We start from the raw sequence: 55,031 nt of genomic DNA on the forward strand, positions 1-55,031 counted from the left end.
CCCCGGCCAGCACGATCACCTTCACCGCGTCGTCGTCGACCGCCTGGGTGAACGCCGAGTCCAGAGCGTAGGTGACCTTCGAGTTCTGCGCGTTCGTGTACTTCGGACGGTTCACGGTCACCAGCGCGACCGGCCCACGCACCTCGTACGTGACGACCGGTTCGCCGTTCTCCTGAGCCGGCTCGAACGTCGTCATGGGAACGTCACTCCCTCGTCTGCTGGGTGCCGCACACGCTACCAACCAAGTGCTTGGTGGGATAGGGTCCGGACATGGACGCCTTCCCCGAGGAGGCCCCGTTCCGGAAGGAAGTCCGGACGTGGCTCGCCGACAACCTCGTCGGAGAGTTCGCCGCGTTGCGCGGTCTCGGCGGATCCGGCTCCGAACACGAGGCCTATCCGGAGCGCATCGCCTGGAACCGCCACCTCGCCGCCGCGGGCTGGACCTGCCTCGGCTGGCCCGAGGAGCACGGCGGCCGCGGTTTCGGGCTCACCCGCCAGGTCGTCTTCCACGAGGAGTACGCCCGGGCCGACGCACCCGCACGGGTCAACCACCTCGGCGAAGAACTGCTCGGCCCGACGCTCATCGCGCTGGGCACCGAGGCGCAGAAGAAGCGCTTCCTACCTCCGATCGTCGAGGTGCACGAGCTCTGGTGCCAGGGCTACTCCGAACCGGACGCCGGCTCGGACCTGGCGAACGTGCGCACCCGGGCCCGCCGCGAGGGCGACGACTGGGTGATCCACGGGCAGAAGATCTGGACCTCACTGGCCCAGCACGCCGACTGGTGCTTCGCCGTCGTGCGCACGGAACCTGGCTCACGTCGTCATGCCGGCCTTTCGTATTTGCTGGTGCCGTTGCGGCAGCCGGGCGTCAGCATCCGACCGATACGCCAGCTCACCGGGACGTCGGAATTCAACGAAGTGTTCTTCACCGACGCGCGCACGCGCGCCGACCTGGTGGTGGGAGAGCCCGGCGACGGGTGGCGGGTCGCGATGGCCACCCTCGGGTTCGAGCGCGGGGTGTCGACGGTCGGGCAGCAGGTGGGGTTCGCGCGCGAGCTCGCCGAGATCGTGGCGGAGGCGCGCGCCAACGGCACGTTCGACGATCCGCTGATCGCCGACCGGATCGCGACCGCGAAGCTCGGCCTGGAGGTGCTGCGCACGCACGCGCTGCGGACGCTGGCCGGCGAGCCGCCGCCGGGCGCGGACAACGTGCAGAAGCTGCTGTGGGCGCGCTGGCACCGGGAGCTGGGCGAGCTGGCGATGGAGGTGCGTGGGGCCTCGGGGCTGACGGTGGGGGCACCGTACGTGCCGGATCGGCTGCAGTCGATGTTCCTGTTCTCACGGGCCGACACTCTGTACGGGGGGTCCGACGAAATTCAGCGGAACATCATCGCCGAGCGCGTGCTCGGCTTGCCGAAGGAGCCCCGTGCCTGACTACGTCTCTGGTCATTCGCTGCTGGCCGGGCGCACCGTCGTGGTGACCGCGGCGGCGGGCGCGGGGATAGGTGCGGCGGTGGTGCGGCGGTGCCTCGAGGAGGACGCGCGGGCCGTCGTGCTCGGAGATATCCACAAGCGTCGGTTGGACGCGGCGGCGGAGGAATTACGCGCTACCTTCGGTGACGATCGGGTCGCGGCGGTGCTGTGCGACGTCACCAGCGAAGACGACGTGGAGGGGCTGTTCGCGGCGGCGGACGCGTTCGGCGGGGTCGACGTGCTGGTCAACAACGCCGGGCTCGGTGGTACCGCGTCGATCCTGGAGATGACCGACGAGCAGTGGTCGAAGGTTCTGGACATCACGCTGACCGGCACCATGCGGTGTACGCGAGCGGCCGGTCGGCGCATGGTCGGTCGCGGGGGTGTGATCGTGAACAACGCGTCGGTCGTCGGCTGGCGCGCGCAGGAAGGGCAGGCGCACTACGCGGCGGCGAAAGCCGGCGTGATGGCGCTGACCCGGTGCACGGCGCTCGACCTCGCGCCGCACGGCATCCGGGTCAACGCGGTGGCACCGAGCCTGGCGATGCACCCGTTCCTGGCGAAGGTCACCAGTGACGAGGTGCTGGCTTCGCTGACGGCCCGGGAGGCGTTCGGGCGGGCGGCGGAGCCGTGGGAGGTCGCGAACGTGGTGGTGTTCCTCGCGTCGGACTACTCGTCGTACCTGACTGGTGAAGTGGTGTCGGTCAGTAGCCAGCATGCGTGATGGGAGGGGCGGAATGCCCGAGGCGTACATCGTCGATGCTGTCCGCACACCCGTCGGGAAGCGGGGTGGCTCGCTGGCGGGCGTGCACTCCGCGGACCTCGGCGGGCACGTGCTCTCCGCGCTGATGACGCGCGCCGACGTGGACCCCGGTGCCGTGGACGACGTCATCTTCGGCTGTTGCGACACGATCGGCTCGCAGGCCGGCGACGTGGCGCGGACGGCGTGGCTGGTGGCGGGGCTGCCCTCGCACGTGCCCGGCGTGACGATCGACCGGCAGTGCGGGTCCTCGCAGCAGGCCGTGCACTTCGCGGCGCAGGGGGTCATGTCGGGCACTGCGGACCTCGTGGTGGCCGGCGGCGTACAGAACATGTCGGCCATCCCGATCTCGTCCGCGATGACAGTGGGGACGCAGTTCGGGTTCACGACGCCGTTCGCGGAGTCACCGGGGTGGGTGGCGCGCTTCGGTGAACAGGAGGTGTCGCAGTTCCGGTCCGCGGAGATGATCGCGGAGAAGTGGGACATCTCGCGGTCGGACATGGAGGCGTTCGCGCTGGCGTCGCACGAGCGGGCGCTGGCCGCGATCGACGCGGGGCGCTTCGTGGACGAGATCGCGCCGGTGGGGGACTTCGCTGTCGACGAGGGGCCGCGCCGGGGCACGTCGCTGGAGAAGATGGCGGGGTTGGCGCCGCTGCGCGAGGGCGGGCGGTTGACCGCGGCGCTGGCGTCGCAGATCAGCGACGCGGCATCGGCGATGCTGGTGGCGTCCGAACGGGCTGTCGCGGAGCACCAGCTCACGCCGCGAGCCCGGGTGCACCACATTTCCGTGCTGGCCGACGATCCGGTGTGGATGCTGACCGGGCCGATCCCCGCCACGCGCCGGGCGCTGGAACGCACGGGGCTCGGCGTCGACGACATCGACCTGTTCGAGGTGAACGAGGCGTTCGCGTCGGTGGTGCTGGCGTGGGCGTTCGAGCTGGGCGTCGACCTCGCGCGGGTCAACGTGAACGGGGGAGCGATCGCCCTCGGGCACCCGATCGGGGCCACCGGCACACGCCTGATGACGACGATGCTCTCCGAGCTCGAACGCCGGCAGGGCCGCTACGGCCTGCAGGTGATGTGCGAGGGCGGTGGCCAGGCGAACGTGACGATCCTCGAGCGCCTCTGACGGGCCCCTCAGCTCAGAGAGGCGCGGAGCGTGCGGAGAGCCCCGGCCAGGGCGGCGCGTTCACGCTCGGTCAGCACGCTGAATCTCGCCGCCAGCTCGGCGTCGAACGTGGGCAGTGCCTTTTCGATGGCCTCGGTCCCCTCCGGGGTCAGTTCGAGCACCGACGAGCGGCGGTTCTTCGGGTTGGGGTGGCGGGCGCAGAACCCGCGCTTCTCGACCCGGTCGACGGACTGGCTGGCACCGCCGACCGTGATGCCCAGCGCCTCGGCCACCTCCTGCACGCGGCAGTCGGGGGTCCGGTCGATGACGCGCAGCACGTCGAGCATGCCGACGGTCAGGTCGTGATCGGCCCGGATGCGGGCGTCGACCGCGTTCCAGAGCAGCACCTCGGTGCGGATGACGTCGTCGAACAGATCGCGCAGGTTCACGCCGCCACAGTACCTTGCCGCTTAGGTTATTAGCGCTAATGTAGTTGTCATGACTCACGCGGTGCGGTTCAACGAATACGGCGATGTCGACGTCCTGCAGGTGATCGACGTGGAGAGGCCCGTGCCGGGGGCCGGTCAGGTGCTGGTCGAGATGCGGGCGGCGTCGATCAATCCCGGTGAGGCGAAGATCCGGACGGGAGCCCTGCACGCGCTCTACCCGGCGACGTTCCCGTCCGGCGAGGGGAGTGACCTCGCCGGCGTGGTCGTCGAGGTCGGGGCGGGCGTGACGGAGTTCGCGGCCGGCGACGCAGTGCTCGGGTTCACCGACCTGCGAGCCAGCCACGCCCAACTCGTGCTCGCGTCGGTGACCGAGCTCGCCCCGAAGCCGGCGGAGCTGTCGTGGGAGGTGGCCGGGTCGCTGTACGTCGCCGGTTCCACGGCGTGGGCGATGGTGCGGGCGGTCGACCCGAAGCCCGGTGACACCGTGGTCGTCACCGGTGCGGCCGGTGGGGTCGGGTCGCTGGCGGTGCAGCTCGCACGGCGCGCGGGGGCGCAGGTGATCGGGGTCGCGGGAGAACGGAACCACTCCTGGCTGTCGTCCCTGGGGGTGGTGCCGGTGACCTACGGCGGCGACATCGCCGCGGCCATCCTCGCCGTCGGGAAGCCCGACGCACTGGTCGACGTGGTGGGCGAGGGATATGTCGCGCTCGGCGTCGAGCAGCTGGGGATCGCGCCGGAGCGGATCGACACGGCCAACGACTACGCGGCCGCCGCGCAGTACGGCGCGAAGACCGACGCCAACGCCGAGGGTGGCCGGATCGAGGTGATCGCGGAGCTCGCGGCGTTGGCGGCGAGCGGCGAGCTCGAGGTGACGATCGCCGCGACCTACCCGCTGGCGCAGGTACGCGACGCGTTCCGCGAGCTCGAGGGTGGGCACACCCGCGGAAAGATCGTCCTCGTCAACTGATCGCGTGGTTCGCAGCGGTGAGATGGGTGATGGCGTCGGCGACGATGCCGGCGATCAGCTCCTCGCACGACGGCAGGTCGTCGATCATCCCTACGACCTGCCCCGACGCGAGCATCCCGGCGTCCGTGTCGCCCTCCACGAGGCCCGCGCGCAGGAGCATCGGGGTGTTCGCGGCGAGCATCGTCTGCGTCCAGGTGCGGTCGCGTTTCATCGCCCGGCCGTCGGTGAGCAGCGCACGCCACGTCGAGGAGCTCAGGCGTTTGTAGGCCATGGTCCGCCGCGCGGTCCGGAACGCGCGGCCCAGCCGCCCTTCGTGTTCGAGGCCCTCGATGTAGGACGTGCGCAGCAGGCGGTGCGGCATGCCGTCGGCTTTCGTGGTCACGACGGTGCCGTCGAGGCCGTAGCCCAGGTAGACCTGCTTGACCGAGTCGGGCACCGCGCTGTCCCGCGTCAACAAAAAGCGAGTGCCCATGCCGACGCCTGCCGCGCCGTAGCCGAGCGCCGCGGCCAGGCCGCGGCCGTCGAAGAAGCCGCCCGCCGCGACGACCGGGATGTCGACGGCGTCGAGCACGGACGGGAGCAGGAGCGTCGTGGGTACCGGGCCGGTATGGCCGCCGCCCTCGCCGCCCTGCACCATGACCAGGTCGGCGCCCCAGGAGGCGACCTTCCGTGCGTGCTTGGCCGCGCCCACGGACGGCATCACGACGACGCCGTTCTCCTTGAGCTTGTCGATCAGCGCGGGTTTCGGGGCGAGTGCGAAGGATGCGACCCGGACGCGGTGGCGGATCAGCAGGTCGATGCGGGCCGGGGCGTCCGACGCGTCGGCGCGGAGGTTCACGCCGAACGGGCGGTCGGTGCGTTCCTGCACTTCGAGGATGGCCTTCTCGAGGTGGTCGAGGGTCATCGTCGCCGAGGCGAGGATGCCGAGCCCGCCGGCTTTCGCGGTGGCCGCCACCAACCGAGGCCCCGCCACCCACCCCATCCCGGTCTGCACGACCGGATGCTCGACCCCGGTGATCTCGGTCAACGGCGTCCGGATCCGCGTCATCGCGGTGTCTTGCCGTCGCGGACGAAGGCGTCTCGGTGTTCGTCGGCTACGCCGGCGAGGTTGAGTTCGAACGTGAAGCCCTGCTCGAAGCGGTAGCTGCGGTGGACGTCGATCGGGTCGATGCCGTTGAGCGCCTCTTTCGCCGCTCGGATCACCCGCGGATCCTTCGCGGCGATCTCCCGCGCCAGCCCGAGCGCGGCCTCGTCGAGCGACGAGCGCGGCACGGTCTCCAGCACCGATCCGTGCTGCACCAGCGCCGTCGCCGGGATCGTGCGACTGGTGAAGTACAGCGTCCGCATGAGGTGTTGGGGCACGAGCCGCGCCAGATGCGTGGCCGCACCCAGCGCCCCACGGTCGATCTCCGGAACCCCGAAGTAGGCGTCGTCACTCGCGACGATCGAGTCGCAGTTCCCGACCAGCCCCACGCCGCCGCCGAGGCAGAACCCGTTCACCGCCGCGACCACCGGCACCGGGCACTCGTACACCGCTTTGAACGCGGCGTAACACCCCTTGTTCGCGCCCAGCAACGCCTCGAACCCCGACGTGCGCTGCATCTCCTTGATGTCGACGCCGGCGTTGAACCCCTTGCCCTCCGCGCGGAGCACGACGACGCGCACGTCCGGACCTACGGACAACGACGAGGCGAGCTCGAACCACGCGGCCACGGGTAACGCGTTGACCGGCGGAAAGTCCATTGTGACGACCGCGATCGCGCCGTCGACGAGGTCTGTCGAGAGAGGCATACGGCGTCCTAACCTAGCGATTGCTTGGTAGGTTAGCAGGATGAGCGGCATCCTCGAGGGGCGCGTGGCGATCGTGACCGGGGCGGGACGAGGACTGGGTCGCGCGCACGCGTTGGAGCTCGCGCGGCAGGGCGCGAAGGTCGTCGTCAACGACCTGGGCACGAGCGGCGCGGGCGAGGGCGCGTCGACCAGTCCCGCCGAGGAGGTGGTGGAGCAGATCCGTAGCTCCGGCGGCGAGGCGGTCGCCAACGCGGCGGACGTCGCCGACTTCGCCGCCGCCGAGGCTCTCGTCGAACAGGCCAGATCGACGTTCGGCGCGCTGGATGTGCTGGTGAACAACGCCGGGTTCGTGCGCGATCGGATGCTCGTCAACACGTCGGAAGAGGAATGGGACGCGGTGATCCGCGTGCACCTGAAAGGACACTTCGCGCCGCTCCGGTTCGCCGGGGCGTACTGGCGGCGGGAAGCGAAGGCCGGGCGGGCGCGGGCGGGGCGGATCATCAACACGTCGTCCGGGGCGGGGCTGCAGGGAAGTGTCGGTCAGGGGACGTACTCTGCGGCGAAGGCGGGGATCGCGGGGTTGACGCTGGTGGCGGCGTCGGAGTTGGCACCGTACGGGGTTACGGTGAACGCGATCGCGCCGTCCGCGCGGACCCGGATGACCGAGGGGCCGTTCGCTGCGACGATGGCCGCGCCGGAGAGCGGGTTCGACCGCATGGATCCGGCGAACGTGTCGCCGGTGGTGGCGTGGTTGGCGTCGGTGGACGCCGGGGACGTGACCGGGCGGGTCGTCGAGATCGAGGGTGGGCGGATCTGCGTCGAGGACGGGTGGCGGCACGGGCCTGCCGCCGAACTCTCGTCGCGGTGGGACGCCGCCGCCGTCGGCCCCGCGTTGCGCACCCTCTTCGCCCAAGCCCCGACTCCGGAACCGCCGTACGGCGCCCGCGCATGACCGAGCCCGGGTCCCCCCGCATGAGTCCGCCGGCCTGACGCCACCGGCATGCGCCGCCCGCGGCCCACTGCGCGCGGCCCGATCAACCCATCGGAACCGGAGACCACTGCGGGTGCTTCGCGAGGCGCCCGTCCCCGGACGACGTGCCGTGCAGTCGACGGTTCACCCACGGTACGACGTGCTCCCGGTAGTACTGCGCGGTCGTCCGTGCGTTCCGCAACGCGGGCGGCTCGGAAGGTGCCGGCGCAGGCACCGGCCCGTGTCCCAACGCGTGCAGTACGAGCCCGGCGATCCGCGCGTGCCCCGCACTGTTCAGATGCAGCCGATCAGCCGACCAGTACTGCGGCTTGCGCACTTCGTCGTCACCGAAGCCGTTCACGAACGTGAGCCCGTACCGGGCGGCGATCGTCGCGGTGCCGACGGTCAGCGCCGCACCACGACGCCGCACCAGCCGGCCCAGCGGCAGCTGGGCGGTCGGGTCGGCGCCGCTGAGCAGCACGAGCCGCACGCCGGCGTCGGCGCAGCGCCTGGCGGCCCGGTCGGTCAGCGCGAGCAGGTCACCGATCTTGATACCCGGCCGCAGCATGTCGTTGCCGCCGCCGTTGAGCGTGAGCAGGTCGGGGAGCGGGTCCAGCGACAGCGCCGCGTCGAGCTGCTCGGTGACGATCGGGCGCAGCAACCGCCCGCGGATCGCCAGGTTGGCGTACTCGACGGGCTCGTCGAGGGCCGTGGCCAGCCCTTCCGCGACCCGGTCGGCCCAGCCCCGGACGTTGCCGTCCGGTAGCGGATCTCCGACGCCCTCCGTGAAACTGTCGCCGATGGCCGCGTAACGCATGTTCGTATTGCAGCACGCAACGGATCGGAGTGCGGCAGCCGGGTCATGTCGCGTCGAACACAGTCACGGCCTTGAGCCGGGTGAAGCTCAGCAGCTCCTCCCGGCTCTCCTCGCTGCCGAGCCCGGACGCCTTCCACCCGCCGTACGGCACCCCGGCGAAGTGCTGCGACGTGCCGTTGACCCAGACGAAGCCCGCCTCGAACGCGGCCGCGAGCCGGTGGGCGCGGCGCAGGTCGTCCGTCCACACGCTGGCGGTCAGCCCGTAGTCGACCGCGTTCGCGATGCGGAGCGCCTCCTCCTCGTCGCGGAAGCGGAGCACGGACAGCACGGGGCCGAACACCTCCTCGCGCGCGATCCGCATCGACGGGTCGACGCCGGTCAGCAGCGTGGGCCGGAAGAAGTGGCCGGTGCCGGAGGGCCGGGTGCCGCCGGTGAGCAGCCGCGCGCCGTCCGCGACCCCGCTACCGACCAGGTCGGTGACCCGTTGTCGGTGGGCCGCGGACACGAGTGGCCCCATGCCGGTGTCCGGGTCCAGCGCGGGGCCCACCCGGATGGCCGCCATCAGGTCGGCGACGCGCGCCTCGACGGCGTCGGCGACGGCCTCGTGCAGCAGCAGATGGGAGGTGGCGATCAAGCGGGAGGTCTACGCGCAGCACCCGTGGATCGCGCGCTCGCTCTACCGCGCGTTCGACGCGTCCCTCCACCTGGCGTACCAGGAACTGTTCCATCGCAACGCGCTGAAGGTGATGCTGCCGTGGCTGGAGGACCACGTCGCAGAGACCGTGCGGACGCTGGGGGACAACTGGTGGGGCTACGGTCTCGAGCGCAACCGGACCGCGCTCGACACGATCGCCCGCTACTCGTTCGAGCAGGGACTGGCGCGCCGCCGGTGGCAGCCCGAGGAGATCGTGCTCGGAGGTGCCGCCGACGGGTCACTGGTGTGAGTACCGGTCGGCCATCGCCGCGAACAGCGCGCGGGGCGTCCACTCGGTCTCGTCCACCATCGTGACGACGCCGTACGAGCCGAGTTGGTCCGCGCTGAACCGTGCGAACGTGAACCACAGCGCGGTGTCGACGCCCTCGGCCTCGAAGACGTCGGACAGTTCGGTGAAGTACCGGACCTGCTCGTCCTCGTCGGGCTCCGCGCCGTCGGGCACGGTCCAGGCCATGCCGCCCCGGTCCCCGGCGCCGCGGTAGGGGCACGTGCCGAACTCGACGACCGCCACCGGCTTGCCGTGGCCGCCGTGGCCCCGGACCTCGTCGACGAACGAATCGGCGTTGTACGCGGCCCGGTACGCGTCGACGCCGACGATGTCGAACGGCGACCAGTCGATGAACTCCCACGGGCCGGCGGCGTAGGTGATCCGCCCGCCGAAGTGCTGCCGAACCGCTGCGGCGGTCGACGCCACGAACGGGTTGAGCCGTTCGATCAGGCCCACCCAGTCGGTGTCCGGGGAGCTCAACGTCTGCAACCGGTCGAGATACGTCTCACCGGGCAGGTAACCCGGGCAGAACGCGGAGATCTCGCACCCCGCGACGAACACCACCTCGGCACCGCCGCGCCGCAACTCCTCGGCGTCCGCCGCGCACTCGGTGAGCACCGCCGTGACGTCCGCCGGCGCCAGGTCGACCGGGAACGGGGCGTACCAGACCTCCAACCCGAGGGCCGCGGCTTCGGCCGCCGCCAACCGAAGCCGCGCCGGGTCGCCGCCGGACACCCGCACGACATCACAGTGGAGGTCGCGAGCGATGACCGCCAGGTCGCGCCGGACGGCATCCAGCGAAAACTGAGGCCGGGACAGGTGTTCCAGGAGGAACCCCGTGTCGTAGTTGATCCCCCGTGCGCGCATGTCACAGCCCTTCCGTTGACAATCCGTGTTCCAACAGATCAAAGGCAATGTCGACGTCAGTCGCGAGCGACGAACCGGCCTCCGCGAGCGATGCACCGGCGACCAGCCGACCGAAGAACGACTCCTGCAGAGCGAGCACCGTCGCGCTGATCTGCGCCGCGGCCAGCGTCGCAACGGTCGGCGCGAACTCGGCCGCCAGTGCGGCGGTCAGTGCTTGTCGCTGCTGGTAGAGCAGGCCGTTCGCGGCGGCGCTCAGGGCCGGGCTGTCGAACATCACCCGCATCCGGGTGACCAGCGCCGCCGGGTCGAAATCGGGGTCGACGCTGGTGGCCATCGCCTGGAAGTGCGCGCGCAGCGCCTGCAGCACCGACTCGTCCGCCGGGCGCCCCGTCACCACGCCGGCCAGGTCGTCGTCGGCCACACCGCCCAGTACCAGCGCTTCCTTGCTGGGGAAGTAGCTGAACAGCGTGGCTTTGGCGACCTCGGCCGCCGCGGCGATCTCGTTCACCGTCACCGCGTCGTAGCCGCGCTCGGCGAACAATTCGAGCGCCACCGCCGCGATGCGCGCCCGCGTCTGTTCCTTTTTGCGTTCCCGGAGCCCGGCCATGCTCGCCACGGTACCTGAACCGAGTCTGAAATCGAACCAGGTATGGAAATCGGGGCCTTCACTTTCGGCAGTAGGCGCGCCCGACCCTCGTCGGTAGCGTCGGGCCGGTGAGGAGAGTTGCCGGAGACGTGCTGCTCTGGCTCCTGCTGTCTGCACTGCTGCCGATGAACGGCGAGCGGATCAGCGACGGCAGCTACGTCAACGGGCTGATCGTCGCCAGCGTCGTCGTCGCGGTGGCGGTCGGCGTGCGCCGGGTCGCGCCGCTCGCGGCGCTGGTGCTCACCGGTGGCTTGCTGGCCGCGGACGTGTGGTTGTTCGGCCCGTTCGTCGGGCTGTCGTTCCTCGTCGGACGCTCGGCGGCGCGTCCCCGCCCGACACTCTGGACGTTCGTCGCGCTCGGCGTCGCCACACCGCTGCTCACGCTCGCCCGGACGGTGCTGACCGGCGGCGACCGCTGGTACGCCTACTACCTGATCGCCGAAGTGGTGTTCTGCGGCGTCTTCCCGTGGCTGGTCGGGCGTTATCTGTGGCAGCGGCGGGAGCTCGCAGTCGGCGGGTGGGCGCTCGCCGAGGAGCTGGAGCGGGGTCAGGCGCTGATTGCGGAGAAGGCCCGGCTGCGGGAACGCACCCGCATCGCCGAGGACATGCACGATGCGCTCGGTCACGAGCTGAGCCTGCTCGCGCTGCGTGCCGGTGCGCTGGAGCTCGACCCGACGCTCGGGTCGTCCCAGCGAGCCGCCGCTGCGGAACTGCGCGTGGGTGCGGCCGACGCTACCGAGCGGTTGCGTGCGGTGATCGGCGTGCTGCGCACGGATGCGGCGGCTCCGTTGGAGCCGGTCGAAGAGTCCCTGGGTGCACTGGTCGATCGCGTCCGACGCGCCGGTCTGGTCCTCCACTTCGATATCGACGAAGGGCAAGCGGCGAACAGCGGGTTGCCGCCGCTGGCCGATCGCGCGGTGTACCGGGTCGTCCAGGAGGCCCTGACCAACGCCACCAAACACGCCCCCGGCACCCCGGTGACCGGCCACCTCACCCAGGACACCGATTCGGTGACAGTCATCCTCTCCAACCCCCTCGCCGAGGGCCGCACGCCGGCCGGCGGCGACGGCGGCGGCAGTGTGGGCAGCGGGTTGGTGGGGTTGGCGGAGCGGGTGCGGTTGGTGGGGGGCACGTTCTCCGCGGGGGAACACGACGGGGAGTTCCGGGTTCGGGCTACGGTGCCGCGGGAGGCGGTGGGGCCGGCGCCGGCGGGGGTCACGGAATCGGCCGGGCGGCTGAAGACCGCGCGGCAGCGCACGCGCCGCGGGCTCGTGCTCACCGTCGTGGTGCCCGTTCTGGCGGGGGTGTTGCTGGTCGGCGCCGTACTGGCCGCGTACGTCGTGGAGACCACGGCGTCGGTGATCGACCCGTGGGACCAGCTGCGCATCCACCTCGGCCAGCCCGAGGACGAGGCCCGCGACATCCTGCCCACCCTCCAGGTCACCGAACGCCCGGACGTCGTCGAGCCCCCGAGGCCGCCCGGCGGCGAGTGCGTGTACTACAACGTCAGCGGCAAGCTGTTCCCGCCCGTGCGGGACGTGTACCGGGTGTGCTTCGCCGACGGCGTCGTCGCGGCGATCGACCTGATTCCCGGAACGAACGCGAGGGGGAACGCCCGATGATCCGCGTCCTGGTGGCCGACGACGAGGCGATGATCCGCGCCGGTGTCCGGGCGATCCTCGCCACCGACCCGGACGTCGATGTCGTCGCCGAGGCGTCGAACGGCCGCGAGGCGATCGAGTCGGCCCGGGCCCACCGCCCCGACGTCGTGCTGCTCGACGTCCGCATGCCGACGCTGGACGGCCTGGCCGCCGCGGAGGAACTGCAGCGGGCCGTTCCCACCTCCGCCGTCCTGATGCTGACGACGTTCGGCGAGGACGAGTACATCGAACGCGCGCTCCGGGCGGGTACCGCCGGCTTCCTGCTGAAGTCCGGCGACCCACGCGAGCTCCTGGCCGGTGTGCACGCGGCGGCGGACGGGGCCGCGTTCCTCTCCCCGAAGGTCGCCCAGCGCGTGATCCAGGCGTGGACGTCGGCCCGGACCAGCGGCGCGGCCGCGGCGCGCGAGAAGGTCGCGGCGCTCACCGAGCGGGAGCGCGAGGTGCTCGCGCTGGTCGGCGCCGGGATGAGCAACGCGGCGATCGCGAAGGAGCTGTTCCTGGTGGAAGGCACCGTGAAGGCCTACGTCAGCCAGATCCTCACCCGCCTGGACGTCCGCAACCGAGTCCAGGCGGCTCTGCTCGCGTACGAAGCGGGGCTTGAACGTCGTGGTGGGTCATAGCCCCCCACGACGTTCAAGCCCCGAAAGGCGCCTACGCGTCGCGGGTGCGCAGGACCGCGTAGCCGGCGCCGACCATGGCTGCCGCCCACCCCGCCAGGACCAGCACGCCCGTCATCGGGCCGTAGGGCTGGCCGTCGGCCACGTCCGACACCGCGCCGTAGATCGCCGCCACGCCCGCGGTGCCGGGCAGGTAGTCGTTGATCGACTGGACCGCGTCGATGCTGATCCGCGCCAGCACGGTGGGCAGGACGACTGCGATCACCAGTACCGCCGTCAGCCCACCCACCGCACTGCGGAGCGCGGCGCCGAGCCCCAGCGCGAACACCGCCAGCATCGCCGCGTACACCGCGGCCAGCACGGTGTCGGTCGCCAGGTCACCGATGCCCCAGCGCGCCGCCGACCCGGCGACCACCCCGGCCACCACCGAGCCGACGAGCTGCAGCACCGCGCCGGCCACCGCCACCGCGAGAGCCACCACCAGCGTCTTCGCGGCGAGCATCCGGCCGCGTACCGGCACCGCGCGGAGCGTCAGGCTGATCGTTCCGGTCGAGTACTCGCTGGTCACCGCGAGCAGGGCGGCAGCGATCAGGGCGTACTGCGCGAACTGGATCGACAGCAGCCCGGCGTCGGACACGACCAGCGCCGAGGGGCCGCCGCTGTCCTCGAAGTCCAGCCGCGCGTCCAGGCCGATCAGCACCGCGTACGCCAGCTGCAGGAACGCGGCCACGCCGAAACACCACCAGGTCGAACGGACCGAGCGAAGTTTCGCCCACTCGAACGCCATCGCCGCCCTCATCGCGTACTCCCGAACTCGACGGCGCCCGCGGTGAGCGCCAGGTAAGCGTCCTCAAGGGAATTGTGGGAACCGACGAACTCGGCGAGCGGAGCATCGGCGAGCAACCGTCCGCGACCGAGGACCAGCAGGTGGTCGGCGGTCAGTTGCATCTCGCTCATCAGGTGCGACGAGATGAGCACGGTCCGGCCCTCGCCGGCGAGTGAGCGGGCGAGGTCGCGCACCCAGCGGACGCCCTCGGGGTCGAGCCCGTTGACCGGTTCGTCGAAGACCAGCACGGGCGGATCGCCGAGCAGCGCGGCCGCGACGCCGAGGCGCTGGCCCATACCGAGCGAGAACTTCCCGGCGCGCCGGGTCGCCACGGACTCGAGGCCGACGAGGCCGATGACCTCGTCGACGCGGCCAGAGGAGATGCGGTGGCTGGCGGCCAGCGCCCGCAGATGGGCGCGGGCGGTGCGGCCGGGGTGCGCGCTGCGGGCGTCGAGCACGGCGCCGATCTCGCGCAGCGGCCAGGCCAAATTCCCGTACGGGACCCCGTTGATCAGCGCCTCCCCGGACGTCGGCCGGTCGAGTCCGAGCAGCATGCGCATCGTTGTCGACTTGCCGGCGCCGTTCGGCCCGAGGAAGCCGGTGACCTGGCCGGGGCGGATCTCGGCGGTGACGTCGTCCACCGCGAGGCGGTCGCCGTAGCGCTTGGTGAGGTGTCGGAGGGTGATCATGGGGCTCGAACCTAGGGATTCCGCCGCCCGATCACCGCCGCCGATCGGCAGGCACCGACCTGACGAAAGTCAACCCTTCAGAGCGGCGCGAGCAGTTTGTGTTCGCGGATCGCGGCGAGTGACAGCGTCCGGTATCCCTCCTCGTCGAAGAGAACCGTGAGCCGGTCGTCCTCCTCGCGCATCACGATGCCGTCGCCCCACTCCTTGTGGCGGACCCGCGACTGCACGGGGAACCCCGTTTCCCCCGAGGGCGTCTCCTCGGCCGTGCCGTCGCGGCACGTGTCGCAGTAGCCGCACGGTTCGGAGAGGTCCTCACCGAAGTACCCGAGCAGGAACTGCCGCCGGCATCCCTCGGTGTCGGCGTACCCCCGCATCATCTCGACGCGGGTCTGCTCGATGCGCTTGCGCGTCTCGGCCCACTGCACGGCTGCTTCGACCGCCTTCTCCACGGTCTTGCGGCCGTGCCACCGCGGTCCGTCCGGCGTGGCCGACACCGACCCGGACTGCTCGAAGATGTTCACCGCCCGCGTGACCCGCGCCTTCGTCAGGTCCAACTCGGACGCCAGGTCGGTGATCCGCACCGGACCCCGGTGGTGCTTGAGCCCGGTGCCGACCCGCACCAGCAGGTCCTCGTCGGGCGTCCCGCCGGTGAAGAACCGGGGGATGTGCAGATCCTCGGGGCGGAAGTACAGCGCGGCGATCGCCGTCTCGCCGTCGCGCCCCGCGCGACCGATCTGCTGGTAGTACGAGTCGAGCGACTCGGCCGGCCCCGCGTGGATCACGAACCGCACGTCGGGCTTGTCGATACCCATCCCGAAGGCACTCGTCGCGACGACGACCACGGGCTCGTCACCGCGGAACGCGTCGTGCACGGCCTCGCGCTCGGACGCCTTCATCCCCGCGTGGTACGCGAACGCGGGCACGTCCAGCTCGCGCAGCGCCTCGGTGTAGTCCGTCGCTTCGCGACGCGTCTGCACGTAGAGCAGTCCGGTCGGCGTCTCCGACGCCACCCGGTCGATCACTGCTTTGCGGACGCCGGACGCGGTGACCTGCCGCGACACCTCGAGCCACAGATTGGGGCGGTCGAAGCCGGCGATGACCTCCTCCGGCTCCCGCAGCCCCAGCACCTCGATGATGTCGGTGCGGACCGGGGGAGCGGCGGTGGCGGTCAACGCCAGCACGGTCGGATGGCCGAGGAACTCGATGGCCTCGCCGAGCCGCAGGTAGTCGGGCCGGAAGTCGTGGCCCCACGCGGAGACGCAGTGGGCCTCGTCCACCACGAACAGTGACGGCTCGGCGGCCTTCAGGGCCTCCAGCACGTCGGGCTTCGTGAGCTGCTCGGGAGCCAGGAAGATGAACTCCGCGTCGCCGTGGCGCACCGCCTCGAACGCGGCCGCGTTGTCGCTCGCGGACTGATCGGAGTTCACGACGACGGCGGTCGGCGCGCCGTGCTCGGCCAGCGCCTGCATCTGGTCCCGCTGCAACGCCAGGAGCGGCGAGACGACGATCGTCGGCCCGTCGATCAGCACGGCCGGGACCTGGTAGATCGCGGACTTCCCCGACCCGGTCGGTGCCACGACGAGCGTGTCGACGCCATTGGCCAGGTGCAGCATCGACTCGGCCTGGACGGGCCGCAGTTCGTCCCAGCCGTAGAGGTCGGCCGCGATGTTGCGCAGCTTCTTCACGTCGCTGCGGCGGCGGGCCCAGGTGAGGGGGGAGCGCCTGCGGCGGCGTTGCCGATCGTCGTTCGTGGTCACGGCTGCGCGGTACCCCGCTCTGTCGGTGGCCTACACGTACGTTGAGTCACGTTTGTGGGTGCGAGGGTAGACCACCTGGTCGATTAGGCTGGCCGACCATGTCGCACGCTGTACTGATGACCGGTGCCCCAGCGACCGGCAAGACGACCGTCGGGCGGTTGGTGGCCGGTGCGCTGCGGGCGGCGATCCTCGACCAGGACGTCGTCACCGGGCCTTTTGTCGTCGGCGCGGACCTCGACGGAGCGGCAGGTGCCGCGCTGCGCGCGGCCCGCTACGAGTCGATCCTCGCGACCGCCGCCGACTGTCTGTCAGTGGGCACGTCCGCAGTTCTCGTCGCTCCGTTCACTACCGAACGTAGTGACTCGGGTGCTTTCGGTGTTCTTGTCGAACGCTTCGCCGCAGTGGGGGCCTCCACGACGCTGGTGTGGCTGACCGCGCCGGCGGACATTTTGATCGCCCGAATGAGCTCTCGGGGAGCCGAGCGGGATGCCGGGAAACTCGCCGATCCCAGCGCCTACTTCCGGGCCGGTCTGCTCGACGCTCCGGCGGTCCCGCACGTGCGGATCGACGCCACACAGGACCCAGTAGCGCAACTGGAAAACATTCTGACTTCACTCCCTTGACATCTCCGCGTAGCAAGGCGCAGAGTTGCCGCACTTGGTCGTGACAACGATTACCTACCCGCTGAACTGGTGATCGTCGGTAATCCACGGTCATTCGTGACAACGTTTACCTTCACCGCGGAAGGGAGCTGCCGGACATGCTGATCGGAAACCCGAACCTCGCCATCGACCGGCTGGTCACGCTCGCCGAGATCGTTCCCGGCGCCGTGATGCGTTCCCGCCGCACCGAGCTCTCCCCGGGTGGCAAGGGCGTCAACGTCGCCCGCGTCTTACGGGCACACGGTGTCCAGGCACCGCTGCTCGGCCTGCTCTGCACCGGCGACGGCGCGATGCTGGCCGGTCTGCTGGCCGACGAGGGCGCCAATCTGGTCGCCGTGCCGACGCCCGGCACGGTCCGCCAGGCCCTGGTGTTCCGCGAGTCGGCCGCCGGTCGCGTCACCGTAGTGAACGAGCCCGGTGATCCGGTGCCGGCCATCGCGTGGCACGCCTACTGCGAGGCCGCGGCGGCGCGGCTGAGCGACGGTGACCTGTTCACGGTTTCCGGCAGCCTGCCGACCGGCGTGCCGGTCGAGGGCTACCGGCAGCTGGTCGAGCTCGCCCACGCGGCCGGTGCGGTCATCGTGGTCGACGCCGCTCCGGCGGCCCTCGCGGCCGCGCTGCCCGCCGGACCGGACCTGGTCACGCCGAACCTGGAGGAGGCCGAGGCCACGCTGTCCGGCGCGCCGGTCGACGTGCTGCCCATTCCGGACGGTGCCGACGTGCGCGAGCGCGCCGAAGCGGCGGCGCTGTCGCTGCTGGAGGCGGGCGCCCGCCGTGCGGTGGTCACGGCCGGGGCGGCGGGCAGCGCGTTCGCCACCGGATCGAGCGCGGCCTGGATCCCGACCGTTCCCGTGCGGGTCGTGAGCGCTGTCGGCGCCGGCGACTCGTTCGTCGGTGGCCTCGCGCTCGAGCTGCTGGCCCGCGGTCTGGACGACGACGCCTGGCTGCCCGCGGTGGTCCGCGGTGTCGCCACCGCGAGCGCGTCCTGCGAAACGCCGCTCGCCGGAGGGGTGGACCCTGCTCGGGCCGAGGAGCTGCGCGGCAAGATCGAGGCACTCCTCACAAAGGTCGGTGCCCCGTGAAGCAGACAGCAGTTCGGTTGAAGGACGTCGCGGCATTGGCCGCCACCAGCACGAAGACCGCCTCGCGCGTGATCAACGGCGACCCCCGCGTCGCCGAGGACACCCGCGTGCGGATCCTCGCCGCGGTCCGCGAGCTGGGCTACCGTCCCGACCCGACCGCGCGGTCGCTGCGCAAAGGCACCGACGACACGCTCGGCATCGTCGTCGACTCGATCGCGGACCCGTTCTTCGCCAGCATGACCGGCACGATCGAGCGGCTCGCGATCGCCCGCGGCCTGCGCGTCATGATCGCCAGCACCGGCCGTGACCCGCGGCTGGAGACCACCGTCGTCAACGACCTGCTGGCCCGTCGCGTCGCCGGGCTGATCATCGCGCCCACCGCGACCGACCACTCCTACCTCGAGCAGGCGGCCTGCCCGGTGCTGTTCGTCGACCGTCGTCCGGACGGGTTCGACGACGGCGAGACCGTGCTGGTGGACGACAACGGCGGCGCGCGCCAGGCGCTCGCGCACCTGGCCGCGCAGGGGCACCGCCGGGTCGGGTACGTGGGCGGCCGGATGGACGTCGCCACGACCCGCAACCGACTGCAGGGCTACCGCGACCAGGTCGCCGCGTCCGCGCTCCACGCCGACGAGGCCCTGGTCCGCACCGGCTGCAACACCGCCGACGACGGCCGCTCGGCCACCGTCGAACTGCTGGCGCTGTCCGACCCGCCCACCGCGATCTTCTCGTCGAACACGCGGACCTCCCTGGGCGTCGTCGCGGCGCTGCACGCCTGCAACCGCACCGACGTCGCGCTGGTGTGCTTCGGCGACTTCGCGCTGGCCGACGTTCTCGAGCCGGGCGTCACGGTCATCGACCACGACCCGGAAGCGATCGGACAGCTGGCCGCACGAACCATGTTCGAGCGACTGGCCGGCGAACCGGCCGTCGACAGTGACCGCACCCTCGGCCTGCGCCTGATCATGCGCGGTTCCGGTGAACGGAGGCCACCGCATGACTGAGCTCTTACTCGGTGTCGACCTCGGCACGTCCGACACCAAGGTCCTCGTCCTCCACGCCGACGGCACCCGCGTCGGCACCTGGCGCCGCCCCACGATCTGGCGTCGCTTACCCGGCCGCCGCGTCGAAACCGAAGCCCGCACCCTTCTCGACGGTGTGCTCAGCGTCGTCACCGACGCGCTGACGACGCTGGACGAGCCCCGCGTTCTCGCTCTGGGCCTCACCGGCCTGGCCGAGTCCGGGGTCGTCGTCGACGCCGCTGGGGCGCCGAAGTCGCAGGTCATCGCCTGGCACGACCCGCGCGGCGCCGAGCAGCTGGCGAAGGTACCCGCCGACTTCCGGGACGCGTTCCCGGTCACCACCGGCCTCCCGTTCCACCAGCAGTGGACGATCGCGAAGCTTCTCTGGGCACGCGACCACGGCCTGGAGCTCACGCCCGGCTGCCGCTGGCTCAACGTCCCCGAGTACATCGCGTTCGCGCTCGGCGCGGACCCGGTCGCGGAAGCGTCGCTGGCCTCCCGCACCGGGATGCTCGACCTGGACACCGGCGGCCCGTGGACCGCCGCGCTGGACCTGCTCGGCGTCGGCGCCGGCTTCATTCCCGAGCGACGCTACGCGGGGGAGCCGGCCGGCACCGTGCGGAACCCCGACGCCCCGGGGGCGTTACGCGGCGCGACGATCTCGGTCGCCGGGCACGACCACCCGGTCGCGGCCTTCGGCGCCGGCGCGGTCGGCAGCGACGACCTGTTCAACTCCTGTGGCACCGCCGATACGCTGCTGCGGGCGATCCCACGCGTGGTCACCGCCGACGAGCGTCGGTTGCTGACGAGCGCGCGGGTCGAGGTCGGCAGGCACATCCTTCCCGGGACGACGCTGGTCAACGCGCCGTCGCGGGCCGGGCTGGTGCTGCGCCGGGTGCAGACCGCGCTCGGCGCCACCGACCTGGGTGTTCTCGACGCGGCCTACGCGGGGGCCGACGCGTCGAAAGCCACCGTCACCGGTAGCGACGTGGAAGCCGACGACGTCGGAATCGCCCTGCGCGAGGGGGCGACCCCCGCGGACGTCTGGGCGGCCGCCGTCGACGCCAACGCGGGTTACACCGCTGACCTGCTCGCCCGGATCGCGCCGGTCGCCGGCCCGTACTCCAGGGCGGTCGCCGCCGGCGGCTGGCTGCGGCTGGCGTCGATCCGGCAGAGCAAGAGCGCGGTCCTGCCCGGGCTGACGTTCAGCACGATCGACCAACCGGGTGGGTTCGGCGCCGCCGTCCTCGCCGCGTGGGCGGCCGCCGGAAGCCCTGGCGAGATCGGGGAGTTCTCGGCCCGCCTCCGCCCCGGCTCTTTTTTTGTGCCAAGTAGGTAATCGATTACCTCCACGGCTGACGTACCAAGTCTTTCCGCTGAACCGACGAAGGGAACCCCATGACGACCGACTCGGTCGCTGCCACCACCACCCTGGACTCCATCGCCGACCAGAACGGCGTGTTCTCGATCATCGCGATGGACCAGCGCAACACCCTGCGTCGCATGTTCGCCGCCGTCGGAATCGACCCGAGCGCCGACGACATGGACCAGGCCAAGGTCGACGTCGCCGCCGCGCTCACGCCCCTGGCCAGCGGCATCCTGCTCGACCCGACGATCGGCGTCCCGGCGGTGCAGAAGGCCGGCGCGCTCGCCGACTCCTGCGGCCTGCTGATCGCCGCCGAGCCGGAGAAGCGTCCGACGTGGAACGGCGAGCCGCGCGCCGCCCGCGACCCGGAGCAGGGTGGCGAGTGGGTGCGCTCGCTGGGCGGCCACGCCGTCAAGTTCCTGATCCAGGTGCGCCCGCACCGGGTCTTTTCCGCCGGCGAGCCCGACCTCCAGGACGAGGCTCTGGACGTCGTCCGCCAGGTCGTCGCGGACTGCCGCGAGGCCGGGATCCCGTCGGTCGTCGAGAACCTCATCTACGCCCAGCCCGGCGAGGAGCTCTCCGCGCAGCAGCGCGAGGACCTGATCGTCGAGTCGGCGATCCTGCTCGACGCCCTGGCGCCCGATCTGCTGAAGCTCGAGTACCCGGGGTCGGCGGCGGGCGCCCGGCGTCTGGCCGACGCGCTGACCGGGCCGTGGGCCGTGCTGTCGGCCGGTGTGGCGTTCGACCAGTTCCAGGAGGTCGTGAAGGTCTCCTGCGACGAGGGCGGCGCGTCCGGGTTCATCGCCGGTCGGTCGGTCTGGAAGGAAGCGATCGGGATGAACGCCGCCGAGCGCACCGAGTTCTTCGCCTCGCAGGCTCGCCCGCGCCTGGAGAAGCTGCTCGGCGCCGTCGACGGCCGGGCGCGTTCGTGGCGAGAGGCGGCGCGTAGCTGATGGCTCCTGTGCTGCAGGCCCGCGGGATCACGCGGGAGTACGGACACGTCACCGCGCTCGCCGGCGCGGACTTCGAGGTCGAGGCCGGTGAGGTCGTCGCTCTCATCGGTGACAACGGCGCCGGCAAGAGCACGCTGACCAGGATCCTGTCGGGGACCGACATCCCCACCAGCGGGGAGGTCCTGTTCGAAGGCAAGCCGGTGACCATGGGGTCGCCGGTGGCCGCGCGCGAGCTCGGCATCGAGACCGTGTACCAGGACCTCGCGTTGGCGCCCCACCTGTCCCCGGTGCAGAACATGTACCTGGGCCGGGAACTCATGAAGCGCGGCCTGCTCGGCCGGATGGGCTTCATGGACAAGGCCGCGATGCGGGCCGGCAGCCGGAAGGCCTTCGACGACCTCGGCGCGACGGTCCGTGACCTCGAAGGCCCGGTCGGCGGGATGTCCGGCGGTCAGCGCCAGGGCATCGCCGTCGCCCGTGCCGCCGCCTGGGCCAGCAAGGTCATCTTCCTCGACGAGCCCACCGCCGCTCTCGGCGTCGTCCAGACGAAGAACGTGCTGGACCTGATCCGGCGTACCGCGGCGAACGGGATCGCCGTGGTGTTCATCAGCCACTCGATGCCGCACGTCATCGACGTCTCCGACCGCGTGCAGGTCATGCGGCAGGGGCGCCGGGTTGCGACGTTCCGCACCGCGGACACGTCGATGGAGCAGCTCGTCGGTGCCATGACGGGCGCCCTCGAGGGCAGCGCCGCATGACGGCGCAGCGCCGCATGACGGCCACACGGGAAGGGAGCTCGGCATGAGCAGCGTCGCCACCGAGACGCGCACGACCGGGGCCGGTGCTCCGAAACCGTCGGCCCCGTCGGGCCGCAAGCGAATCGCGAAGCTTTTCGCGACGCAGCAGCTGCAGATCGTGTTCGTGCTGCTGGTGATCTACGCGATCTTCGCGATCATGCGCCCGGAGACGTTCCCGACGCTCTACAACCTGCGCGGCATCGTCGTGAACACCTCGATCCTCGCGGTGCTCGGCGCCGGCATGACGCTGGTGATCATCACCGGCGGCATCGACCTCTCGGTCGGGTCGGTCCTGGTGTTCAGCGGCGTGATCGCGTCCAAGACCATGGTCGCCGCCGGTGGCCAGGGCTGGGGCGTCGCCGCGTTGGGCGTCGTCGTGGCCTGTGCTTGTGGCTTGGGCTGGGGCTTGCTGAACGGCGTGCTGATCGCGAAGCTCAACATCCCACCGCTGATCGTGACGCTCGGAACGCTCGGCATGGCGCTGGGGTTCTCGCAGATCATCACGAAGGGCGTGGACCTGCGTGACGCGCCGGACGTGCTGGTCAACAACATCGGCTTCGGCAACGTCTTCGGCCAGGTGCCGTGGATCTCGGTGATAGCGCTGGTCGTCGTCATCCTGGTGGGCATTCTGCTGCACCGCAGCCGCTGGGGCCTGCACGTCTTCGCGATCGGTTCGAACGCCGAAGCGGGGCGACGCGTCGGGCTCAAGGTCGACCGCCAGCTGATCGGCGTCTACGCGCTCGCCGGGCTGCTCGCCGGCTTCGCCGGCATCCTCAACCTCGTCTTCTACCAGTCGACGACGATCGGCGGGCAGACGCAGACGAACCTCAACGTGATCGCGGGCGTCGTGATCGGCGGCACGAGCCTCTTCGGCGGTGTCGGCACGATCTTCGGCACGATCATCGGCCTGTTCATCCCCGCGGTCCTGCAGAACGGCTTCGTGATCCTCGGCGTGCAGCCGTTCTGGCAGCAGGTCGTCGTGGGTGCGGTGCTCATCGCGGCGGTGTACGCGGACCAGACCCGGCGCGCCCGGGCTTTACGCGGCGGGCATTCCCGAGGTTTTCGCTTTCCCTTCCTTTCTTCGCGTTCTACTCCAACGAAGGAGCAGTCATGAAAAGAACTCGCACTGGTGCGGCGGTGGCCGGCCTGGCTGCGGTCGCGATGCTGGCCGCGGGATGCGGCGGCGGCGACTCGGCGAGCGGCGGCGACGGCTACAAGCTGGCGTTCATCGAAGGCGTGACCGGTGACGCGTTCTACGTGACGATGGGCTGCGGTGTGCAGGACGCGGCGAAGAAGGCCGGCGCGACCGTCGACATCCAGGGCGCGCAGAAGTTCGACGCGACGCTGCAGACGCCCGTGCTGCAGTCGGTGATCGCGTCCCGCCCCGACGCGATCCTGATCGCGCCGACCGACGCGAAGTCGATGGAGCAGCCGATCAAGCAGGCCACCTCGGCCGGCATCAAGGTCGTGCTCGTCGACACGACGCTCGAGAACACCGACGGGATCGTGTCGTCGATCTCGTCGGACAACAAGGGCGGCGGGGAAGCGGCGTTCAAGGCGATCCAGCAGCTGGCGCCGAACGGCGGCAAGGTGCTGGTCATCGACAACCAGCCGGGTATCAGCACGTCGGACGCGCGGACGCAGGGCTTCGACGGCGCGGCGAAGGCCGACCCGAAGTACACGAACCTCGGGGTTCAGTACGTGCAGAACGACCCGGCGAAGGCCGCGCAGATCGTCACCGCAGCGCTGCAGAAGGACCCCGACATCGTCGGCATCTTCGCGACGAACCTGTTCGGGGCGACCGGTGCGTCGACCGGTGTGCGGCAGGCCGGCAAGCAGGGCGCGGTGAAGATCGTCGGGTTCGACGCCGGGTCCGACCAGGTGAAGGCGCTGAAGGACGGCACGATCCAGGCGCTGATCGCGCAGCAGCCCGGAACGATCGGCACCGATGGGGTGGACCAGGCCGTCAAGGCACTGAAGGGCGAGTCGACCGAGAAGACGATTCAGACCGGGTTCACGATCGTGACGAAGGACAACTTGAGCAGCGCGGAGGGTCAGGCCGCGCTGTACAAGTCCAGCTGCTGAGCTCAGCAGCTCGGGGGTGAGCCCCGGCCGGCGTGTGCCGGCCGGGGCTTCGCCGTCTCGCGCGTCCTGCGCGCCGGGTTGCGCTGGTCAGGGGGCTGGGCGGGTGGGGGTACTGCTGCGGCCGGTTCGGCCGGTCATTTCGTGCGCGCGCCGGCGGCGAGGGCGGCGGCGAACGCGGCGTCCGCGTCGGGGACGAACACGCGCAGCAGGCTCGGCATCCTCGGCCAGTCGGCGTGCCGGTCGAAGGCCAGAACCACGGTGTCGCCGACCCGGATCTCGCCGTGTCCGATGTGACCGTCGTCGGTGACGACCCGCGGGGCCACTGTGGTAGCCAGGCGGTGTGCTCATGCGTCGACGCTAGGCGTCGTTCCGGTCAGTTCCTGGCCGCAATGGCCGGAACCGGCGCAGGCGCTGGCTGTTGGCGACGACGAACACCGACGAGAACGCCATCGCGCCCCCGGCGAGCATCGGCCCGAGCAGTCCCGCCGCCGCCAGCGGGATCGCCGCGACGTTGTACGCGAACGCCCAGAACAGGTTGGTGCGGATCGTGCGCAGGGTACTGCGGGAGAGGCGGATCGCGTCCGCGGCGGCGAGGAGGTCGTCCCGGACGAGCGTGAGGTCTGCGGCCTCGATCGCGGCGTCGGTGCCCGTGCCCATGGCGAGGCCCAGGTCGGCCTGGGCGAGGGCGGCGGCGTCGTTCACGCCGTCCCCGACCATCGCGACGACCCGTCCCTCGGCCTGGAGCTGCTTGACGACGTCGACCTTGCCCGCGGGCAGCACCCCGGCGATCACGCGATCGATCCCCACTTCTGTGGCGACTTGCTTCGCGACGATCTCGCTGTCGCCCGTGAGCAGCACCGGCGTAAGCCCGAGCCGCGTGAACGCGTGGACCGCAAGGCCACTGGTCGCCTTGACGGAATCCCCCACCGTCACCACACCCCGGCCAACCCCGTCCCACCCCACAACCACCGCGGTGAGCCCCGCCGCCTCCCCGCGCGCCACCGCCGCCTCGACCTCCGGCGACACCAGGTACCCCCGCTCGGCGAACAGCGCCACCCGACCCACCACGACGTGGTCGTCCCCGACCAGGGCGGTGACGCCGAGGCCCGGGGCGTTGTGGAAGTTGGTGACCTGGGGGAGTGGGGTGGTCGGGGCTGCGGCGATGGCTCGGGCGACGGGGTGTTCGCTGGCGGACTCGACCGCGGCGGCCAGAAGGAGTACCTCGTCGGGGTCCTCGCCCGGCGCCGCGACCACGTCGTGCAGCGTCATGCGCCCCGTCGTCACGGTGCCGGTCTTGTCGAGCACGATCGTGTCGACCCGTCGCGTCGACTCCAGGATCTCGGGACCGCGGATCAGCACCCCGAGCTGCGCCCCGCGCCCGGTCCCCACCAGCAACGCGGTGGGCGTCGCCAGCCCCAACGCACACGGGCACGCGATGATCAGCACCGCGACGGCCGCGGTGAACGCCGTGGTCCACCCCGCGCCGGACCCCACCCAGAACCCGAGCGTCGCCACGGACAACGCCAGCACGATCGGTACGAACACCCCGGAGATCCGGTCGGCGAGCCGTTGTACGGGAGCTTTCCCGGCCTGCGCCTGCTCCACCAGCGCCGCCATCCGCGCGAGCTCCGTGTCGCGTCCGACCCCGGTCGCCCGCACGACGAGCCGCCCACCGACGTTGACCGTCCCGCCGGTCACCGTGTCGCCGACCCCGGCCTCGACCGGAACCGACTCCCCGGTGAGCATCGACGCATCGACCGCCGACGCCCCACCCTCCACGACCCCGTCGGTAGCAATCGTCTCCCCGGGCCGAACCACGAACCGGTCACCCACCACCAACTCACCACTGGCCACCCGCACCTCGGCGTCGTCGCGCAGGACGCTGACGTCTTTGGCGCCCAGGGCTAGCAGGGCCTGGAGGGCACCCGTCGCGCGGCGCTTCGAGCGGGACTCGAAGTAGCGTCCGGCCAGGAGGAACGTGGTCACGCCGGCGGCGACCTCGAGGTAGATCGTTCCGCGCGGATCCTCGGAGCCGAGCCGCCAGGAGAACGGATGCGTCATCCCCGGCATCCCCGCCGTGCCGAAGAACAGCGCCCACAGCGACCACCCGAACGCCGCCACCGTCCCGAGCGACACCAGCGTGTCCATCGTCGCCTCGCCATGGCGCAGATTGCGCAGTGCCGCGCGATGGAACGGCAGCCCGCACGCGACCACCACCGGTGCGGCCAACGTCAGCGACAGCCACTGCCAGTACTCGAACTGCCACGCCGGCACCATCGCGAGCACGACCACCGGCACGCTCAGCACGATCGACACCAACAACCGCGTCCGCGCAGGATCCGCCGCCGGCTCCTCGGGAACGACGGCCGCGGGCAGCACCGCGGTGTACCCCGCCTTCTCGACAGCGGCGATGAACTCGTCCGACGAGTGCCCACCCTCGGCGGAAATCGTCGCCCGCTCGGTGGCGTAGTTGACGGTGGCGCTCACCCCGTCGAGACGGTTGAGCTTCTTCTCGATCCGCGCGGCACACGACGCGCACGTCATCCCGCCGATCTCCAGCTCGATCATCGGTGCGCCTCCTGCGTGAACTCGGCGGTGTGCACCACGTCGCCGTGCCTGAAGTCGAAGTACAGGCGGTACCGGCCCTCGGACGGCACCTCCGCGGCGAACGTCGTCCCCGCCGTCGGGTGCACGTGCAGGTACGCCAGGTCGCCCTCCCGGAGCGCAACGAGGTGCCCCGACGAGCCGAGATAGGGCTGCAGGTCCGCGACCGGCCTTCCGTTCCGGCTCACTGCCAACGACACCGTCGACGCCGTGCCGGGCGTCAACTCGCCGGTGAGCGTGACGGTGTAGCCGTCGACGGTGGCAACGGACCGCGGGCGCGGCAGCGCCACCGGGCGGTACTCGCCGGGGGCCGGCACGTCGACGCCGAGCGTGAGGCCCTCGTCGCGGGTGGCGGGGCGGAAGTCGGCGAACACGCGGTACTGGCCGGGTGCGGCCACGGCGAGCGGGATCGACCACGTGCCGTCGGCGCCCAGGACCGGGTGCACGTGCTGGAAGCCCGACAGGTCGCGACGCACCACGATCAGGTGCAGGTCCTTCTCGTGTTCGGCCACGTACCGCGTAACGGGGACGCCGTGCGTGTCGAGGATCCGGAAGCGGAACGGCTCGGACGCGGTCGTGGACAGCCCGGGGGACAGCGGCTCGAGCCGGTACCCGTCCTGCGCGGTCTGCAACCCGGCCGGCACGGCCACCGCGGCCTCGTCGTGGCCGGCGTCGTGGCCGCCTTCAACGGCGTCGTGGCCGGGCGACTCCTCGCCGTGCTCCGCCGCCGCGGCAGGTGGCGGTTCGGGCTCCGGGCCCCTCCACCGCCCCACCCCGATTGCCGCGGCGAACACGACAACCAGGGCGAGCGCGAAAACCGAGAGACGGATCGACGTATGCACAGGGGCCTCCTCGTCATGACGACGAGTCGAATATACGGGTACCCCCTATAGGTATCAACTCGGCCCCACTGGAGAAGGAGCGCTAGTCAGGTACGTCGGGGACGAAGAAGGCCGGAAGTGGCCGATCATCGAGAGGATCCGGCTCCCGGCGACCACCCGCGCGCCGATGCGGTTCCCGGTGCGCCACGTGTAGACGACGGCGACCAGCGTGATGACGCCGTACGCGGCGCCGGCGATCAGCACGGCGGCGGGCGGGCCCGGCTCGTCGCTGTCCGGGATGCTGAGCAGACTGGCCAGGTCGCTCACGGCGAGCAGCGCGGCCAGGACGAGGCCGACCTTTGCCCGGGTCAACCGGGCATCGGGCGGAGTCCGCCCGGGCGTTCCGCGCGCCATCATCGGACCATGGATCCCGACATCCGTGTCCTGATCGCCGACGATCACCCGGTCGTGCGACGGGGAATCCGCGCGCTGCTCGGCTCGCTGCCGGGCGTCGAGGTGGTGGCGGAAGCCGCGAGCGGCGCCGACGCGCTGCGGGAGGCGCAGCTGACGCGGCCCGACGTCGTGGTGATGGACGTTCAGATGCCGGGGATGGACGGGGTCGAGGCCACCCGGCGTCGACGGTGCCGTTCCCGGAGCTCACACCACGGGAGCGCGAGATCCTGGGGCGCCTGGCCGCGGGGAAGTCCAACGGTGCGATCGCGGCGGCGCTCGGCCTGGCGCCGAAGACGATCGGCAACCACCTGTCCACGATCTTCGCCAAGTTACGCGTGGCCGGTCGCGCCGAGGCCATCGCCCGGGCGCGCGACGAGGGGCGCCGCCGACCTGCCGGAACTCCCGGCGGCGGTCGAGGTCGCCGCGTACCGAGTGGCGGTGGAGGCGCTGACGAACGTGTCGCGGCACGCGGGGTCGGGTCGGCGCGGTTCTCGCTGGCGGTCCGCGACGGAAGGCTCCTGGTCGCGGTGCGGGACGAGGGACGGTCGGCGCAGCCGTGGGCGCCGGGCGTCGATGCGGGAACGGGTCGAACGCATCGGCGGAACCCTCACGGCGGGCGGAGGCCCCGACGGCGGGTCGGTCGTGGCCGATCTCCCGCTCGAGGTGCAGGCCGGCGGTCCGCAGCCTGGGATCGGTGGACCGTGGATGCAGGACGGGCCGGACGGTAGAAACAGAGGGTGATCGATCGGACCGGACTGGCGGAGTTCCTGCGGCGTCGGCGGGAGTCGCTGCAGCCAGAAGACGTGGGGCTGCCGCGCGGGCAGCGCCGTCGCACGAGTGGGCTACGGCGGGAAGAGGCAGCCGCGCTCTGTCACATGTCGGCCGACTACTACTCCCGCCTCGAACGGGAACGCGGCCCGCACCCGTCGGAACAGATGATCGCGTCGATCGCGCAGGGCCTGCACCTCTCGCTCGACGAGCGCGACCACCTGTTCCGCCTCGCCGGCCAGAACCCGCCCGCCCGCGGACCGGCCGGTGACCACATCAGCCCCGGCCTGCTGCGCGTGTTCGACCGCCTCACCGACACCCCCGCCGAGATCGTCACCGAGTTGGGCGAAACGCTGCGCCAGACCCCGCTGGGCGTGGCGCTGACCGGCGTGACGACCGAGTTCACCGGCCCGGCGCGCAGCATCGGGTACCGGTGGTTCGCCGATCCGGCCTCGCGGGCGATCTACGCGCCCGAGGACCACGCGTTCCTTTCCCGGGTGTGGGTGTCCGGCCTGCGGGAGATCGCCACGCTGCGCGGTCCGGGGTCGCGGGCGGAGCACTACGCCGAGCTGCTGCTCGGCGAGAGCGCGGAGTTCCGGGAGATCTGGGAACGCCACGAGGTCGGCGTGTACCCGCAGGAGACGAAGCGGTTCGCGCACCCCCGGCTCGGTGCGCTCGAGCTGACCTGCCAGGCGCTGGTCGATCGGGGGCAGTCGCACGCGCTGCTCGTCTACACGGCGATCCCGGGCAGCGAGAGCCACGACAAGCTCAGCTGTTGTCCGCGCTCGGCGTCTGAGGGCGGCTGAAGCCTCGGAAGGCGTCCATGATGCGGACGCTCGTCCGCTAGACTGCGGCGATGGCGAACCGAGGAACCGGGCCGGACTTCGTGGAGGCCCTGGCGAGAGGGCTCGACGTGCTGGCGTGCTTCGACGCCCGGCGGCCGGTGATGTCGCTGAGCGAGGTGGCCGGCGCGACCGACCTCGCGCGCCCGACCGCCCGGCGGCTCCTGCTGACGCTGGAGGAGATGGGGTACGTGCGCACCGCCGAGGGCGGTGGGTTCGCGCTCACGCCGAAGGTTCTCGCGCTCGGGATGGCCTACGTCAGCTCGCAGGGGCTGTGGGAGATCGCGCGGCCGCACCTGGAGCGGCTGGTCGCGGCCACGGGGGAGTCCTCGTCGATGGCCCAGCTCGACGGGTCGGACATCGTGTACGTGGCGCGGGTGTCGGTGCCGAAGATCATCACGCTGCGCGTGGACATCGGGACGCGGTTCCCGGCCGCGCAGACGTCGCAGGGCAAGGTGCTGCTGGCCGGGCTGTCGCCGGCCGAGGCGGAGCGGGTGCTCGCCGAGCCGAGCCGGTCCGGCCTGCCGCGGTACATCGGGCGCACCGCGGAGGAGCTCGCGGCCGAGCTCACCGAGGTACGCGCCCGTGGCTGGGCGCTCGCCGACGAGGAGCTCGCGCCCGGCGTGCGGTCGGTGGCCGCGCCGGTGCGGGACGGCTCGGGCGCCGTCCGGGCGGCGATGAACGTGACCGTCCACGCGGCCGAAACGACGCTCGAAACCCTGCTCGACGCCCATCTGCCCCGGTTGTTGCGTACCGCCGGCGACGTGAGCGCCGAATGGGCCCGGTGGCAGTCGCGTCCCCACACCGAGATCCAACGCGCCGAAACCGCCTGATCTTGACACCCCGCGGAACGCACGAGAGGCTGGCGGACAAGTGTCCGCATGGTGGTTGGGGGTCGCGTGAGTAGTAATGGTCCGCTCTCGGGGGTGGTGGTCGCGGACTTTTCGCGGGTGCTGGCCGGGCCGTACGCCACGATGCTGCTCGCCGACCTCGGCGCCGACGTCGTCAAGGTGGAGGGCCCCGCCGGTGACGACACCCGCGGCTGGGTACCTCCCACGCGGGACGGGGTCGGCACCTACTACCTCGCGGTCAACCGCAACAAGCGGTCGATCGCGCTGGACCTCACGAACCCCGACGACCTCGCGGTCGCCCACGCGCTGAGCCGTCGGGCGGACGTGTTCATCCAGAACTTCAAGCCCGGCGGCCTGGTGCGCTTCGGCCTCGACTACGAGTCCGTGCGGGCCCGGAACGAGCAGAGCATCTACTGCTCGATCAGCGGCTTCGGCGCCGAGGGCGGCGCCAAGCTCCCCGGCTACGACCTTCTCGTCCAGGGCATGTCCGGTCTGATGAGCCTCACCGGCGACCCCGACGGCAAGCCGTTCCGCGCCGGCATCTCGGTGTTCGACGTCATGACCGGCATGCACTCGGTGATCGGCATCCTGGCCGCGCTGCACCACCGGGACGAGACCGGCGAGGGCCAGCACATCGAGACGAACCTGCTCTCGACCGCACTGTCGTCCCTGGTGAACCAGACTTCGGCCTACGTCGCCGGGGGTGTGGTGCCGAGCCGCATGGGCAACGCGCACCTGAGCCTGTTCCCGTACGAGCCCCTGCAGACCGGCGACGGCGAGCTGATCGTCGTCGCGGGCAACAACGGTCAGTTCCGCAAGCTCGCCGAGGTGCTCGGGCACCCCGAGTGGGCCGACGACCAGCGGTTCGACACGATCGGCAACCGCAACGACAACCGCGAGGAGCTGCGTCCGCTCCTGCTCGGAGCGCTCTCGACGAAGAGCGCGCAGGACTGGTTCGGCATCCTCACCGAGGCCGGCCTCCCGTGTGGCCCGATCAACACGGTGCAAGGTGGTGTGGAACTCGCTGAACGATTGGGCCTGCAGCCCGTCGTAGCGGTGGAAGGCATACCCACGGTGCGCAATCCGATCCGGTTCTCGGCGACCCCGCCGACCTACCGCTCGGCCCCACCGGAGTTGGATGAACACGGCGACGAGATCCGGCGCTGGCTGACCGAGACGGCCGAGGAGGCCCGCCGTGGCTGAGCAGATCGACCGGCCGGTCTATCCCACCGCGCTGGGCGCTTCCAGCAGGCACGAGATCACGCTGCTCGGGCAGAGCCTGGCGAACGACGTCATGGGCAACGTCGGGTTCGGTGAGCTGGCGTTCTGGCTCGCCACCCAGCGCCGCCCCAGCGCGGGCGAGACCCGGGTGTTCGAGGCCGTGCTCGCCGCGCTGGCCGATCACGGGTTCACGCCGACCGCGATCGTCACCCGCCTGACGTACCTGTCCGCCCCCGACTCGGTGCAGGGGGCCCTCGCGGCCGGGCTGCTCGGCGGGGGTTCGCGCTTCCTCGGCGTCACCGAAGACTGCGGACGATTCCTGCACGAGGCGCTCGCCGGCAAGCAGCCGGAAGCGAGCTGGGACGACTTCGCCCGGGAGGTCGTCGCCGCGCAGCGGGCGGCGAAGAGGTTCATTCCCGGCCTCGGCCACCACGTGCACAAGGACGGCGACCCGCGCACGCCGCGCCTGTTCCAGATCGCGGAGGAGGAGGGCCTCGTCGGGGAGCACCTGAGCCTCTTCGCCGCGATCGGGCGGGTGCACCCGGAAATCCTCGGTAAGACGCTGCCGCTCAACGGCGCCGGGGTGTGCGGCGCTGCGCTCGCGGACCTCGGTCTGCCGCTGGAGCTGCTGCGAGGCTTCGCGCTGCTGGCCCGCACCGCAGGTCTCATCGGGCAACTCGCCGAAGAGCTGCGGCACCCCGTTGCCAACGACATCTTCCTGTCGGTGGATTTGAACAACAAGTCGGTAGCACCCCAACCCGAACAGACACAGTCCAACGGAGGGCTTCATGGCTGAACTGGTCGCGGTCATCGCGTCCACGCACCACCCGTTCTATTACAAGACCAGCACGCTGCCGGAAGAGGAACGACCACCGTTCGCGGCGGAGTGGATCGCCAAGATCCAGAACTTCCGGGAGACGCTCACCAAGGCGCGTCCCGACGTGCTGGTCATGGTGGGCTCGGACCACTTCCACCAGCTGTGGCTGGACAACATGCCGCAGTTCCTCGTCGGCAAGGCGCCGGTCTACGACGCCAACTGGTACAACGAGGAGCGCGAGTTCGGCTTGCCGCGGATGCGCCTGGCCGGTGACGAGGCGTTCAGCCAGCACATCCTGCGCGAAGGCCTGGACGCCGGTTTCGACCTCGCGTTCAGCAACGAGCTGCGCATCGACCACAGCGTGACCTGCCCGATCATCACGCTGCGGCCCGAGGCCGACCTGCCGATCGTCCCGATCTACACGAACATCTTCGCGCCGCCGCTGCCGCAGCCGAAGCGGTTCGTCCAGCTGGGACGGACGATCCGGGAGCTCGTGGAGTCGATGCCGGGCAACCAGCGGGTCGCGGTGATCGGCACCGGGCACCTCTCGCTGGAGCTGGGTGGGCCACGCCAGTTCGGGCCGACCGGCCCGGACCCGGAGTTCGACCGCAAGGCCGTCGAGTGGATCGCGTCCGGCGACATCGAGAAGTCCCTCGCGGAGGTGACGCTCGAGAGCCTGCACCTGCCGGGCAACGCCACGCACGGGTTCATGGACTTCATGCTGATGATGGGCGTCGCCGGCGAGGGCGCGAAGGCCGACTACGTGGAGACGGTCGACCTGTTCCACACGATGGAGGCCTACTTCACCTGGTACCCGAAGGGGGAGTCCCAGTGAGCAAGTACCTGGTGAACAAGTTCCTCTACACGGTGGACCGTGACCCGGACCTCGTCGAGCGCTACAAGACCGACCCCAGTGGCACGGTGGCGTGGTGGGAGGCCGAGAAGGCCAACGAGATCCTGAACGTCACCACCCAGGAGAAGTCGACCTGGCTGGAGTTCACCGACTCCGAGCGCGAGGCCCTGGTCGCCCAGGACCACGTCAGGCTGTTCGAAATGGGCGCGCACCCGTTCCTCACGCTGACGCTCTTCATCGCGATGTTCGAGCACGACCACGAGCCGCTGGGCTACGTGAAGGCGTACGCGCAGCGGATGTCACACATCTCGCTGCCGTACCCCGACATCGCCACGTAGGGCCTGTGACCAGCGCATGTTAGGTTAGGCTCTCCTGCCCCACATTTCAGGAGTTGTAACACCATGCGCTTAAACCGGTTCCTCGCCGGAACTGTCGCGGTGGCCATGAGCGTCGCTCTGGCCGCCTGCGGCGGTTCGGACGACGACTCGGCGTCCTCGGACGCCTCGGCCGGCTCCGCAGCGTTCCCGGTCACGATCAAGCACGCGCTCGGCACCACGACGATCGAGAAGAAGCCCGTCCGGGTCGCGACCGTCAACTGGGCGAACGAAGAGGTTCCGCTGGCGCTCGGCATCGTGCCGGTCGGCTTCGCGAAGGCCAACTTCGGCGACGACGACACCGACGGCCTGCTGCCCTGGACCAAGAAGAAGCTCGACGAGCTCGGCGGCGACACCAAGCCGGTGCTGTTCGACGAGACCGACGGCATCGACTTCGAGGCCGTGGCCGACACACAGCCGGACGTCATCCTCGCCGCGTACTCGGGTCTGACCAAGCAGGACTACGACACGCTGAGCAAGATCGCCCCGACCGTCGCCTACCCGTCGGCGCCGTGGGCCACCGCGTGGCGCGACACGATCAAGCTCGAGAGCGAGGCCCTCGGGCTGAAGTCCGCGGGCGACACGCTGATCTCCGACATCGAGTCGCAGGTCAAGTCCGAGGTCGACAAGCACCCGAGCATCGCGGGCAAGTCCGCCATGTTCATCACGCACATCGACCCGGCCGACCTGAGCAAGGTCACCTACTACACCGCGCACGACACCCGCGTGCAGTTCTTCGCCGACCTCGGCCTGAAGGACGCCCCGGCGGTCGAGAAGGCCTCGGCGAGCTCCACGGAGTTCTCCGGCAGCCTGAGCTCCGAGCAGATCCAGGAGCTGAACGACGTGGACATCATGGTGTCCTACGGCGACGCGGACAACAAGCTGCTCAGCCAGCTGCAGGCCGACCCGCTGCTCGGCAAGATCCCCGCGATCAAGCGCGGCTCGGTCGTGTTCTTCCCCGGTAGCGGCCCGCTGGCCACCGCCGCGAACCCGACGCCGCTGTCGATCTCGTACGTGACGAAGGACTACGTCGAGCTGCTGGCGACTGCCGCCGACAAAGTGAAGTGACGACCGTTGCTCCCCAGCCGGACGCCGCCGTCGTGCGGCGTCCGGCGCCGGTCACGACAGCCTGGATCGTCCTCGCGGTCGCCGCGCTCCTGGCGGCCGTGTTCGCCTCCGTCGCGATCGGCTCCCGGCACGTCGGCCTGGCCGACATCTGGCACGCGGTCCTCGGCCAGCAGGACACGTTGAACGAGGCCGCGGTCACCAAGCGGATCCCGCGCACGATCCTCGCGGCGGTCGTCGGGGCGGCGCTGGCCGTCTCCGGTGCCGTCATGCAGGGCGTGACGCGCAACCCGCTCGCCGACCCCGGCATCCTCGGCGTCAACATGGGTGCCGCGCTCGCGATCGTCATCGGCATCACGACGTTCGGCCTGTCGTCGGTGACCAGCTATGTCTGGGTCGCGATCGTCGGCGCCGGGCTCGCCGCGGTGTTCGTCTATTCGGTCGGGTCGCTGGGCCGGGGTGGCGCCACGCCGCTGAAGCTCGCGCTGGCCGGTACCGCGACGACGGTCGCGTTCATCTCGCTGATCCGTGCGGTGGTCCTGCCCCGCGGTGACGTCGCCGGGCTGTTCCTGTCCTGGGAGATCGGCGGGGTCGGCGGGGCCACGTTCTCGAGCCTGCGGCAGGTCGCGCCGTTCCTCGTCGTGGGGTTCGTGGTGTCGCTGGCCGTCGCCCGGCCGTTGAACTCGTTGGCGCTCGGTGACGAGCTGGCGACGGGGCTGGGGGAGCGGGTCGCCGTTACGCGTGCACTCTCGGCGATCGGCGCCGTCCTGCTCTGTGCCGGTGCGGTCGCCGCGGCCGGTCCGATCATGTACGTGGGGTTGATCGCGCCGCACGTCTGCCGGTTGATCGTCGGCACCGACCACCGGTGGCTGCTGCCGTTCTCGGCCGTCCTCGGCGCGGTGCTGCTCACCGTCGCCGACGTGCTCGGCCGAATCGTCAACCGCCCCGACGAGATCGACGTCGGCATTCTGGCCGCGCTGGTCGGCGCCCCGTTCTTCATCTACATCGTCCGGAAGCAGAAGGTGCGGGAGCTGTGAGCACAGTCGGGGTCGTGGTCCGCGGCCGCCACCGCCGCGCGCTCCGGCGTCGCACGATGCTGACGGTGCTCGCGGCGCTGATCGTCGTGGCGTTCGGGGTGTCGCTGAGCTTCGGGCGCACGTACTACCCGCTCTCCGACGTCCTCGACGTGATCCTGGGCCGGACCGTGCCCGGAGCCTCGTTCACGGTCGGGGAGCTGCGCCTGCCCCGCGCGGTCCTGGCGATCCTCACCGGGTTCTGCTTCGGGATCGGCGGCACCACGTTCCAGACGATGCTGCGCAACCCGCTGGCCAGCCCCGACATCATCGGCATCAGTGCCGGCGCCGGCACCGCCGCCGTGTTCGCGATCGTCGTGCTGGGCCTGTCGGAGACCGGCGTGTCCACGTTCGCGATCGTCGCCGCGCTGGTCGTCGCGATCCTCGTGTACACGCTGTCGTTCCGGGACGGTGTCGCCGGCACCCGGCTGATCCTGATCGGGATCGGCATCGCGTCGATGCTGAACAGCGCCACCTCCTACCTGCTCTCGCAGGCCGGTCAGTGGGACCTGCAGCAGGCCACCCGCTGGCTCGCCGGCAGCCTGAACAACGCCACCTGGGCGCAGGTCGTCCCGGTCGTTCTCGCGATGGTCGTGCTCACGCCGGTCCTGCTGATCCAGGCGCGCAACCTCACGCTGCTGGAACTGGGTGACGACGCCGCGGCCGCGCTGGGCGTCCGCCTGGAGCGCACCCGGTTCCTGGTGATCGTCGCCGCCGTCGGTGTGATCGCGTTCGCCACCGCCGCGACCGGCCCGATCGCGTTCGTCGCGTTCCTCGCCGGTCCGATCGCGGCGCGGCTGTTCGGACCGGGCGGCACGCTGCTGCTCCCGGCCGGGCTGGTCGGCGCGTTGCTCGTGCTGATCGCCGACTTCGTGGGCCAGTTCGCGTTCGGGACGCGCTACCCGGTCGGCGTCATCACCGGCGTGCTCGGCGCCCCGTACCTCATCTATCTGATCGTCCGGTCGAACCGGGTCGGAGGCTCGCTGTGACGTCGCAACACACGCTGAACGTGGAGAGCCTCTCGCTGGGGTACCGCGATCGCACCGTGATCGAGTCGCTCGACCTGATCGTGCCTCCCGGCAGGATCACCGCGATCGTCGGGGCGAACGCCTGCGGCAAGTCGACGCTGCTGCGGTCGATGACCCGACTGCTCGCTCCGCGCGCCGGCCACGTCCTGCTCGACGGCAAAGCCGTGCACACGATGCCACCCAAAGAGCTCGCGCGGACGCTCGGCCTGCTGCCGCAGTCGCCGATCGCACCGGAGGGCATCACGGTGTCCGACCTGGTCAGCCGCGGGCGCCACCCGCACCAGCGGGTGCTCGCCCGGTGGAGCAACGAGGACGACCGTGCCGTCGCGGCCGCGCTCGACGCCACGTCCACCGCCGAACTGGCCGACCGCTCGGTCGACGAGCTCTCGGGCGGGCAGCGCCAGCGCGTCTGGATCGCGATGGCGCTGGCCCAGCAGACCGACGTGCTGCTGCTCGACGAGCCGACGACGTTCCTCGACGTCAGCCACCAGGTGGAGGTGCTGGACCTGCTGACCGACCTGAACCGCTCGCGGGGCACGACGATCGTCATGGTGCTGCACGACCTGAACATGGCGGCGCGCTACGCCGACCAGCTGATCGCGCTGGCCGACGGCCGGCTGCACGCGGCGGGCCTGCCGGCCGACGTGTTGACCGAGGACACCGTCCGCGCGGTGTTCGGACTCGACAGCAAGATCATCATCGACCCGACGTCGGACAAACCGCTGATGCTGCCGCTCGGGCGCCATCACGTGAGTTCTCCGGATGGTCGTCGGTAATTCGTCCACCGCTCGCGGCTCGCCGGGCAGAAGTGCCTGCGTTCCTCTCGCGACTCCCGCCTGGCCCGCTCAGGAGTGCACACCGTGGAGGGTCATGACCCCCCACGGTGTGCAGGCCTCAGCGCACCGGTGCGGGCTCCCGGGTGGGTGCGGCCGACGCCGACGCGGTCAGCGCGCGGAGGATGTCTTCGACGCGTGCTTTGGCGTCGCCGAAGAGCATTTGGGTGTTCTCGCGGAAGAACAATGGGTTCTGCACTCCCGCGTAGCCGGCGGCCATCGAGCGCTTGAACACGATGACGTTCTCCGCCTCCCAGACGTGCAGGACCGGCATCCCCGCGATCGGCGAAGTCGGGTCCTCGGCCGCGGACGGGTTCACGGTGTCGTTCGCGCCGATGACCAGCACGACCGACGTCTCCGGGAAGTCGTCGTTGATCTCGTCCATCTCCAGGACGATGTCGTAGGGCACCTTCGCCTCGGCCAGCAGCACGTTCATGTGGCCGGGTAGCCGCCCCGCGACCGGGTGGATGCCGAAGCGCACCTCGACGCCACGGTCGCGCAGTGTCCGGGTGAGCTCCGCGACCGGGTACTGCGCCTGCGCGACCGCCATGCCGTAGCCGGGCGTGATGATCACGCTGCGGGCGTTCGCGAGGAGTTCCGCGGTGCCGTCGGCGCTGATCTCGCGGTGCTCGCCGTAGTCCTTGTCCTCGCCCGGACCCGCGGCGATGCCGAACCCACCGGCGATGACGCTGATGAACGACCGGTTCATGGCCTGGCACATGATGTAGCTCAGGTACGCACCGGACGAGCCGACCAGCGCGCCGGTGACGATCAGCAGGTCGTTGGAGAGCAGGAAGCCGGAGGCCGCGGCGGCCCAGCCGGAGTAGCTGTTGAGCATCGACACGACGACCGGCATGTCGCCGCCGCCGATCGAGGCGACCAGGTGCCAGCCGAGGGCGAGCGCCAGCACGGTCAGAGCGATCAGCAGGCCGAGGTTCGGCGCGGCGACGAACCAGATCGTCAGCGCGACGAACACGACCAGCGCGCCGACGTTGAGGAAGTTCTTGCCCGGCAGCATCAGCGGGGACGAGTTGATCCGCGCGGAGAGCTTCAGGAACGCGACGATGCTGCCGGTGAACGTGACGGCGCCGATGAAGACGCCGATCGCGACCTCGGCGTGGTGGATGCCGAGCAAGCTCCCCGTCAGGCTCTGGTGCTCGAGGTAGCCGTTCCAGCCGACGAGCACGGCGGCGGCGCCGACGAAGCTGTGCAGGAGCGCGATGAGTTCCGGCATGCCGGTCATCTCGACGATCCGGGCCCGCCAGAGCCCGATACCCGCGCCGATGACGACGGCGGCGACCATCAGGACGATGCCGAGGACGTCGATGTCGCCGTCGATAGCGAGCACGATCGTGGCGATCAGGGCGATCGTCATGCCGATGACGCCGGAGGTGGCGCCGGCGCGGGAGGTTTCGTGCTTGGACAGGCCCGCGAGGCTGAGGATGAACAGCAGGGCGGCGATCAGATACGCGGCCTGTGCCGCGGAGGTGATGGTCACTGCTCAACTCCTCGAGAACATGGCGAGCATGCGGCGGGTGACGGCGAAACCGCCGAAGATGTTGATGCTGGCGAGCAGGATCGCGATCGACGCGAGCACGGTCACCGGGACCTGGTCGTGGCCGATCTGGAGCAGGGCGCCGACGACGATGATGCCGGAAATGGCGTTCGTGACCGACATGAGCGGCGTGTGCAGCGCGTGGTGCACGTTGCCGATGACGTAGTAGCCGATGACGATCGCCAGGACGAACACCGTGAAGTGCGCGGTGAGCTCGCTCGGCGCGAACCCGATGATCGCGAACAGGGCCACCGCCGCGATCGCCGGCACGAGCGCCCGCCGAGCCGGACTCGTGGCCTTCGCGGCAGCTGCGGCGCCCTGCCCGGCCACCGTGCCGCCGGTAGCGGCTCCGCTGGCCGCGACCGCGCCGTTCGCGCCCGCAGCGGGCTTCGGGGCCGCGGTGACGGCTACCGGGGGCGGCGGCCACGTCTTCTCGCCGTCGCGGACGACGGTCATCGTGCGTTGGACGACGTCGTCGAAGTCGAGAACGAGTTGGCCGTCCTTCTCCGGGGTGAGCAGCTTCATCAGGTTGACGAGGTTCGTGCCGTAGAGCTGCGAGGCCTGGGCGGGCAGGCGCCCGGCCAGGTCGGTGTAGCCGATGATCGTGACACCGTTCTCGGTCACGACCGAGCGCCCCGCCACGCTGCCGGCGACGTTGCCGCCCTGCGCGGTGGCCATGTCCACGATCACGCTGCCGGGCTTCATCGACGCGACGTGCTCGGCGGTCAGCAGCGTCGGCGCCGCGCGCCCGGGGATCAGCGCGGTCGTGATCACGATGTCGACGTCAGCGGCCTGCGCGGCGTAGAGCGCGGCCGCGGCGGCGTCGTAGTCGGCGGACGTCGCCTTCGCGTACCCGTCGGTCGACGCTTCCTGCTCGACGTTCACCGCGAGGAACTCCCCGCCCAGCGACCCGACCTGCTCGGCGACCTCGGGCCGCGGGTCGGTGGCGCGCACGACCGCACCGAGGCTGTTGGCGGCCGCGATCGCCGCCAGCCCGGCCACACCCGCACCGGCGATCAGCACCTTCGCGGGCGGCATCTTCCCGGCGGCGGTGACCTGGCCACCGAAGAGCCGCCCGAACGCGTGTGCGGCTTCGATGACGGCACGGTAACCGGCGATATTCGCCATCGAGCTCAGCACGTCCATCGACTGCGCCCGCGAGATGCGCGGAACGGCGTCCATGGCCAGCACCGTGATCGGCCGCTTCGTGAGCGACTCGACGAGCGCCGGGTTCGCGGCGGGGCTGATCAGCGAGACCAGCGTCGCACCGTCGGCCAGCGCGGTGATCTCCGGCGCGGAGGGGGCGTTGACCTTCAGGACGATGTCCGAGGCCCACACCTCGGGGCCGGGCGCGATCCGGGCTCCCGCGGCCACGAACGCCTCGTCGGCGAAACTGGCCTGCGTGCCGGCGCCGGACTCCACGACGACGTCGTATCCGAGTTTGAGCAGTTGCCCGACGGTGGCCGGTGTCGCGGCCACGCGGGTTTCTCCGGGCGAGGACTCGGCTACCACCCCGAGTGTCTGAGCTGCCAACGTGAGTCCTTCCCTCGGCGCGCGACCGGCGAGCGGAAAAAGCCGCCCGCGGGAGCGGACGGCACAATTCCGAGGACCCCGGTCAGCGCGGCGACCACGACGTGCGTGATGTTGACACGGATTCTTCGAGCCCGAATACCGATGTAACGAACGCCTCACGCCGATTGCGCCGAAAGGCGCCTCCTCAATTGATTCAGTCTAACGAGAGTGACAAAAATGGGGGGCGTTCACGCGCTCTGATCGGGTTCCGTGCTCCGAATCCACAGGTCTTCAGCGATGAAGAACTCGAGCAGCGACGCGATTTCGGCCGGGGAGTCGCCTTCGACGACGATCTCCTTGTTGATGCGGATCGTGACGTCGTCGAGCAGCTCTAGCGAGTGGATCTCGGGCGTCGTTTCGCGTAACACCGCGATCACCTGCGACAGGCTGGTGTCGTCGTATTCCTGTGCCATGGGGGCCTCCCTCGGATCACTTCCTGGGAGGACAGAGCCGCGGGAACGGGCGGTGATACGTCACTCGACGCCGGGGACGACCGCGACGCGGTCGGGGTGGTCCAGGCGGTAGCCGACGCCGCGCACGGTGACGATCTGGGGACCGGTGGGGGAGAGCTTGACGCGGATGCGCCGAACGTGGACGTCGATCGTGCGTTCGCTGTCGCGGTAGCGCGCGCCCCAGACGGCGTCGATGAGCTGGCTGCGGCTGAACACCTGGCGCGGGTTGCGGGCCAGGTACGAGAGCAGGTCGAACTCTCGCCGCGTCAGCGGTAACTCCACGCCGTCCTGAACCGCCTCCCGCCGCCCCGCCACGATCCGCAACCCGGGCACCGCGCCGGCCGCGGCGCGGGCCGCCCCTGCCGCGCCATCGCGGGTCGCCCCGCCGGCCGGGTCGGTCCCGGGGGCCGCCCCGCCGGCCGCGTCGGTCCCGGGGGCCGCCCCGCCGGCCGCGTCGGTCCCGCGGGCCGCAGGGTCGGCCGCGTCGGTGGCGGGCGCCCAGGTCGGACTGCCCGTCTCGCCGCCGGAGAAGAGCGGGGCCGACGGCATCGCGGTGCGCATCGGGGCGTCGCCGAAGCCCAGGGAGACCGAGGCGGAGACGGAGGTGTCGCCGGAGCGGGCGTGTTCGGCGAGGAGGTCGCTGATCTCCGCGCAGAGTGCGGACGCGACGCCGGGGGCGTGGCCCCCGGCGAGGTCGATCTCGACGGTCACCCGCGCGGACCGCGCCGGGCCTCCACTGCGTCCGGAGCGAATACGGGTGACCGGCATCGGGCCGGCGTGCGCTGTCATGGGATCCGTTCTCCTCCGGGCGTCGCGAGTTAGGTAACCCTAACTAACTTTCCACACGGTGCGGGTTGTGGCATCTGACTCACCACGGTGTGAGTCCTGGCCGCCCGTCCACGCGCACCCACGACGCCGTGGTGCTCACTGGCCAGATAACCGTGTCGCGCGCCGTTGACCTAACGCACGTGCGGATTGAGCGTCGGGTTCGCGGCCTCGTCGGGATCGACGTCCGGATGCCGATCGGAGCGGCACCGGAGAGACGGAGTCGGTCGTTTTGCCCGTTTATAGAGTGAAACGGGCAAATCCCGGAGATACCCTGGTTATGGCAACTCTGCTGTACCGCTTGGGGGCCGGGGCGTACCGGTTCCGCGTGCTGGTCGCCGTGTTGTGGGTGCTCGCGCTGGTCGGAGCCGGGGTCGGCGCGGTCACGCTATCCGGCAAGACCGTCAACACGTTCAGCATCCCCGGCCAGGAGTCGACGACCGCGCTCGAAAAGATCGGGCAGCGGTTCGGGAGCGGGGCGAACGGCGCGACCGCCCAGGTCGTGTTCGAGGCTTCCGGCGCGATCACCGACGTCGCTCCGCGGGTCAACGCGGTCGTCGAGGAGTTGTCGGGGCTGCCCGGAGTCGTCAGCGCGACCAACCCGCTGAACCCGGCGTCGCCGGTGGTCTCCGCGGACGGGCGCGCGGCCTCCAGCACCGTCACCTACGCCGTACCGGCGTCCGAGGTCACCGCCGAGCAGCGGAACGCGCTCCTGGAGGCGGTCGCCGACGCGTCCACGTCCGGCCTCACCGTCGAGGTGACCGGCGAGGCCGCGCAGGAGCAGGGCGGTGACGTCGGCGGGGTCGGCGAGGCCGGCGGTGTCGTGGTGGCGCTGATCGTGCTGGCGATCACGTACGGGTCGCTGATGGCCGCCGGGATGAACCTGCTCACCGCGCTGGTGGGCGTCGGCATCGGCGCGCTGGGCATCACGACGCTCACCGGATTCGTCGACCTGCAGGCCACCACGCCCGTCCTGGCGGTCATGCTCGGGCTGGCGGTCGGCATCGACTACGCGCTGTTCATCTTCACGCGGTTCCGCCAGGAGCTGCTCGGCGGGAAACCGATCGCCGAGGCCGCCGCGCTGGCCGTGGGCACGGCCGGGTCCGCTGTGGTGACCGCCGGTATCACGGTCGTGATCGCGCTGGCCGGGCTCGCCGTCGCCGGGATCCCGTTCCTCACCGAGATGGGCCTCGCGGCCGCCGCGACGATCGTCGTCGCCGTGCTGGTGGCGGTGACGCTGGTGCCCGCCGTGCTCGGACTGCTCGGCCTGCGTGCGCTGCCGCGCAAAATGCGCCCGACGCTCCGCGACGGCAACCCCGCCCCGGTGCACCACTCGCGCGGGTTCGTCGCGGGCTGGGCCCGGCTGGTGAGCGACCGCCCGGCGCTCAGCCTGCTGGCCGCGGTCGTCGCGCTCGGCGTCATCGCGATCCCGGTCGTCTCGATGCGCACGACGCTCAACCAGGAACCCGCCCCGGGCACCACCCAGGCGCGCGCGGCGGCGATCCTGTCCGACCGCTTCGGCCCCGGTTTCACCGGGCCGCTGATCGTCCTCGCCGACGGCGAGGACGCCGGGGCCGTGGCCGCCGCGGCCCTGGAAAAGGCCCAGACGTTGGACGACGTCGCGATCGCGACCGGCCCGAGCCTCAACTCCGACGCCAACGCCGCGCTGGTCACCGTGATCCCGAAGTCGGGGCCGGACAGCGCGGAGACCGTGTCGCTGGTGGGCTCGCTCCGGGACGCGCTGCGCTCGGTCGGGGGCACGGCACGGCTCTCCGTGACCGGCCAGACGGCGGTGAGCGTCGACGTGTCGCAGAAGCTGAACCACGCCCTGCCCCAGTACCTGCTGCTCGTCGTCGGACTGGCGTTGGTGCTGTTGATCTTGGTCTTCCGGTCGTTGCTCGTGCCGGTCGCCGGGGTTTTGGGCTTCCTGCTCACGGTAGGGGCGTCGTTCGGCGCCACGGTGGCCGTGTTCGAGTGGGGCTGGCTGACGTTCCTGGTGAACGTGGACGTCACCGGGCCGCTGTTGAGCCTGATGCCGATCATCGTCGTCGGCATCCTGTTCGGGCTCGCGATGGACTACCAGGTGTTCCTGGTATCGCGGATGCACGAGGCGCACGCGCTCGGGGCCTCGCCGCGCGACGCGGTCGTGACCGGGTTCAGACAGGCCGGACCGGTCGTCGTGGCCGCGGCGACGATCATGTTCGCGGTGTTCGCGGGCTTCATCCCCGAGGGCGACCAGACGATCAAACCGATCGCGTTCGCGCTCGCCCTTGGGATCCTGTTCGACGCGATCGTGGTACGGATGATCGCGATGCCGGCGGCGTTGACGCTGCTCGGGGCGTCGGCGTGGTGGTTGCCGAGCTGGCTGCGGTGGCTGCCGGAACTCGACGTGGAGGGCGCCGCCCTCCAGGAGCACCATAGTGGAGAGCGCGAGTTCGCCCCTTCATGACGCCACGATGTCTTAACGTGGCATCCCATGAAGGTACGGGTCGAGAACGAGCGCTGCGAAGCGCACGGTCAGTGCAACATGGTCGACGAGGACCTGTTCCCGCTCGATGACGACGGGTACAGCACACTCGGCGCGGGGGCGGACGTTCCGCCCGGCAAGGAGCAGATCGCGCGCCTCGGCGTCGATTCGTGTCCATTGCAAGCGCTGCACATCGAGTGAGCGTTAACCTTCCAGCCGCCAACTGTTCATCTTCGAACGTGCGGAGGCCGTTGTGGGCGGTAGAAGGTTGCTCGTCGTTCTGGCCGCGCTGGTAGGCGCGCTGACGCTCGTCGGCGGTGGCATCGCGATCGCGGACACCCCCGAGCCGTCGATCAAGACCACGACCCCGCGGTCGGAAAACGACGTGCCGAACATCGATGTCGTCCGGCAACAGATCAAGAACTACTACGGCGACGCCCTGGGCACCGGGACGTTCGGGGCGAGCAGCAACTACGCCAAGGAAGCGAAGAAGGTCGCCGCCTCGGGCACCCGGTACCTCGGGAAGCCGTACCGGGGCGCGAAGCACAAGGCGATCCTGATGGACGTCGACGACACGACGCTCAACACCTGGAACTACGAGATCGCCGTCAACTTCGCGTTCACGCCGGCGAGCAATGCCGAGTTCGTCCTCGGGCAGAAGTTCCCGGCCGTGCCCGGCATGGTGAACCTGGCGAAGGCCGCCGAACGCCACGGCTACGCGATCTTCTACCTCACCGGGCGCGGCGCGGCGCAGGAGACCGCGACGCTGGGCAACCTCACCGCCGACGGCACCGGTGTGGACGCCGGCTACCCGAAGCCCACCCCGCTGGGTAACGGGGAAGACGGCCTGTTCACGAAGCCGGCGGTCGCGGACTACCCGGCCTACCTGAAGAAGGCCTGCGCGAGCGACCCGAACGGCACCTGCACGACGATCCACTACAAGTCCGCGACCCGCGCGCACATCGAGTCGCTCGGCTTCGACATCGTCGCGAACTTCGGCGACCAGTGGAGCGACCTCAAGGGCGGCTACGCCAACCGGACGTTCAAGCTGCCCAACCCCACGTACTTCCTGCCCTGACAGACGTCTGCGGGGCCGGGCTGAGCCCGGCCCCGCAGACGTACCGCGTTCCTACTGGCGTGCGGTCTCCTGGACGGAGCCCGCACGGTCCTTCGCCTCGCCCTTGAGGTCCTGGGCCTGGCCCTGAGCCTCGTCCCTGACGTTCTGCACACCGCTGGTCGCGGTGTCCTTCACCTGCTGGGCGGCTTCCTGAGCGGGCTGCTTCAGGTGTTCGCCGACCTCCTTGGCCTTCTCGCCCAGCGCCTGACCGGCCTGACGCACCGGCTCTTCGGCGTGCTCGCGCAGGGCGGCGCCCGCCTTGCGCTCCGGCGGGGTGGCCGGGAACAGGCTGGAGGCCAGCCAGCCGACACCGAACGCGATCAGCCCCGCGGCGAGGGGGTTGCCCTCGGTCTGCCGACGGGCGGTCTGCGCGGTGCTCTGGGCGGCCGAGACCGTCGAGTCCTTCGCACTGCCGACGGCGGACACCGTGGAGTCCTTCGCGCTGCCCGCCCGGTCGGCGAGTCCGTGTCCCGCGTCGGCCAGACCGTGGCCCGCGCCGGCCGCGCTGTCGTGCGTGCGGTGTGCCGCATGTGCTGCCGTGTCCTGGACGCTGTGGGCGGCGTCCGAAGCCGTACCCATGATCCGCTCCTTCATCGTCGATGCGGCGTGCGTGACCCGACCGGCCTGGCGGCGTGCCGCCTGCCGCGGGCTGACCTTCTCGACGAGCGCGTCGACGTCGTCACCGAGGCGCATGCGCTGGCGCATGATGTCGCGCTCGATGGCCTCTTTCGACGGCTCAGCCGAGTGCTGGCCTACGCGTTCCTGTTCTGGACCCACCGCACGTCCTCCTTCACCGTTTCGACCGTCCGCTTGGGAACCGGGTTGACCTCTCGGACCTTGTTGCGTCCGTACGCCGCCAGCGCGGCGGCGCCGATCGCCCAGAGCACGCCGACGATCAGCGCGGCCCATCCGACAGGGATCACCGCGCCGAGGCCGTACATGATCGCGAGCGAGATGAACAGCAGCGCCAGCCAGCCGGCGACGCCGGCTCCGCCGAACGCGCCGCCGGCCTTGCCGGCCTTCGTGACCTCGTCCTTCGTCTCGGCCTTCGCAAGAGCGATTTCCTGCCGGACGAGAGTCGTGAGGTCGTCGGCGACGTTGCGCACGAGGTCACCGATGGAGGTGTCCCCGATGCTCTGGGGTGCCTCCGGGCCCGGCGCGGTCATCGCTCGTCCTGACGCGGCTCACGGAAACGGGGGTCGGCGAACGGGTCCTCGGTCGCCGGGGTGACCGGCGGGTACGGGTCGGCGGCCGGGGCTCCGGCGGGTGCCGCGGGGTACGCGCTGTCGCGGTAGCCGGGCTCGTCGGTGCCGTAGCCGGCGCCGGTCGGCGGGTAGGGCTCGCTCAGCGGCGGCTCCGGGACCGGCGGGTAGGCCTCCGGTGCCACGTATCCGGTCGCGGGCGGCACGTAGCCGGTGCCCGCAGCCGGCGGGACCTCGGCGACACCGACCGCGACGTCGTCGGCGTAGGGGGCGACCCCCGGCGTCGACGGGATCGTCTCGGTGGCGCCGACACCCAGGCCCGAGTACGTGGTGTCCCGATAGCTCGGTACGTCGTCGTCCACGAACGACTGTCGCGTCTGCTGGCTGGTGCCGGAGTCGCTCGAGGCGGCCGACACGCTGCGGAACACGCGCCCGGCCACGACACCGGCAGCGCCGGCGAGCAGCAGGAACGTGCCCGGCTTGCGCCGTGCGAACGACCGGACGTCGTTCAGGACCGCGTCCGGGCCGCGCTCGTCGAGGTAGTCGGCGAACCGCCGGGCGTACGTGGACGCACGCTGGCTGAGCTCGCTGGTGAGCGCGGACTGGCCGTCACCGGAGTTCAGCTCGTCGCCGGTGGTGCGCAGTGCGTCCACCAGGCGACGCCGCTGGGTGTCGACCTGGGTGTTCACCTCGTCGCGGGTCGTCCGGAGGAGATCGGTGGCCTGCGCCTTCGCCTCGGAGGCGACGTGGGAAGCCTCCGCGCCGGCGGTCGACGCGACCTGGGAGCCGGACTCCTTCGCGCTCTGCGCGAGCGCCGAACCTTCGTGTTGGGCTGTGCCTGCGGTCTCGCGGGCACGATCCGTCGTGCTGGGTGTGCTCGTCATCGTTACCCCTGGGGGCACTCGGGGGATCAGGTCCCCGCTGGAGTGTCCTCAGACGAACGGAGCAAACCTATTGCGCTCAGTAATCAGTTGGTGATCCACAGTGCGAGGTTCAGAGCGGCCGCGTAACCCACCCACACGAGGTACGGCACCAACAGCAAACCGGCGGCCCGCGACACCCGGTGGAACACCACGGCATTCGCCAGGATCACCAGCCACAGGACGACGATCTCGGCGAACGCGGCACCCGGCTGCTCGAACCCGAAGAACAGCCACGTCCAGGCTCCGTTGAGCACCAGCTGGGCGGCGTACAGACCGAACGGCACCGCGCGGAGCCCGACCCGCCGCCACACCAGCCAGCCCGAGATCGCGATCATCGTGTAGAGCACCGTCCACACCGGTCCGAACAGCCCGCTCGGCGGAGCCCAGGCCGGCCGGTCGAGCCCGTTGTAGTACGAACCGGCATCGGCGCTGGCCACCCCGCCGACCGCTGCGGCGGCGAACGCCGCGAGCAGGAACCCGGCCAGGCCGAGCCCGGCCGGGACGGAAGGGCGGCGGTCGTGCGCGGATGTCATGGCCATGCGTGGAAGATAACCCCATGGTCATCGCTCAACCCCTGAAGAACTGGGCCGGAAATGTCGAGTTCTCCACCCTGACGCTCCATCGCCCGGTCAGCGTCGAGGCGGTGCAGGAGCTCGTCGCGGACAGTGAGCTCATCCGCGTGCTCGGCACCGGGCACTCGTTCAGCACGGTCGCCGACACCACAGGTGACCTGCTCACCGTCGCTGACCTGCCCCGCCGCATCGAGATCGACGCCGACCGCCGCTCGGTGACGGTCAGTGCGGGCACCCGCTTCGGCGAACTCGCCCAGGCGTTGGACCCGGAGGGGTGGGCGCTGCACAACCTGGGGTCGCTTCCGCACATCAGCATCGGCGGTGCGGTGGCCACCGGCACGCACGGCTCGGGCATCACGAACGGCTGCCTGGCGTCGGCCGTGAACGCGATCGAGCTGGTGACGCCCAGCGGGGAACTGACGGTCCTGCGGCGTGGCGACGAGGGGTTCGACGGGTCGGTGGTCACGCTCGGCTCGATCGGCGTCGTCACCGCGCTGGGCCTGGACATCCAGCCACGCTTCGAGGTGGAGCAGCGCGTCTACGAGCGGCTGTTCCTGTCCGCGTTGCGCGTCAACCTGCGGGAGATCCTGACGTCCGCCTACAGCGTCAGCGTGTTCCTCACCTGGCAGCGGCCGTTCGCCGAGCAGGTGTGGATCAAACACCGGGTCGACGCCGGGGAGTGGCCGCACGGCCGGGACTGGCTCGGCGCGACGCTGGCGCCCAGCCAGCGCAACCCCGTGCCCGGGCAGGACCCCGGCTTCACCACGCAGCAGGGTGGTGTGGCGGGGCCGTGGCACGAGCGGCTGCCGCACTTCCGGCTCGAGTTCACCCCGAGCGCGGGGGACGAACTGCAGACGGAGTACCTGCTGCCGATCGAGAACGCCGTGGCGGCGCTGGACGTGCTGAGCGGTCTCGCGGACACGATCGCTCCGGTGCTGCACGTCAGTGAGCTGCGCACGATCGCCGCGGACGAGTTGTGGCTGTCGGAGGCGTACCGGCAGGACAGCGTCGCGCTGCACTTCACCTGGCACCCCGATCCGGTCGCTGTCGATCCGGTCGTGCGGGCGCTGGAAGAAGGGCTGGCGCCGCTGGGTGCGCGGCCGCACTGGGGCAAGGTGTTCGCGATGGAACCGGCCGACGTCGCCGCCCGCTATCCGCGGTTCGCCGACGCGCGGACGTTGATCGCCGGGTACGACCCGGACGGGAAATTCCGGAACGCGTTCACCGGGAAGTACCTCTAGAGCGTCTCGGCGGCGGCCTGCTGCCGGTCGATCCGGTTGAGGACGACCTGCGCGGCCTCGTCGTCGACCTGTCGACCGATCACGGAGATCGACAGCGCCTCCCGCTGCCGGTCGTACTCGTCGAGCGCCGCCGGGTCGGCCGCCGCCTTCGCCTCGCCGCGGACCAGGCGGCCGCTGCGGGCCCGGCGGCGCGGTCGGTCCGCGCGACCGCGGTCCGCGGCGCCGTTCCGGGCGCCGGGCCGATCTCGACCGGGCTGGTTCTCTTCGGGGATCTCCGGCATTTTTCCGGCGCGGGCGTCGGTGGCGATCTGTTCGGCGCGGGCGAGTTGCTCGAGCGCGATGCGGTCCTCGTCGCTGGTGTCGATCGTGAGCCAGCGCGCGAGCAGGGGAAGGGTCGGCGCCTGGAGCAGGAGGGTGCCGAACACCACGAAGTACGCGAGGAACTGCAGCGTGTCACGGTGGGGGAACGGCGCGCCCTCCTCGGTGAGCAGCGGAATACCACCCGCGGCGCCGAGCGTCACGATGCCGCGCATGCCCGTCCAGGAGAGCAGCACCTGCTCCTTCCAGCCCAGCGCCTCGGGCACCTCCGGCGCCCGCCCCCGCCGCTCGGTCAGCTCCTGCATGCGGTCGTCCCAGCGCTTGCGGAACAGCGGGTCCTGCAGGCGCCGCTGCAGCGACTGGTTCGCCAGCAGCCGCCGCCCGAAGATCAGCGCGACCCACAGGAACCGCACCGCGATGACGACGAACAGCAGCACGATTCCGGTGAGCAGGGTTTTCCCGAGCGGCTCGCCGGACTCGCGCAGGTCGTCGATGATGAACTTCATCTGCAGCCCGGTGTAGGCGAACACGAACGACTCGAGCAGCGCACCGAGGACCGGCCACACCTCCCGCTCGGTCATCCGCGTCCGGAAGCCCAGCCGCTGGCGCCTGCGGTTGCCGAACTCGGACTCGACCGCGACGTTGAACCCGGCGACGACCACCGCCAGCACCCCGGACGCGTGCGCCTCCTCGGCCGCCAGATACGCGGCGAACGGCACGACCAGCCCGATCGCCGTGCCGAGCGTCGGGTCGTCGAGCCGGCGCCGGATCAAGGTCGCGAGGTTGCCCAGCGCGAAGCCGATCAGCACGCCGACGATCGCCGACCAGAAGAACAGCAGCGCGCCGTTGTCGATGAACGTCTCTTCGCCGCCGGTGGTCGCCAGCGCGATGCTGAATAGCGTCAGCGCCATCGCGTCGTTGACGAGGCTCTCGCCGGTGAGCAGTGCCGTGACGCGCTTGGTCAGCCCGATCTCCTCGCCGTGCGCGGTGATCGTCACCGTGTCCGGCGGCGCGACGATCGACGCGAGCAGCAGTGCGATGCCGGCGCCGAGCGTCGGCAGCATGAGGTCCACAGCGACCCGGGACAGCCAGGCGGTGAGCAGTACCAGGACGACGCCGAGGCCGAGGATCGCCCGCAGGTTGCGCATGAAACTGAAGAACGAGAACTCCAGCGCCGCCGCGTAGAGCAGGGGTGGCACGACCAGCCCGAGGATCAGCTCCGGATCCAGTTCGAGCCGGGGGAGCCCGGGAACGAACGAGACACCGGCGGCGGCGACCAGGATCAACAATCCCGGCTGGGCGTTGACGCGACGCCCGAACGCGGAGATGGCGATCGCACCCAGAGCGAGCAGAACGAGCAGGATTCCGGCGTTCACCGGGGCAGCCTAACCACGGTGTTGTCGGTGGCCGTGGATAGGCTCCCAGCGTGGCGGACAAGAAGACGAGGCGCGGGCGGGCACTGCTGATCGTGCTGCTCGGCATCGGGCTGCTCGCGGCGGTCGGGTCGCTGAGCGCGGCCTGGGTGGCCAGGGACGAACCCGCCGCGACCGTCACGGCCTCACCCACCGCGGGGGTCACCACCGCGGCGCCGACGCCGATGACGAGCGAGGAGGCCCGCGCGGAGTTCTACCGGCAGCATCCACGCGCGACCGGGTGGTGGCAGTGGGTGCTGATCGGTGGCCTGCTGGTCGCGCTGGCGGTCATCGCGGGCCTGTTGTTCACCCGTCCCAAACCCGAGAAGTAGCCTCCCGATCATGACCGCAAACGCGCGTTCCGGGCCGCCCAGGGACAAGCCCCCGGCTCCGGCACCGCCTCCGCCCCCTGCCTGGCGTCGCTACCTCATTCCGATCGGCGTCGCTCTGACGCTTTTTCTGTTGTTCTTCCCGTTCGGGCGCATGGGCGTGAAGACCGTCGAGTACGGAACGCTCAGCGACCAGATCGCCGCCAAGCACGTCGACACGCTGCAGCTCCGTGCCGACGGCACGATCACCGGCAAGTACCGGTCGAACTTCGCGGGCGGCGACGAGTTCACCTCGCACTACCCGACCGGTCTCAACGGCCCGGACGACGCGTTCCTCACCGCGGTGAAGGACCCCGACACCGTTCCGCATTTCACCGCCACCGGCGCCAGCAGCTCGTTCTGGGGCGTGCTGCTCTCGCTCGCGCCGCTGCTGCTGTTCGTCGCGTACTTCTGGTGGATCGGGCGGCAGGCACGCAAGGGCGCCCAGCTCGGCGGGATCGGCGGCATGTTCGGCGGGGTGGGGCGTTCCACTGCGAAGGTCATCGACTCCGAGCGTCCCGACACGACGTTCGCCGACGTCGCCGGGTACGAGGGCGTGAAGCGTGACGTCACCGAGGTCGTCGACTTCCTCAAGCAGCCCGACAAGTATGCCGCGGCGGGCGCGGTCGGGCCCAAGGGCATCCTGATGGCCGGGCCGCCCGGTACCGGTAAGACGCTGCTGGCCCGCGCGGTCGCGGGGGAGGCGTCGGTGCCGTTCTTCGCGGTCACGGGATCGTCGTTCGTCGAGCTGTTCGTGGGTGTGGGTGCGTCGCGCGTGCGTGACCTGTTCGCCGACGCGCGCAAGCGGGCTCCGTCGATCATCTTCATCGACGAGATCGACGCGATCGGGCAGCGCCGCAACACGGGCGGATTCGCGAGCAACGACGAGCGCGAGCAGACGCTCAACCAGTTGCTCGCCGAGATGGACGGGTTCGACCCGTCGACCGGTGTGGTCGTGATCGCGGCGACGAACCGGCCGGAGACGCTCGACCCGGCGCTGCTGCGGCCGGGGCGGTTCGACCGGCAGGTCGCGGTGCCGTTGCCGAACCAGGCCGAGCGGGAGGCGATTCTCGCCGTTCACGCGCGCGGCAAGAAGCTTTCGTCCGACGTGGATCTGAACGCGACCTCGCGGGCCACCCCGGGCTTCTCGGGAGCGGACCTGGCGAACCTGTTGAACGAGGCCGCGATCGTGGCGGTGCGGGACGGTCGGGCCGAGGTGACGGCGGCGGACCTGTCGCAGGCGCGGGACCGGGTGCTGCTGGGGCAGCGGCTCGGGTCGAACTTCCTGTTGCCGAACGAGAAGCAGAGCGTGGCCGTGCACGAGTCGGGGCACGCGCTGGTCGCGGCGTTCTCGCCCGCCGCGGATCCCGTCGACAAGGTGACGATCCTGCCGAGCGGGATGGCGCTCGGGGTGACCGAGCAGTTGCCCGAGGCCGAGCGGCACCTGTACTCGCAGGAGCAGCTGACGACGACGTTGTCGGTGCAGCTGGGTGGGCGTGCGGCGGAGCTCGTGGTGTTCGGGGAGGGGTCGACGGGGGCGTCGAACGATCTCGCGAAGGCCACGGACCTGGCGACGCGGATGGTGCGGGAGTTCGGGCTGTCGCCGAAGCTCGGGCCGGTGGGGTATGCGAACGACCAGCCCCAGTACCTCGGGGTCGGCGGTGCGGACCGGGCCTACAGCGAGCAGACGCAGCGCGTGGTCGACGAGGAGGTCGCGCGTCTCCTCCGCGAGGCGGAGGTCCGCGCGATCGACCTCCTCACCCGCCATCGAGCCGCCCTGGACGAGCTTTCCGGGCAGCTCTTGGAGCACGAAACGGTCGACGGCAAGGCAGTACACGCGATCGCCGACCGCGCGCTCTCGGCACCCCCGGCCGGGGCCAGCGCCCAGGCCTGACACCCGCGCCGCGGCGCGTTCGCCTCTGAGCGCCCGCGCCGCGGCGCAGCCGCCGCGCGGCCGCGGGGCAACTGGCCGCCGCGCGGCCGCGCGTCAGCTTGCGTCGGGGGACGGGGCGTAGTCGTCCCAGGCGGGCAGGGGGGTGCCGGCCTGGGTGGCGACCAGGCGGTCCAGGTACCAGCGCCAGCCCGCTTCGATGTCGTCGGCGGGGGTGCCGGCGGTGAGGCGTTGTTCGAAGAGCAGGGTGGTGCCGCTCGACTGGCCGGTGAGCGTGACCGCCAGGTGCCAGGTGCCGCCGTCGTAGGACGGCATGTCGACGATCAACCGGTTCGGCGGTGAGCACTCCACGATCTCGACGGTGGAGGGCTCGCCCTCCTCACCCCCGGCGTCCAGCTCACCGGTGACAGTGAACTCCACCGTCCCGCCGGTGCCGCCGGATCCCTCGTACCGGCCGATCCACCGCGCGAGCCGGTCGGACTCGGTGATCGCGGCCCACACGTCCTCGACGGGGTCGGGAAACGACCGGTGGAGCATGATCGTCTCCGTGCCGTCGTCGTTCAGACGCACTTCACCCTGTGGACCGGTGACCATCGGTGTCCTCCCGTTTCGTGCGCCCGCGGCGCAGTTCCGTTCCCAACGCGTCCAGCCTGTCGGCCGGGGACTGCCTCCGTTGCGGTGCGACGCGCCGCAACCACGCCTCCACCTCGGCGAGTGGCCCCGCAGCCAGGCGGTAGACACGCTCCTGCCCGCGAACATCCGCGTCGGCAAGCCCGGACTCCCGCAGCACCCGCAGGTGCCGACTGACCGCCGGCCGGCTGATAGCGAACCGCGCCGCGATCGCTCCGGCCGTGGCCTCACCGTCCCGCAGCACGGTGAGGATCTCGCGGCGCACCGGGTCCGCCAGTGCCTCCCAGACCGTCACGAGCGCTAGCGTAACACGCCGCTTATATAAGGAAGATGCTACGGATTGTGCGTCGATTGTCCGGGTATTCGGCCGCGCATGGCGACAGTCCGGCTGCGGCGCAGCGACCCCTCCAGCCCCGGTTACACCCGCCGGCGCTCGGGCAAAGGCTTCCGCTACCTCGACGCGTCGGGGGCGTCGCTGGCACCCGAGGACGTCGCCCGGATCAAGGCACTGGTGATCCCACCGGCCTGGCGTGAC

General features: G+C 70.9%; 58 protein-coding genes and 2 pseudogenes (2 of these 60 only partly in view). 34 read left to right on the forward strand and 26 right to left on the reverse strand.

Features of this window, described 5'->3' with window-relative positions; all coding sequences use genetic code 11:
• Positions 1-196 carry the start of an enoyl-CoA hydratase gene (locus tag ACGFY5_RS09455; RefSeq protein WP_392719127.1) on the reverse strand. It extends 689 nt beyond the left edge of the window, so only the first 196 of its 885 coding nucleotides appear in the window; it begins with the start codon at positions 194-196; its stop codon lies beyond the left edge, outside the window.
• 74 nt (positions 197-270) lie between these two features.
• Here ACGFY5_RS09455 and ACGFY5_RS09460 point away from each other — a divergent pair, with 74 nt between their 5' ends.
• Genes ACGFY5_RS09460 through ACGFY5_RS09470 form a run of 3 tightly spaced genes read left to right on the forward strand, consistent with a single transcriptional unit; the run spans position 271 to position 3,362 of the window.
• Positions 271-1,434: an acyl-CoA dehydrogenase family protein gene (locus tag ACGFY5_RS09460; RefSeq protein WP_392719128.1), complete on the forward strand. Its 1,164-nt coding sequence runs from the start codon at positions 271-273 to the stop codon at positions 1,432-1,434.
• Positions 1,427-2,197, forward strand: coding sequence for an SDR family oxidoreductase (locus ACGFY5_RS09465; protein ID WP_392719129.1), 771 nt, complete (start codon positions 1,427-1,429; stop codon positions 2,195-2,197). Before ACGFY5_RS09460 ends, ACGFY5_RS09465 begins: the two co-directional genes overlap by 8 nt.
• Before the next feature lie 13 nt (positions 2,198-2,210).
• Complete coding sequence (locus ACGFY5_RS09470) at positions 2,211-3,362, forward strand: acetyl-CoA C-acetyltransferase (protein ID WP_392719130.1); 1,152 nt, start codon at positions 2,211-2,213, stop codon at positions 3,360-3,362.
• 8 nt (positions 3,363-3,370) lie between these two features.
• On the opposite strand, the gene ACGFY5_RS09475 is transcribed toward ACGFY5_RS09470, so the two are convergent.
• A complete protein-coding gene (locus ACGFY5_RS09475) occupies positions 3,371-3,790 on the reverse strand; it encodes a MarR family winged helix-turn-helix transcriptional regulator (protein ID WP_392719131.1) in 420 nt (139 codons plus the stop codon).
• Positions 3,791-3,839: 49 nt separating this feature from the next.
• Between ACGFY5_RS09475 and ACGFY5_RS09480 the strand changes: the two genes are divergently transcribed.
• Positions 3,840-4,757, forward strand: a complete 918-nt coding sequence (locus tag ACGFY5_RS09480; RefSeq protein ID WP_392719132.1) for an NADP-dependent oxidoreductase — start codon at positions 3,840-3,842, stop codon at positions 4,755-4,757.
• Here ACGFY5_RS09480 and ACGFY5_RS09485 read toward each other — a convergent pair.
• Entirely contained in the window at positions 4,750-5,805 is a 1,056-nt protein-coding gene (locus tag ACGFY5_RS09485; protein ID WP_392719133.1) for an NAD(P)H-dependent flavin oxidoreductase, read from the reverse strand. The two genes, ACGFY5_RS09480 and ACGFY5_RS09485, sit on opposite strands and share 8 nt — an antisense overlap.
• Positions 5,802-6,548 (reverse strand): enoyl-CoA hydratase family protein, encoded by a 747-nt coding sequence (locus ACGFY5_RS09490; protein WP_392719134.1) that lies wholly within the window; start codon positions 6,546-6,548, stop codon positions 5,802-5,804. The genes ACGFY5_RS09485 and ACGFY5_RS09490 overlap by 4 nt, the downstream gene beginning before the upstream one ends.
• Before the next feature lie 40 nt (positions 6,549-6,588).
• Here ACGFY5_RS09490 and ACGFY5_RS09495 point away from each other — a divergent pair, with 40 nt between their 5' ends.
• On the forward strand, positions 6,589-7,500 hold the full coding sequence (locus ACGFY5_RS09495) for an SDR family oxidoreductase (RefSeq protein WP_392719135.1): 912 nt from the start codon (positions 6,589-6,591) through the stop codon (positions 7,498-7,500).
• 82 nt (positions 7,501-7,582) lie between these two features.
• Here the strand turns inward: ACGFY5_RS09495 and ACGFY5_RS09500 are convergent, their stop codons facing one another.
• A complete protein-coding gene (locus ACGFY5_RS09500) occupies positions 7,583-8,335 on the reverse strand; it encodes an SGNH/GDSL hydrolase family protein (RefSeq protein WP_392719136.1) in 753 nt (250 codons plus the stop codon).
• A gap of 43 nt (positions 8,336-8,378) precedes the next feature.
• Positions 8,379-8,969 carry an aldehyde dehydrogenase family protein gene (locus ACGFY5_RS09505; RefSeq protein WP_392719137.1) on the reverse strand — a complete coding sequence of 197 codons (591 nt, stop codon included), beginning with the start codon at positions 8,967-8,969 and terminating at the stop codon, positions 8,379-8,381.
• On the opposite strand from ACGFY5_RS09505, the gene ACGFY5_RS09510 reads away from it, so the two are divergent.
• A complete protein-coding gene (locus tag ACGFY5_RS09510) occupies positions 8,959-9,279 on the forward strand; it encodes a hypothetical protein (protein ID WP_392719138.1) in 321 nt (106 codons plus the stop codon). The two genes, ACGFY5_RS09505 and ACGFY5_RS09510, sit on opposite strands and share 11 nt — an antisense overlap.
• On the opposite strand, the gene ACGFY5_RS09515 is transcribed toward ACGFY5_RS09510, so the two are convergent.
• Positions 9,268-10,185, reverse strand: coding sequence for a hypothetical protein (locus tag ACGFY5_RS09515; RefSeq protein WP_392719139.1), 918 nt, complete (start codon positions 10,183-10,185; stop codon positions 9,268-9,270). The genes ACGFY5_RS09510 and ACGFY5_RS09515 overlap by 12 nt on opposite strands.
• 1 nt (position 10,186) lies before the next feature.
• A complete protein-coding gene (locus ACGFY5_RS09520; RefSeq protein ID WP_392719140.1) occupies positions 10,187-10,792 on the reverse strand; it encodes a TetR/AcrR family transcriptional regulator in 606 nt (201 codons plus the stop codon).
• A gap of 107 nt (positions 10,793-10,899) precedes the next feature.
• Here ACGFY5_RS09520 and ACGFY5_RS09525 point away from each other — a divergent pair, with 107 nt between their 5' ends.
• Complete coding sequence (locus ACGFY5_RS09525; RefSeq protein WP_392719141.1) at positions 10,900-12,453, forward strand: sensor histidine kinase; 1,554 nt, start codon at positions 10,900-10,902, stop codon at positions 12,451-12,453.
• Positions 12,450-13,112: a response regulator gene (locus ACGFY5_RS09530; protein ID WP_392719142.1), complete on the forward strand. Its 663-nt coding sequence runs from the start codon at positions 12,450-12,452 to the stop codon at positions 13,110-13,112. Before ACGFY5_RS09525 ends, ACGFY5_RS09530 begins: the two co-directional genes overlap by 4 nt.
• 31 nt (positions 13,113-13,143) lie before the next feature.
• Here ACGFY5_RS09530 and ACGFY5_RS09535 read toward each other — a convergent pair whose 3' ends face one another.
• From ACGFY5_RS09535 to ACGFY5_RS09545, 3 genes are all read right to left on the reverse strand, one after another.
• A complete protein-coding gene (locus tag ACGFY5_RS09535; protein ID WP_392719143.1) occupies positions 13,144-13,908 on the reverse strand; it encodes an ABC transporter permease in 765 nt (254 codons plus the stop codon).
• Positions 13,905-14,624 carry an ATP-binding cassette domain-containing protein gene (locus tag ACGFY5_RS09540; protein WP_392719144.1) on the reverse strand — a complete coding sequence of 240 codons (720 nt, stop codon included), beginning with the start codon at positions 14,622-14,624 and terminating at the stop codon, positions 13,905-13,907. Before ACGFY5_RS09540 ends, ACGFY5_RS09535 begins: the two co-directional genes overlap by 4 nt.
• Before the next feature lie 77 nt (positions 14,625-14,701).
• Positions 14,702-16,381, reverse strand: coding sequence for a RecQ family ATP-dependent DNA helicase (locus ACGFY5_RS09545; protein WP_392719145.1), 1,680 nt, complete (start codon positions 16,379-16,381; stop codon positions 14,702-14,704).
• 116 nt (positions 16,382-16,497) lie between these two features.
• Between ACGFY5_RS09545 and ACGFY5_RS09550 the strand changes: the two genes are divergently transcribed.
• From ACGFY5_RS09550 to ACGFY5_RS09585, 8 genes are all read left to right on the forward strand, one after another.
• A complete protein-coding gene (locus ACGFY5_RS09550) occupies positions 16,498-17,004 on the forward strand; it encodes an AAA family ATPase (RefSeq protein WP_392719146.1) in 507 nt (168 codons plus the stop codon).
• 137 nt (positions 17,005-17,141) lie between these two features.
• A complete protein-coding gene (locus ACGFY5_RS09555) occupies positions 17,142-18,125 on the forward strand; it encodes a 1-phosphofructokinase family hexose kinase (RefSeq protein ID WP_392719147.1) in 984 nt (327 codons plus the stop codon).
• Complete coding sequence (locus ACGFY5_RS09560; protein ID WP_392719148.1) at positions 18,122-19,129, forward strand: LacI family DNA-binding transcriptional regulator; 1,008 nt, start codon at positions 18,122-18,124, stop codon at positions 19,127-19,129. Before ACGFY5_RS09555 ends, ACGFY5_RS09560 begins: the two co-directional genes overlap by 4 nt.
• Positions 19,122-20,486, forward strand: a complete 1,365-nt coding sequence (locus ACGFY5_RS09565; protein WP_392719149.1) for an FGGY family carbohydrate kinase — start codon at positions 19,122-19,124, stop codon at positions 20,484-20,486. Before ACGFY5_RS09560 ends, ACGFY5_RS09565 begins: the two co-directional genes overlap by 8 nt.
• A 59-nt stretch (positions 20,487-20,545) precedes the next feature.
• Entirely contained in the window at positions 20,546-21,466 is a 921-nt protein-coding gene (locus tag ACGFY5_RS09570) for a hypothetical protein (protein WP_392719150.1), read from the forward strand.
• Positions 21,466-22,224 (forward strand): ATP-binding cassette domain-containing protein, encoded by a 759-nt coding sequence (locus ACGFY5_RS09575; RefSeq protein WP_392719151.1) that lies wholly within the window; start codon positions 21,466-21,468, stop codon positions 22,222-22,224. The genes ACGFY5_RS09570 and ACGFY5_RS09575 overlap by 1 nt, the downstream gene beginning before the upstream one ends.
• A 43-nt stretch (positions 22,225-22,267) precedes the next feature.
• On the forward strand, positions 22,268-23,377 hold the full coding sequence (locus tag ACGFY5_RS09580; RefSeq protein WP_392719152.1) for an ABC transporter permease: 1,110 nt from the start codon (positions 22,268-22,270) through the stop codon (positions 23,375-23,377).
• Positions 23,374-24,348 (forward strand): ABC transporter substrate-binding protein, encoded by a 975-nt coding sequence (locus tag ACGFY5_RS09585; protein ID WP_392719153.1) that lies wholly within the window; start codon positions 23,374-23,376, stop codon positions 24,346-24,348. The genes ACGFY5_RS09580 and ACGFY5_RS09585 overlap by 4 nt, the downstream gene beginning before the upstream one ends.
• Before the next feature lie 143 nt (positions 24,349-24,491).
• Here ACGFY5_RS09585 and ACGFY5_RS09590 read toward each other — a convergent pair.
• The 4 genes and pseudogenes from ACGFY5_RS09590 to ACGFY5_RS09605 form a co-directional block, all read right to left on the reverse strand.
• Positions 24,492-24,662: pseudogene (locus ACGFY5_RS09590) on the reverse strand (VOC family protein); the annotation flags it as partial.
• Positions 24,663-24,705: 43 nt separating this feature from the next.
• Entirely contained in the window at positions 24,706-26,916 is a 2,211-nt protein-coding gene (locus tag ACGFY5_RS09595) for a heavy metal translocating P-type ATPase (RefSeq protein ID WP_392719154.1), read from the reverse strand.
• Complete coding sequence (locus tag ACGFY5_RS09600) at positions 26,913-27,794, reverse strand: hypothetical protein (protein WP_392719155.1); 882 nt, start codon at positions 27,792-27,794, stop codon at positions 26,913-26,915. The genes ACGFY5_RS09595 and ACGFY5_RS09600 overlap by 4 nt, the downstream gene beginning before the upstream one ends.
• 54 nt (positions 27,795-27,848) lie before the next feature.
• The gene (locus ACGFY5_RS09605) at positions 27,849-28,187 is read right to left on the reverse strand and encodes a hypothetical protein (protein WP_392719156.1); all 339 of its coding nucleotides are present in this window, start codon (positions 28,185-28,187) and stop codon (positions 27,849-27,851) included.
• A 9-nt stretch (positions 28,188-28,196) separates the two neighbouring features.
• Here ACGFY5_RS09605 and ACGFY5_RS09610 point away from each other — a divergent pair.
• From ACGFY5_RS09610 to ACGFY5_RS09660, 11 genes and pseudogenes are all read left to right on the forward strand, one after another.
• Positions 28,197-28,615 (forward strand): annotated as a pseudogene (locus ACGFY5_RS09610) (response regulator transcription factor); the annotation flags it as partial.
• A gap of 348 nt (positions 28,616-28,963) precedes the next feature.
• Positions 28,964-29,800 (forward strand): helix-turn-helix transcriptional regulator, encoded by an 837-nt coding sequence (locus ACGFY5_RS09615; protein ID WP_392719157.1) that lies wholly within the window; start codon positions 28,964-28,966, stop codon positions 29,798-29,800.
• Between the two features lie 50 nt (positions 29,801-29,850).
• Complete coding sequence (locus ACGFY5_RS09620; RefSeq protein ID WP_392719158.1) at positions 29,851-30,669, forward strand: IclR family transcriptional regulator C-terminal domain-containing protein; 819 nt, start codon at positions 29,851-29,853, stop codon at positions 30,667-30,669.
• 48 nt (positions 30,670-30,717) lie between these two features.
• The gene (locus tag ACGFY5_RS09625) at positions 30,718-31,890 is read left to right on the forward strand and encodes a CaiB/BaiF CoA transferase family protein (RefSeq protein WP_392719159.1); all 1,173 of its coding nucleotides are present in this window, start codon (positions 30,718-30,720) and stop codon (positions 31,888-31,890) included.
• A 4-nt stretch (positions 31,891-31,894) separates the two neighbouring features.
• Positions 31,895-32,704, forward strand: coding sequence for a citryl-CoA lyase (locus ACGFY5_RS09630; RefSeq protein ID WP_392720449.1), 810 nt, complete (start codon positions 31,895-31,897; stop codon positions 32,702-32,704).
• Positions 32,697-33,560 (forward strand): extradiol ring-cleavage dioxygenase, encoded by an 864-nt coding sequence (locus ACGFY5_RS09635; protein WP_392719160.1) that lies wholly within the window; start codon positions 32,697-32,699, stop codon positions 33,558-33,560. Before ACGFY5_RS09630 ends, ACGFY5_RS09635 begins: the two co-directional genes overlap by 8 nt.
• Positions 33,557-33,916, forward strand: coding sequence for a hypothetical protein (locus tag ACGFY5_RS09640; RefSeq protein ID WP_392719161.1), 360 nt, complete (start codon positions 33,557-33,559; stop codon positions 33,914-33,916). Before ACGFY5_RS09635 ends, ACGFY5_RS09640 begins: the two co-directional genes overlap by 4 nt.
• 63 nt (positions 33,917-33,979) lie before the next feature.
• On the forward strand, positions 33,980-35,020 hold the full coding sequence (locus ACGFY5_RS09645) for an iron-siderophore ABC transporter substrate-binding protein (RefSeq protein ID WP_392719162.1): 1,041 nt from the start codon (positions 33,980-33,982) through the stop codon (positions 35,018-35,020).
• On the forward strand, positions 35,017-36,054 hold the full coding sequence (locus ACGFY5_RS09650; RefSeq protein WP_392719163.1) for a FecCD family ABC transporter permease: 1,038 nt from the start codon (positions 35,017-35,019) through the stop codon (positions 36,052-36,054). The genes ACGFY5_RS09645 and ACGFY5_RS09650 overlap by 4 nt, the downstream gene beginning before the upstream one ends.
• 56 nt (positions 36,055-36,110) lie before the next feature.
• The gene (locus ACGFY5_RS09655) at positions 36,111-37,079 is read left to right on the forward strand and encodes a FecCD family ABC transporter permease (protein ID WP_392720450.1); all 969 of its coding nucleotides are present in this window, start codon (positions 36,111-36,113) and stop codon (positions 37,077-37,079) included.
• The gene (locus tag ACGFY5_RS09660; protein ID WP_392719164.1) at positions 37,076-37,894 is read left to right on the forward strand and encodes an ABC transporter ATP-binding protein; all 819 of its coding nucleotides are present in this window, start codon (positions 37,076-37,078) and stop codon (positions 37,892-37,894) included. Before ACGFY5_RS09655 ends, ACGFY5_RS09660 begins: the two co-directional genes overlap by 4 nt.
• Before the next feature lie 118 nt (positions 37,895-38,012).
• Here the strand turns inward: ACGFY5_RS09660 and pntB are convergent, their stop codons facing one another.
• From pntB to ACGFY5_RS09680, 4 genes are all read right to left on the reverse strand, one after another.
• Positions 38,013-39,449, reverse strand: a complete 1,437-nt coding sequence (gene pntB, locus ACGFY5_RS09665; protein ID WP_392719165.1) for a Re/Si-specific NAD(P)(+) transhydrogenase subunit beta — start codon at positions 39,447-39,449, stop codon at positions 38,013-38,015.
• 3 nt (positions 39,450-39,452) lie between these two features.
• Positions 39,453-41,039: a Re/Si-specific NAD(P)(+) transhydrogenase subunit alpha gene (locus ACGFY5_RS09670; RefSeq protein ID WP_392719166.1), complete on the reverse strand. Its 1,587-nt coding sequence runs from the start codon at positions 41,037-41,039 to the stop codon at positions 39,453-39,455.
• Positions 41,040-41,266: 227 nt separating this feature from the next.
• Complete coding sequence (locus ACGFY5_RS09675; RefSeq protein WP_392719167.1) at positions 41,267-41,491, reverse strand: hypothetical protein; 225 nt, start codon at positions 41,489-41,491, stop codon at positions 41,267-41,269.
• Between the two features lie 60 nt (positions 41,492-41,551).
• Complete coding sequence (locus tag ACGFY5_RS09680; protein ID WP_392719168.1) at positions 41,552-42,319, reverse strand: winged helix-turn-helix domain-containing protein; 768 nt, start codon at positions 42,317-42,319, stop codon at positions 41,552-41,554.
• Positions 42,320-42,635: 316 nt separating this feature from the next.
• On the opposite strand from ACGFY5_RS09680, the gene ACGFY5_RS09685 reads away from it, so the two are divergent.
• The 3 genes from ACGFY5_RS09685 to ACGFY5_RS09695 are packed head-to-tail and all read left to right on the forward strand — an operon-like array spanning position 42,636 to position 45,900.
• Positions 42,636-44,804, forward strand: coding sequence for an MMPL family transporter (locus ACGFY5_RS09685; RefSeq protein ID WP_392719169.1), 2,169 nt, complete (start codon positions 42,636-42,638; stop codon positions 44,802-44,804).
• A gap of 27 nt (positions 44,805-44,831) precedes the next feature.
• On the forward strand, positions 44,832-45,023 hold the full coding sequence (locus ACGFY5_RS09690; RefSeq protein WP_392719170.1) for a ferredoxin: 192 nt from the start codon (positions 44,832-44,834) through the stop codon (positions 45,021-45,023).
• A 52-nt stretch (positions 45,024-45,075) separates the two neighbouring features.
• The gene (locus tag ACGFY5_RS09695; protein ID WP_392719171.1) at positions 45,076-45,900 is read left to right on the forward strand and encodes an HAD family acid phosphatase; all 825 of its coding nucleotides are present in this window, start codon (positions 45,076-45,078) and stop codon (positions 45,898-45,900) included.
• A 51-nt stretch (positions 45,901-45,951) separates the two neighbouring features.
• Here ACGFY5_RS09695 and ACGFY5_RS09700 read toward each other — a convergent pair whose 3' ends face one another.
• From ACGFY5_RS09700 to ACGFY5_RS09715, 4 genes are all read right to left on the reverse strand, one after another.
• Positions 45,952-46,716, reverse strand: a complete 765-nt coding sequence (locus ACGFY5_RS09700; protein WP_392719172.1) for a DUF3618 domain-containing protein — start codon at positions 46,714-46,716, stop codon at positions 45,952-45,954.
• Complete coding sequence (locus ACGFY5_RS09705) at positions 46,692-47,105, reverse strand: phage holin family protein (protein ID WP_392719173.1); 414 nt, start codon at positions 47,103-47,105, stop codon at positions 46,692-46,694. The genes ACGFY5_RS09700 and ACGFY5_RS09705 overlap by 25 nt, the downstream gene beginning before the upstream one ends.
• Positions 47,102-48,025: a hypothetical protein gene (locus ACGFY5_RS09710; RefSeq protein ID WP_392719174.1), complete on the reverse strand. Its 924-nt coding sequence runs from the start codon at positions 48,023-48,025 to the stop codon at positions 47,102-47,104. The genes ACGFY5_RS09705 and ACGFY5_RS09710 overlap by 4 nt, the downstream gene beginning before the upstream one ends.
• Positions 48,026-48,108: 83 nt before the next feature.
• Complete coding sequence (locus tag ACGFY5_RS09715) at positions 48,109-48,603, reverse strand: TspO/MBR family protein (RefSeq protein WP_392719175.1); 495 nt, start codon at positions 48,601-48,603, stop codon at positions 48,109-48,111.
• Positions 48,604-48,620: 17 nt separating this feature from the next.
• Between ACGFY5_RS09715 and ACGFY5_RS09720 the strand changes: the two genes are divergently transcribed.
• Complete coding sequence (locus tag ACGFY5_RS09720; protein ID WP_392719176.1) at positions 48,621-49,877, forward strand: FAD-binding protein; 1,257 nt, start codon at positions 48,621-48,623, stop codon at positions 49,875-49,877.
• On the opposite strand, the gene ACGFY5_RS09725 is transcribed toward ACGFY5_RS09720, so the two are convergent.
• Positions 49,874-51,571, reverse strand: coding sequence for a cation:proton antiporter (locus tag ACGFY5_RS09725; RefSeq protein ID WP_392719177.1), 1,698 nt, complete (start codon positions 51,569-51,571; stop codon positions 49,874-49,876). The genes ACGFY5_RS09720 and ACGFY5_RS09725 overlap by 4 nt on opposite strands.
• A 50-nt stretch (positions 51,572-51,621) precedes the next feature.
• Here ACGFY5_RS09725 and ACGFY5_RS09730 point away from each other — a divergent pair, with 50 nt between their 5' ends.
• Together ACGFY5_RS09730 and ftsH are read left to right on the forward strand one after the other, a co-directional pair.
• Positions 51,622-51,939 (forward strand): hypothetical protein, encoded by a 318-nt coding sequence (locus ACGFY5_RS09730; RefSeq protein ID WP_392719178.1) that lies wholly within the window; start codon positions 51,622-51,624, stop codon positions 51,937-51,939.
• Between the two features lie 10 nt (positions 51,940-51,949).
• Positions 51,950-53,869 carry an ATP-dependent zinc metalloprotease FtsH gene (gene ftsH / locus ACGFY5_RS09735; RefSeq protein WP_392719179.1) on the forward strand — a complete coding sequence of 640 codons (1,920 nt, stop codon included), beginning with the start codon at positions 51,950-51,952 and terminating at the stop codon, positions 53,867-53,869.
• Between the two features lie 93 nt (positions 53,870-53,962).
• Here ftsH and ACGFY5_RS09740 read toward each other — a convergent pair whose 3' ends face one another.
• Complete coding sequence (locus tag ACGFY5_RS09740) at positions 53,963-54,436, reverse strand: SRPBCC domain-containing protein (protein WP_392719180.1); 474 nt, start codon at positions 54,434-54,436, stop codon at positions 53,963-53,965.
• Between the two features lies 1 nt (position 54,437).
• Positions 54,438-54,791, reverse strand: a complete 354-nt coding sequence (locus ACGFY5_RS09745) for a metalloregulator ArsR/SmtB family transcription factor (RefSeq protein WP_392719181.1) — start codon at positions 54,789-54,791, stop codon at positions 54,438-54,440.
• Between the two features lie 78 nt (positions 54,792-54,869).
• Here ACGFY5_RS09745 and ACGFY5_RS09750 point away from each other — a divergent pair, with 78 nt between their 5' ends.
• A protein-coding gene (locus tag ACGFY5_RS09750) for a DNA topoisomerase IB (protein ID WP_392719182.1) crosses the window boundary here: on the forward strand, positions 54,870-55,031 show its 5' portion. The gene runs 858 nt beyond the window's last position; 162 of the gene's 1,020 nt are visible here — the first part of the coding sequence; the start codon lies at positions 54,870-54,872; its stop codon lies off the right edge, out of view.

Origin of the sequence: Cryptosporangium sp. NPDC048952, assembly GCF_043197895.1 — a bacterium.
Classification (GTDB): Bacteria; Actinomycetota; Actinomycetes; order Mycobacteriales; family Cryptosporangiaceae; genus Cryptosporangium.

Bases quoted from the DNA above. Each gene is read 5' to 3' on its own strand.
- ACGFY5_RS09460 (WP_392719128.1), top strand. From the start codon at position 271: ATGGACGCCTTCCCCGAGGAGGCCCCGTTCCGGAAGGAAGTCCGGACG.
- ACGFY5_RS09470 (WP_392719130.1), top strand. From the start codon at position 2,211: ATGCCCGAGGCGTACATCGTCGATGCTGTCCGCACACCCGTCGGGAAG.
- ACGFY5_RS09480 (WP_392719132.1), top strand. From the start codon at position 3,840: ATGACTCACGCGGTGCGGTTCAACGAATACGGCGATGTCGACGTCCTG.
- ACGFY5_RS09485 (WP_392719133.1), bottom strand. From the start codon at position 5,805: ATGACGCGGATCCGGACGCCGTTGACCGAGATCACCGGGGTCGAGCAT.
- ACGFY5_RS09490 (WP_392719134.1), bottom strand. From the start codon at position 6,548: ATGCCTCTCTCGACAGACCTCGTCGACGGCGCGATCGCGGTCGTCACA.
- ACGFY5_RS09495 (WP_392719135.1), top strand. From the start codon at position 6,589: ATGAGCGGCATCCTCGAGGGGCGCGTGGCGATCGTGACCGGGGCGGGA.
- ACGFY5_RS09500 (WP_392719136.1), bottom strand. From the start codon at position 8,335: ATGCGTTACGCGGCCATCGGCGACAGTTTCACGGAGGGCGTCGGAGAT.
- ACGFY5_RS09515 (WP_392719139.1), bottom strand. From the start codon at position 10,185: ATGCGCGCACGGGGGATCAACTACGACACGGGGTTCCTCCTGGAACAC.
- ACGFY5_RS09520 (WP_392719140.1), bottom strand. From the start codon at position 10,792: ATGGCCGGGCTCCGGGAACGCAAAAAGGAACAGACGCGGGCGCGCATC.
- ACGFY5_RS09530 (WP_392719142.1), top strand. From the start codon at position 12,450: ATGATCCGCGTCCTGGTGGCCGACGACGAGGCGATGATCCGCGCCGGT.
- ACGFY5_RS09535 (WP_392719143.1), bottom strand. From the start codon at position 13,908: ATGAGGGCGGCGATGGCGTTCGAGTGGGCGAAACTTCGCTCGGTCCGT.
- ACGFY5_RS09540 (WP_392719144.1), bottom strand. From the start codon at position 14,624: ATGATCACCCTCCGACACCTCACCAAGCGCTACGGCGACCGCCTCGCG.
- ACGFY5_RS09550 (WP_392719146.1), top strand. From the start codon at position 16,498: ATGACCGGTGCCCCAGCGACCGGCAAGACGACCGTCGGGCGGTTGGTG.
- ACGFY5_RS09555 (WP_392719147.1), top strand. From the start codon at position 17,142: ATGCTGATCGGAAACCCGAACCTCGCCATCGACCGGCTGGTCACGCTC.
- ACGFY5_RS09565 (WP_392719149.1), top strand. From the start codon at position 19,122: ATGACTGAGCTCTTACTCGGTGTCGACCTCGGCACGTCCGACACCAAG.
- ACGFY5_RS09570 (WP_392719150.1), top strand. From the start codon at position 20,546: ATGACGACCGACTCGGTCGCTGCCACCACCACCCTGGACTCCATCGCC.
- ACGFY5_RS09575 (WP_392719151.1), top strand. From the start codon at position 21,466: ATGGCTCCTGTGCTGCAGGCCCGCGGGATCACGCGGGAGTACGGACAC.
- ACGFY5_RS09580 (WP_392719152.1), top strand. From the start codon at position 22,268: ATGAGCAGCGTCGCCACCGAGACGCGCACGACCGGGGCCGGTGCTCCG.
- ACGFY5_RS09585 (WP_392719153.1), top strand. From the start codon at position 23,374: ATGAAAAGAACTCGCACTGGTGCGGCGGTGGCCGGCCTGGCTGCGGTC.
- ACGFY5_RS09595 (WP_392719154.1), bottom strand. From the start codon at position 26,916: ATGATCGAGCTGGAGATCGGCGGGATGACGTGCGCGTCGTGTGCCGCG.
- ACGFY5_RS09605 (WP_392719156.1), bottom strand. From the start codon at position 28,187: ATGGCGCGCGGAACGCCCGGGCGGACTCCGCCCGATGCCCGGTTGACC.
- ACGFY5_RS09620 (WP_392719158.1), top strand. From the start codon at position 29,851: ATGGCGAACCGAGGAACCGGGCCGGACTTCGTGGAGGCCCTGGCGAGA.
- ACGFY5_RS09625 (WP_392719159.1), top strand. From the start codon at position 30,718: ATGGTGGTTGGGGGTCGCGTGAGTAGTAATGGTCCGCTCTCGGGGGTG.
- ACGFY5_RS09635 (WP_392719160.1), top strand. From the start codon at position 32,697: ATGGCTGAACTGGTCGCGGTCATCGCGTCCACGCACCACCCGTTCTAT.
- ACGFY5_RS09645 (WP_392719162.1), top strand. From the start codon at position 33,980: ATGCGCTTAAACCGGTTCCTCGCCGGAACTGTCGCGGTGGCCATGAGC.
- ACGFY5_RS09655 (WP_392720450.1), top strand. From the start codon at position 36,111: ATGCTGACGGTGCTCGCGGCGCTGATCGTCGTGGCGTTCGGGGTGTCG.
- ACGFY5_RS09675 (WP_392719167.1), bottom strand. From the start codon at position 41,491: ATGGCACAGGAATACGACGACACCAGCCTGTCGCAGGTGATCGCGGTG.
- ACGFY5_RS09680 (WP_392719168.1), bottom strand. From the start codon at position 42,319: ATGACAGCGCACGCCGGCCCGATGCCGGTCACCCGTATTCGCTCCGGA.
- ACGFY5_RS09685 (WP_392719169.1), top strand. From the start codon at position 42,636: ATGGCAACTCTGCTGTACCGCTTGGGGGCCGGGGCGTACCGGTTCCGC.
- ACGFY5_RS09690 (WP_392719170.1), top strand. From the start codon at position 44,832: ATGAAGGTACGGGTCGAGAACGAGCGCTGCGAAGCGCACGGTCAGTGC.
- ACGFY5_RS09705 (WP_392719173.1), bottom strand. From the start codon at position 47,105: ATGACCGCGCCGGGCCCGGAGGCACCCCAGAGCATCGGGGACACCTCC.
- ACGFY5_RS09710 (WP_392719174.1), bottom strand. From the start codon at position 48,025: ATGACGAGCACACCCAGCACGACGGATCGTGCCCGCGAGACCGCAGGC.
- ACGFY5_RS09715 (WP_392719175.1), bottom strand. From the start codon at position 48,603: ATGGCCATGACATCCGCGCACGACCGCCGCCCTTCCGTCCCGGCCGGG.
- ACGFY5_RS09720 (WP_392719176.1), top strand. From the start codon at position 48,621: ATGGTCATCGCTCAACCCCTGAAGAACTGGGCCGGAAATGTCGAGTTC.
- ftsH (WP_392719179.1), top strand. From the start codon at position 51,950: ATGACCGCAAACGCGCGTTCCGGGCCGCCCAGGGACAAGCCCCCGGCT.